54 protein-coding genes (2 of these 54 only partly in view) are annotated in these 56,519 nt (G+C 70.4%); 36 read left to right on the forward strand and 18 right to left on the reverse strand.

What is annotated here, in order from left to right:
• Window positions 1–739, forward strand: partial view of an ABC transporter substrate-binding protein gene (locus tag ACQPYZ_RS07225; RefSeq protein WP_433166503.1) — the 3' portion only. Its footprint begins 344 nt before the window's first position; 739 of the gene's 1,083 nt are visible here — the last part of the coding sequence; its start codon lies off the left edge, out of view; the stop codon is at window positions 737–739.
• Between the two features lie 18 nt (window positions 740–757).
• On the opposite strand, the gene ACQPYZ_RS07230 is transcribed toward ACQPYZ_RS07225, so the two are convergent.
• The 3 genes from ACQPYZ_RS07230 to cofD all read right to left on the reverse strand — a co-directional run bounded on the left by ACQPYZ_RS07230 (window position 758) and on the right by cofD (window position 3,503).
• The gene (locus ACQPYZ_RS07230) at window positions 758–1,474 is read right to left on the reverse strand and encodes a DUF3105 domain-containing protein (RefSeq protein ID WP_433166505.1); all 717 of its coding nucleotides are present in this window, start codon (window positions 1,472–1,474) and stop codon (window positions 758–760) included.
• Between the two features lie 86 nt (window positions 1,475–1,560).
• A complete protein-coding gene (locus tag ACQPYZ_RS07235; protein WP_433166507.1) occupies window positions 1,561–2,529 on the reverse strand; it encodes a coenzyme F420-0:L-glutamate ligase in 969 nt (322 codons plus the stop codon).
• Entirely contained in the window at window positions 2,526–3,503 is a 978-nt protein-coding gene (cofD, locus tag ACQPYZ_RS07240) for a 2-phospho-L-lactate transferase (RefSeq protein ID WP_433166508.1), read from the reverse strand. The genes ACQPYZ_RS07235 and cofD overlap by 4 nt, the downstream gene beginning before the upstream one ends.
• A 114-nt stretch (window positions 3,504–3,617) precedes the next feature.
• On the opposite strand from cofD, the gene ACQPYZ_RS07245 reads away from it, so the two are divergent.
• From ACQPYZ_RS07245 to ACQPYZ_RS07260, 4 genes are all read left to right on the forward strand, one after another.
• Window positions 3,618–4,913 carry a hypothetical protein gene (locus ACQPYZ_RS07245; RefSeq protein WP_433166510.1) on the forward strand — a complete coding sequence of 432 codons (1,296 nt, stop codon included), beginning with the start codon at window positions 3,618–3,620 and terminating at the stop codon, window positions 4,911–4,913.
• A 344-nt stretch (window positions 4,914–5,257) separates the two neighbouring features.
• Complete coding sequence (locus tag ACQPYZ_RS07250; protein ID WP_020389877.1) at window positions 5,258–5,509, forward strand: WhiB family transcriptional regulator; 252 nt, start codon at window positions 5,258–5,260, stop codon at window positions 5,507–5,509.
• 199 nt (window positions 5,510–5,708) lie between these two features.
• Entirely contained in the window at window positions 5,709–8,621 is a 2,913-nt protein-coding gene (locus tag ACQPYZ_RS07255; protein ID WP_433166512.1) for a glycosyltransferase, read from the forward strand.
• Window positions 8,618–10,108 (forward strand): DUF5719 family protein, encoded by a 1,491-nt coding sequence (locus ACQPYZ_RS07260; RefSeq protein WP_433166514.1) that lies wholly within the window; start codon window positions 8,618–8,620, stop codon window positions 10,106–10,108. The genes ACQPYZ_RS07255 and ACQPYZ_RS07260 overlap by 4 nt, the downstream gene beginning before the upstream one ends.
• Here the strand turns inward: ACQPYZ_RS07260 and ACQPYZ_RS07265 are convergent, their stop codons facing one another.
• On the reverse strand, window positions 10,109–10,492 hold the full coding sequence (locus ACQPYZ_RS07265) for a DUF3499 domain-containing protein (RefSeq protein ID WP_433166515.1): 384 nt from the start codon (window positions 10,490–10,492) through the stop codon (window positions 10,109–10,111). It lies immediately after the preceding gene.
• Window positions 10,493–10,523: 31 nt separating this feature from the next.
• On the opposite strand from ACQPYZ_RS07265, the gene ACQPYZ_RS07270 reads away from it, so the two are divergent.
• The 10 genes from ACQPYZ_RS07270 (at window position 10,524) to ACQPYZ_RS07315 (ending at window position 19,407) form a co-directional block, all read left to right on the forward strand.
• Window positions 10,524–10,970 carry a metallopeptidase family protein gene (locus ACQPYZ_RS07270; RefSeq protein ID WP_433166517.1) on the forward strand — a complete coding sequence of 149 codons (447 nt, stop codon included), beginning with the start codon at window positions 10,524–10,526 and terminating at the stop codon, window positions 10,968–10,970.
• Window positions 10,971–11,034: 64 nt separating this feature from the next.
• On the forward strand, window positions 11,035–11,670 hold the full coding sequence (locus ACQPYZ_RS07275) for a TetR/AcrR family transcriptional regulator (RefSeq protein WP_433166519.1): 636 nt from the start codon (window positions 11,035–11,037) through the stop codon (window positions 11,668–11,670).
• Window positions 11,667–12,542, forward strand: coding sequence for a lysostaphin resistance A-like protein (locus tag ACQPYZ_RS07280; RefSeq protein ID WP_433166521.1), 876 nt, complete (start codon window positions 11,667–11,669; stop codon window positions 12,540–12,542). Before ACQPYZ_RS07275 ends, ACQPYZ_RS07280 begins: the two co-directional genes overlap by 4 nt.
• Before the next feature lie 115 nt (window positions 12,543–12,657).
• A complete protein-coding gene (locus ACQPYZ_RS07285; RefSeq protein WP_433166523.1) occupies window positions 12,658–13,734 on the forward strand; it encodes a Gfo/Idh/MocA family protein in 1,077 nt (358 codons plus the stop codon).
• Window positions 13,727–14,470, forward strand: a complete 744-nt coding sequence (locus ACQPYZ_RS07290) for a ThuA domain-containing protein (RefSeq protein WP_433166525.1) — start codon at window positions 13,727–13,729, stop codon at window positions 14,468–14,470. Before ACQPYZ_RS07285 ends, ACQPYZ_RS07290 begins: the two co-directional genes overlap by 8 nt.
• A gap of 37 nt (window positions 14,471–14,507) precedes the next feature.
• Window positions 14,508–15,893, forward strand: coding sequence for a phosphomannomutase/phosphoglucomutase (locus ACQPYZ_RS07295; protein WP_433166526.1), 1,386 nt, complete (start codon window positions 14,508–14,510; stop codon window positions 15,891–15,893).
• Window positions 15,894–16,094, forward strand: a complete 201-nt coding sequence (locus ACQPYZ_RS07300; protein WP_433166528.1) for a Trm112 family protein — start codon at window positions 15,894–15,896, stop codon at window positions 16,092–16,094.
• Between the two features lie 76 nt (window positions 16,095–16,170).
• Window positions 16,171–17,247, forward strand: a complete 1,077-nt coding sequence (locus ACQPYZ_RS07305; protein ID WP_433166530.1) for an SIS domain-containing protein — start codon at window positions 16,171–16,173, stop codon at window positions 17,245–17,247.
• Window positions 17,241–18,416, forward strand: coding sequence for a mannose-6-phosphate isomerase, class I (manA, locus tag ACQPYZ_RS07310; protein WP_433166532.1), 1,176 nt, complete (start codon window positions 17,241–17,243; stop codon window positions 18,414–18,416). Before ACQPYZ_RS07305 ends, manA begins: the two co-directional genes overlap by 7 nt.
• Before the next feature lie 31 nt (window positions 18,417–18,447).
• On the forward strand, window positions 18,448–19,407 hold the full coding sequence (locus ACQPYZ_RS07315; protein ID WP_433166534.1) for a cation diffusion facilitator family transporter: 960 nt from the start codon (window positions 18,448–18,450) through the stop codon (window positions 19,405–19,407).
• A 48-nt stretch (window positions 19,408–19,455) separates the two neighbouring features.
• On the opposite strand, the gene ACQPYZ_RS07320 is transcribed toward ACQPYZ_RS07315, so the two are convergent.
• Complete coding sequence (locus ACQPYZ_RS07320) at window positions 19,456–19,815, reverse strand: MerR family transcriptional regulator (protein WP_433166536.1); 360 nt, start codon at window positions 19,813–19,815, stop codon at window positions 19,456–19,458.
• A gap of 135 nt (window positions 19,816–19,950) precedes the next feature.
• On the opposite strand from ACQPYZ_RS07320, the gene ahcY reads away from it, so the two are divergent.
• Entirely contained in the window at window positions 19,951–21,387 is a 1,437-nt protein-coding gene (gene ahcY, locus ACQPYZ_RS07325) for an adenosylhomocysteinase (RefSeq protein ID WP_433166537.1), read from the forward strand.
• 51 nt (window positions 21,388–21,438) lie between these two features.
• Here ahcY and ACQPYZ_RS07330 read toward each other — a convergent pair whose 3' ends face one another.
• Complete coding sequence (locus ACQPYZ_RS07330; protein WP_433166539.1) at window positions 21,439–22,188, reverse strand: class I SAM-dependent methyltransferase; 750 nt, start codon at window positions 22,186–22,188, stop codon at window positions 21,439–21,441.
• Window positions 22,189–22,198: 10 nt separating this feature from the next.
• Complete coding sequence (locus tag ACQPYZ_RS07335) at window positions 22,199–23,227, reverse strand: RDD family protein (RefSeq protein WP_433166541.1); 1,029 nt, start codon at window positions 23,225–23,227, stop codon at window positions 22,199–22,201.
• A gap of 80 nt (window positions 23,228–23,307) precedes the next feature.
• On the opposite strand from ACQPYZ_RS07335, the gene ACQPYZ_RS07340 reads away from it, so the two are divergent.
• Complete coding sequence (locus ACQPYZ_RS07340; protein WP_433166543.1) at window positions 23,308–24,306, forward strand: stage II sporulation protein M; 999 nt, start codon at window positions 23,308–23,310, stop codon at window positions 24,304–24,306.
• A 32-nt stretch (window positions 24,307–24,338) separates the two neighbouring features.
• The gene (locus ACQPYZ_RS07345; protein WP_433166545.1) at window positions 24,339–25,106 is read left to right on the forward strand and encodes a DUF1206 domain-containing protein; all 768 of its coding nucleotides are present in this window, start codon (window positions 24,339–24,341) and stop codon (window positions 25,104–25,106) included.
• Between the two features lie 43 nt (window positions 25,107–25,149).
• Here ACQPYZ_RS07345 and ACQPYZ_RS07350 read toward each other — a convergent pair whose 3' ends face one another.
• Genes ACQPYZ_RS07350 through ACQPYZ_RS07360 form a run of 3 tightly spaced genes read right to left on the reverse strand, consistent with a single transcriptional unit; the run spans window position 25,150 to window position 28,240 of the window.
• Complete coding sequence (locus tag ACQPYZ_RS07350; protein WP_433166547.1) at window positions 25,150–26,736, reverse strand: ABC transporter permease; 1,587 nt, start codon at window positions 26,734–26,736, stop codon at window positions 25,150–25,152.
• Window positions 26,733–27,629, reverse strand: coding sequence for an ABC transporter ATP-binding protein (locus ACQPYZ_RS07355; protein WP_433166549.1), 897 nt, complete (start codon window positions 27,627–27,629; stop codon window positions 26,733–26,735). The genes ACQPYZ_RS07350 and ACQPYZ_RS07355 overlap by 4 nt, the downstream gene beginning before the upstream one ends.
• A 2-nt stretch (window positions 27,630–27,631) precedes the next feature.
• The gene (locus ACQPYZ_RS07360) at window positions 27,632–28,240 is read right to left on the reverse strand and encodes a TetR/AcrR family transcriptional regulator (protein ID WP_433166551.1); all 609 of its coding nucleotides are present in this window, start codon (window positions 28,238–28,240) and stop codon (window positions 27,632–27,634) included.
• A gap of 181 nt (window positions 28,241–28,421) precedes the next feature.
• On the opposite strand from ACQPYZ_RS07360, the gene ACQPYZ_RS07365 reads away from it, so the two are divergent.
• From ACQPYZ_RS07365 to ACQPYZ_RS07385, 5 genes are read left to right on the forward strand one after another with little or no spacing between them, the layout of a single operon-like run.
• Window positions 28,422–30,212: an ABC transporter substrate-binding protein gene (locus ACQPYZ_RS07365; protein WP_433166553.1), complete on the forward strand. Its 1,791-nt coding sequence runs from the start codon at window positions 28,422–28,424 to the stop codon at window positions 30,210–30,212.
• On the forward strand, window positions 30,209–31,252 hold the full coding sequence (locus ACQPYZ_RS07370; protein WP_433166555.1) for an ABC transporter permease: 1,044 nt from the start codon (window positions 30,209–30,211) through the stop codon (window positions 31,250–31,252). Before ACQPYZ_RS07365 ends, ACQPYZ_RS07370 begins: the two co-directional genes overlap by 4 nt.
• Window positions 31,249–32,133, forward strand: a complete 885-nt coding sequence (locus ACQPYZ_RS07375; RefSeq protein ID WP_433166557.1) for an ABC transporter permease — start codon at window positions 31,249–31,251, stop codon at window positions 32,131–32,133. The genes ACQPYZ_RS07370 and ACQPYZ_RS07375 overlap by 4 nt, the downstream gene beginning before the upstream one ends.
• Window positions 32,133–33,101, forward strand: coding sequence for an ABC transporter ATP-binding protein (locus ACQPYZ_RS07380; RefSeq protein ID WP_433166559.1), 969 nt, complete (start codon window positions 32,133–32,135; stop codon window positions 33,099–33,101). The genes ACQPYZ_RS07375 and ACQPYZ_RS07380 overlap by 1 nt, the downstream gene beginning before the upstream one ends.
• The gene (locus ACQPYZ_RS07385) at window positions 33,085–34,068 is read left to right on the forward strand and encodes an ABC transporter ATP-binding protein (protein ID WP_433166561.1); all 984 of its coding nucleotides are present in this window, start codon (window positions 33,085–33,087) and stop codon (window positions 34,066–34,068) included. The genes ACQPYZ_RS07380 and ACQPYZ_RS07385 overlap by 17 nt, the downstream gene beginning before the upstream one ends.
• A 949-nt stretch (window positions 34,069–35,017) precedes the next feature.
• Here ACQPYZ_RS07385 and ACQPYZ_RS07390 read toward each other — a convergent pair.
• Window positions 35,018–35,269 carry an amphi-Trp domain-containing protein gene (locus ACQPYZ_RS07390; protein ID WP_433166563.1) on the reverse strand — a complete coding sequence of 84 codons (252 nt, stop codon included), beginning with the start codon at window positions 35,267–35,269 and terminating at the stop codon, window positions 35,018–35,020.
• Window positions 35,270–35,342: 73 nt separating this feature from the next.
• On the opposite strand from ACQPYZ_RS07390, the gene ACQPYZ_RS07395 reads away from it, so the two are divergent.
• Together ACQPYZ_RS07395 and ACQPYZ_RS07400 are read left to right on the forward strand one after the other, a co-directional pair.
• Window positions 35,343–35,675, forward strand: coding sequence for an ArsR/SmtB family transcription factor (locus ACQPYZ_RS07395; RefSeq protein WP_433166565.1), 333 nt, complete (start codon window positions 35,343–35,345; stop codon window positions 35,673–35,675).
• On the forward strand, window positions 35,675–36,472 hold the full coding sequence (locus ACQPYZ_RS07400; protein ID WP_433166567.1) for a VOC family protein: 798 nt from the start codon (window positions 35,675–35,677) through the stop codon (window positions 36,470–36,472). The genes ACQPYZ_RS07395 and ACQPYZ_RS07400 overlap by 1 nt, the downstream gene beginning before the upstream one ends.
• A 189-nt stretch (window positions 36,473–36,661) precedes the next feature.
• Here the strand turns inward: ACQPYZ_RS07400 and ACQPYZ_RS07405 are convergent, their stop codons facing one another.
• From ACQPYZ_RS07405 to ACQPYZ_RS07430, 6 genes are all read right to left on the reverse strand, one after another.
• Window positions 36,662–37,954 (reverse strand): DUF58 domain-containing protein, encoded by a 1,293-nt coding sequence (locus ACQPYZ_RS07405; RefSeq protein ID WP_433166569.1) that lies wholly within the window; start codon window positions 37,952–37,954, stop codon window positions 36,662–36,664.
• A 72-nt stretch (window positions 37,955–38,026) separates the two neighbouring features.
• On the reverse strand, window positions 38,027–38,998 hold the full coding sequence (locus ACQPYZ_RS07410) for an AAA family ATPase (protein ID WP_433166571.1): 972 nt from the start codon (window positions 38,996–38,998) through the stop codon (window positions 38,027–38,029).
• Window positions 38,995–40,137 carry a DUF4350 domain-containing protein gene (locus tag ACQPYZ_RS07415; protein WP_433166573.1) on the reverse strand — a complete coding sequence of 381 codons (1,143 nt, stop codon included), beginning with the start codon at window positions 40,135–40,137 and terminating at the stop codon, window positions 38,995–38,997. Before ACQPYZ_RS07415 ends, ACQPYZ_RS07410 begins: the two co-directional genes overlap by 4 nt.
• Window positions 40,134–40,766, reverse strand: a complete 633-nt coding sequence (locus ACQPYZ_RS07420; protein WP_433166574.1) for a DUF4129 domain-containing protein — start codon at window positions 40,764–40,766, stop codon at window positions 40,134–40,136. The genes ACQPYZ_RS07415 and ACQPYZ_RS07420 overlap by 4 nt, the downstream gene beginning before the upstream one ends.
• Window positions 40,763–41,314 (reverse strand): hypothetical protein, encoded by a 552-nt coding sequence (locus tag ACQPYZ_RS07425; protein WP_433166576.1) that lies wholly within the window; start codon window positions 41,312–41,314, stop codon window positions 40,763–40,765. Before ACQPYZ_RS07425 ends, ACQPYZ_RS07420 begins: the two co-directional genes overlap by 4 nt.
• A 20-nt stretch (window positions 41,315–41,334) precedes the next feature.
• Complete coding sequence (locus ACQPYZ_RS07430) at window positions 41,335–41,775, reverse strand: hypothetical protein (protein WP_433166578.1); 441 nt, start codon at window positions 41,773–41,775, stop codon at window positions 41,335–41,337.
• Window positions 41,776–42,007: 232 nt separating this feature from the next.
• Between ACQPYZ_RS07430 and mtrA the strand changes: the two genes are divergently transcribed.
• From mtrA to hpf, 5 genes are all read left to right on the forward strand, one after another.
• Complete coding sequence (mtrA, locus tag ACQPYZ_RS07435) at window positions 42,008–42,685, forward strand: MtrAB system response regulator MtrA (protein WP_141859693.1); 678 nt, start codon at window positions 42,008–42,010, stop codon at window positions 42,683–42,685.
• Between the two features lie 137 nt (window positions 42,686–42,822).
• Window positions 42,823–44,466, forward strand: a complete 1,644-nt coding sequence (gene mtrB / locus ACQPYZ_RS07440; RefSeq protein WP_433166580.1) for an MtrAB system histidine kinase MtrB — start codon at window positions 42,823–42,825, stop codon at window positions 44,464–44,466.
• Window positions 44,463–46,238: a GerMN domain-containing protein gene (locus tag ACQPYZ_RS07445; protein ID WP_433166582.1), complete on the forward strand. Its 1,776-nt coding sequence runs from the start codon at window positions 44,463–44,465 to the stop codon at window positions 46,236–46,238. The genes mtrB and ACQPYZ_RS07445 overlap by 4 nt, the downstream gene beginning before the upstream one ends.
• 250 nt (window positions 46,239–46,488) lie before the next feature.
• Complete coding sequence (locus tag ACQPYZ_RS07450; RefSeq protein WP_433166584.1) at window positions 46,489–47,070, forward strand: ComF family protein; 582 nt, start codon at window positions 46,489–46,491, stop codon at window positions 47,068–47,070.
• A gap of 216 nt (window positions 47,071–47,286) precedes the next feature.
• Entirely contained in the window at window positions 47,287–47,913 is a 627-nt protein-coding gene (hpf, locus tag ACQPYZ_RS07455) for a ribosome hibernation-promoting factor, HPF/YfiA family (RefSeq protein ID WP_433166586.1), read from the forward strand.
• 92 nt (window positions 47,914–48,005) lie between these two features.
• Here the strand turns inward: hpf and ACQPYZ_RS07460 are convergent, their stop codons facing one another.
• Window positions 48,006–48,821, reverse strand: coding sequence for a S1 family peptidase (locus ACQPYZ_RS07460; RefSeq protein WP_433166588.1), 816 nt, complete (start codon window positions 48,819–48,821; stop codon window positions 48,006–48,008).
• A 134-nt stretch (window positions 48,822–48,955) separates the two neighbouring features.
• On the opposite strand from ACQPYZ_RS07460, the gene ACQPYZ_RS07465 reads away from it, so the two are divergent.
• The 6 genes from ACQPYZ_RS07465 to ACQPYZ_RS07490 form a co-directional block, all read left to right on the forward strand.
• Window positions 48,956–49,498, forward strand: a complete 543-nt coding sequence (locus ACQPYZ_RS07465) for a helix-hairpin-helix domain-containing protein (protein ID WP_433166589.1) — start codon at window positions 48,956–48,958, stop codon at window positions 49,496–49,498.
• Between the two features lie 84 nt (window positions 49,499–49,582).
• Window positions 49,583–50,731, forward strand: coding sequence for a winged helix-turn-helix domain-containing protein (locus ACQPYZ_RS07470; RefSeq protein WP_433169640.1), 1,149 nt, complete (start codon window positions 49,583–49,585; stop codon window positions 50,729–50,731).
• Between the two features lie 187 nt (window positions 50,732–50,918).
• A complete protein-coding gene (gene secA / locus ACQPYZ_RS07475) occupies window positions 50,919–53,846 on the forward strand; it encodes a preprotein translocase subunit SecA (RefSeq protein ID WP_433166590.1) in 2,928 nt (975 codons plus the stop codon).
• A gap of 93 nt (window positions 53,847–53,939) precedes the next feature.
• Window positions 53,940–54,884: an NAD(P)H-dependent flavin oxidoreductase gene (locus ACQPYZ_RS07480; RefSeq protein ID WP_433166591.1), complete on the forward strand. Its 945-nt coding sequence runs from the start codon at window positions 53,940–53,942 to the stop codon at window positions 54,882–54,884.
• Between the two features lie 99 nt (window positions 54,885–54,983).
• Window positions 54,984–56,009, forward strand: a complete 1,026-nt coding sequence (locus ACQPYZ_RS07485; RefSeq protein ID WP_433166592.1) for a LacI family DNA-binding transcriptional regulator — start codon at window positions 54,984–54,986, stop codon at window positions 56,007–56,009.
• 18 nt (window positions 56,010–56,027) lie between these two features.
• Window positions 56,028–56,519, forward strand: partial view of an extracellular solute-binding protein gene (locus ACQPYZ_RS07490; protein WP_433166593.1) — the 5' portion only. 795 nt of this gene lie beyond the right edge of the window; only the first 492 of its 1,287 coding nucleotides appear in the window; it begins with the start codon at window positions 56,028–56,030; its stop codon lies beyond the right edge, outside the window.

A 56,519-nucleotide genomic window follows, 5' to 3' on the forward strand; every position in this document is an offset into this window, starting at 1 on the left:
GCTGACCGAGCGGCCGACGGAGTGGGTCGCGCGGTTGTGCCCGCCGCAGTCTCGTGGGTGGCGGGCGTACGCCGACTTCCTTCTCGCGGCCGGTCACCAGCGGATCGCCGTGGCCAGCGTGCCGAGTGTGTACTGGGCAGCCGGGACCCGGATCCTCCAGGAGTACTTCGCTGCCCACGGCGGGACTGTCGTCGAACTCGACGTGAGCTCGCTCGACCCCGCGGCGGTCTGCGATGAACTCGTCGACCATCGCGCGACCGCGCTGCTTCTCCTGGTCGGTGCGCCCGAGCCGGCGGTGTCGATCGTCAAGGCGGTCCGTCGCGACCAGCGCCTCGAGGACATCCTGATCGGGGCGCCGGCCGGGCAGCCGGAGTTCGCCGAGTGGGCGGCGTTGCTCGGTGAGGACGGTGCCGGGATCCCGTTCCTGCGTTACCTACCTGAGCGACTCACTCCACTCGGGGTCCGCGTTGAGGCGGCGCTCCACGAGCAGTTGGGTCGAACGCCGTCCTTCGTAGCCTTCGAGGGGTACGACGCGATCGCCGTACTCGCCGACGTACTGCGTACCCACGGCACGGACCGCAAGCGCATCGCCGACACCTGGCCGCAGGTCGCGGTCGAAGGCACCCGCGGGCGGATCACCTTCTCCCGCAACGCAGGCGTCTGGCAGTGGATGTCGCCGCCCATCCAGATCGCCGACCGAGACCCACAACAACCCGCGCGGCTCCGCAGCCTCAGCTGACGCAGCCGCAAGGTGGGGTCAGCCGCCGTTGGGTTCCTGGGAGTCGGCGGCCGGGTACTTCTCCATGAACTGGTTCAGCGCTTCGCCGCTGACCGAGCCGCAGAACTGGCGGTGGCCGAAGGACTTGTTCTGGGCGTCGGGCGCGCTCCAGTGGGCGAACGCGACGTTCTTGCCCTCGGGCCAGCCCTTGCCCTCGTCCTGCTTGAACGGCGCGGCGATGAACTTGCCCACCGAGCTGTCCGGCAGCTTGGCCTTCGAGATCTTCTCGATCTGCTCGATCTGGTCGTCCGGCAGGGTGTCGCGGTACCAGAGGATCGTGTAGCCGTGCTCGAGGTTGTGGACGAGGTTCTCCACGGCGGGCCGGTCGTCCACGCTGTAGAACTTCTTGCTGAACGGCGCCCAGTTGGCGTAGTGCGGCCCCGAGGACGGCGGCGACACCGGGTAGGTGATCCGCTCGCCGTCGGGGCGGTGGTCCTGGGTCCCGCCGCCGTCGTCGTTGGTGACCGCGTCGCACGACGCTGCCGAGGCGGCGACGCCGAGCTCGGCGATGGCCTGGTTCTTGGTCCGGGAGTCCTGGATCAGCCGGATCGCCGGGTACGCGATGATGGCGAGTCCGACCACGATCGACGCGACGACGATCAGCAGGGTGCGGTTGCGGTCGGCCCGCGCCTGGTCCCGCTGCATCTTCTCGATCATCTCGCGGCGCGACTGCTTCTGCGACGACGCTTTACCCACAGTGTTGGTCTTCCCGGATCGGGGCGGCCGAGATGCCGCCGTGCGGATGCAGTGTACGCATCGAGCCTGAGAGGTTGCCTAGAAAACTAGGTCGACCGTGAGCCGAACGTGATCGTCGCCTCACTCCCCGGTCCGGTCCGCAGCTCGACGCCGTACCCCTCGGCGTGCAGCAGTACGGCGAGCCGCTCAGCGGTCACGCCGACCGCGACCGGCTCGTCCCCGAACACCGTGACAGCGTTGTCGAGCAGCTCCACGTGGATGTCCTCGTCCAGCAGCCCGGCCCACAGCGACGGATCCACCGCCCGCGCCCCGTCCGGCGCCTTCCGCTCGAGGACGGCGGCCCGCGCGGCCTCCCGCGTCCCGAGGCTGAACATGTCGAACTCCGCGTCCCGCACCAGCGCCCGCGCCCCCGGCCCGTGCTCCCCGATCGGGAGGACGACGTCGTCCAGCCCGCGCAGTACGGCGACCGGCACGCCGTCCGCCTTGCCCTTGACCAACTCGCTCGCGCTCGCGATCTCGTCGGCCAGCGCGGGCTCGGTGACCGCGAGGACGTTGCCGTGGCTGTCCGTCGTACCGCGGAGGTCTCCCATCACGCGGACGCCGGCGGCCCCGATCGCCAGGTCGGTCTGGCCGTTGCGCCACGGGCGGCCGAGCGTGTCGGTGACGATGACGCCGACGTTCACGTCGTACCGCTCCCGAAGGGCGGTCCGGAGTTGCCGGGCGGACTCGTCCGGGTCGACCGGCAGCAGCAGGACCGTGCCGGGCGCGGTGTTCGAGGTGTCGGTGCCGGCCGCGGCCATGACGAGGCCGTGGCGGGTCTGCACGATGCGGGTCTCGCCGCGCTGGGCGACGACCCGGACGAGTTCGGCGTCGATCGCGTCCTTGCGGGTGCCCGTGGTCAGTCGCCCCTCGGCCTTGCTGACGATCTTCGACGTCACCGAGACGACGTCGCCGTCGCGCAGGTCGGCCTCGTCACCGATCAGCGCGGCCAGGTCGGCCCCGGCCGCGACCTCGGGCAGGCCGGTGACCGGAAAGATCTCGACGTGCTTCCTCATCGCCGGACTGCCTCCGCGAGGGTCAGCGCCGCCTCGGCCATGGCGGCGGTCCTGGTCTCGTCCTTCATCCACAACGGCACCGCCTGGACGTGAATTCCGGCGCCGGCGATCGAGTCGGCCTGGATGGCGTCCGAGGTGTCGATCAGCCAGCCGTCCAGTACGCCGCCGGTCGCGCGCGCACCGTAGTACCGGGCGACGGCCGAGGCGGTGGACGCGACCCCGACCGCGGCCAGCACCTTGTCGGCCATGCCGCGGACCGGGCCGGTGCCGATGATCGGCGACAGGCCGATGACCGGAGCCGCGGTCTCCCGGACCGCCTCCCGGATGCCCGGGACGCCGAGGATGGTGTTGATCGAGACCACCGGGTTCGACGGCGGCAGGATCAGCGCGTCGCACTCCGCGATCGCGTCCAGCACCCCGGGCGCGGGCTTGGCCTTGTCCTGGCCGACCGCGACGATCTGGTGCGCCGGGATCTCCGCGTGCAGGCGGACCCAGTACTCCTGGAAGTGGATCGCCTTGCGCCGGCCGGGCTGTTCGGGGTCGTCGACCACCACGTGGGTCTCGATCCGGTCGTCGCTCATCGGGAGCAGCCGGACCGGCAGGTTCCAGCGCTGGCACAGGGCCTCGGTGACCGCGGTCAGGCCGTAGCCCGCGTCGAGCATCTGGGTGCGGACCAGGTGGGTGGCCACGTCCCGGTCGCCGAGCCCGAACCACGTCGGCTCCACGCCGTACGCGGCGAGCTCCTCCTTGATCACCCAGGTCTCGTCCTCACGGCCCCAGCCGCGCTCGGCCGAGATCCCGCCGCCGAGGGTGTACATCACGGTGTCGAGGTCGGGGCAGACCCGCAGGCCGAACAGGGTGATGTCGTCCGCGGTGTTCCCCACCACGGTGATCTCGGCGTCCGGCCGGGCCTTGAGCAGCCCGCGCAGGAAGGTGGATCCGCCGATGCCGCCGGCGAGCACTGTCAATCGCATGGGAAGAGTCTGCACGAGTCGTCAATGCGTCGGACCACCGCACGACTATGCTGCGGTGGGTCATAACCAACCGCACAGCTGTTTGTACGGCCCCCAACATCCCGAGGAGCCCTCGTGGTCACCGACGCAACCAAGAAGCTCAGAGAGCCGGTCGCGTACATCCTGCTCGCCTTCGCCGGCCTGGTCGCGCTGGCGTCGCTGATTCGTCTGTTCGTCGGCGGTGCCGGCTTCACCGCGGCCGCCGGCGGCGTGCAGGGCACGCTCACCCCGCCCGGACTTACCGCGCTGGTGATCCTGCTCTCGCTGGCCGGCTCGGTCTGGCTGGTGAACGAGCTCGGCGAGCGCACCCCGAACGCGCGGACCGTCACGCTGGCCGCGCTGGTGATCACCGGCGTGGTCGTGCTGCTCGGCCTGGTCACCGCGTTCGCCGGGTTCGCCGAGACCAGCACCGCCGGCCTGAAGATCGTCGGCTTCATCTACGCCCTCGGTGGCCTCGCGCTGTACGGCGCTGCCGGGCTCTACATCCTCAAGGCCTACCAGTCCATGCCGGCGCCGGTCCGCGCGCCGAAGCCGGGTCAGTTCGCGCCGCAGGGCCAGCAGCAGTACGGCCAGCAGGGTCAGGGTCAGTACGGCCAGCAGGCGCCGTACGGGCAGCAGCAGGGTGGCTACGGCCAGCCGCAGGGCCAGTACGGGTACGACCAGGGCCAGGGTCAGGGCCAGTACGGCGGTTACGGCGCGGCTGCGGCTGGTGGGGCCGCTGCGGGCGCGGCCGGCGGGTACGCGGCGGCGCAGGGCGGCGAGCAGCAGTGGCCGCAGGAGCAGTCCTGGCAGCAGGGTGAGCAGCAGAACTGGTCCGCCGGCGAGGCCGAGGCCCAGCACCACCAGGCCGGCGGCGAGCAGGCGTGGTCCGGCGAGGGCCAGCATGCGGAGCCGACGCAGGCGTGGAGCGCAGAAGGCCAGCAGCAGTGGCCCGGCCAGGAGCAGGGCCAGGGCCAGCAGTGGTCGCAGGAGCAGCCGCAGTGGGGCGGCGACGCCGGCCAGCAGCAGTGGGCCGGTCAGGACTACCCGCAGCAGGAGTGGTCCGGCCAGCAGGCCGAGCAGCCGGGTCAGCCGGAGCAGGCCGAGGCCCAGCCGTCCTGGTCGGCGCAGGCCGAGCAGGGTCAGCCGGAAGGCCAGCCGACCTGGCAGCAGGGCGAGCAGGCCTGGCCCAGCGAGGAGACTCCGGCCGGCGAGCAGCCGGCCGCCCAGCCGGACGCGCAGTCGCCGGCGTCCGACGCGGCCGACGAGACCCGGGTGGATCCGCGGGTTTCCGAGTCCGACCAGGACGACCAGGGACAGCAGCAAGGCCAGCAGGGACAGCAGGGCCAGCAAGGTCAGGGCCAGCAGGGCTGGTGGTCCCAGCCGTCCTGATCCGGCAGGCGCCTGATCGCGCCGGGCAGGGCAGCAAGCCCTTGCCCGGCCCGCGCTGTCAACGATTTTCCACCGGTGCGTACGGCGCTACCGGTGTGCGAGAGGCCTGTGTCCGCAGGCCTCTCGTTCTTTTGCAGCCATGTTGCGGATGATGCCAATAGCAGACCACGGCTTGACTTTCGTGGATTGCAGGAATGTAATTTCAACCGTGTCGTTCGTTGGACACTCGGTATCGGGGACCGTTGCAGAGCGCAGGACGGACGAGGTCAGGCATGTGGACCGCAAACCCACATGTACAGGGGAACGAACAGGGTCGAGGAGGTCGTACCGTGACAGAAGGCCTGATGGCGATTGTCGACGGTGAGGCGATCGAGGAGGAGCCGAACTGGCAGGAACGGGCGCTGTGTGCCCAGACCGACCCGGAGGCTTTCTTCCCGGAGAAGGGCGGATCCACCCGCGAGGCGAAGAAGGTCTGCCTCGGCTGTGACGTCCGGGGCGAGTGCCTCGAGTACGCACTGCAGAACGACGAGCGCTTCGGGATCTGGGGCGGCCTGTCGGAGCGGGAGCGCCGCAAGCTGAAGAAGAAGGCCGTCTGACGGTCTGCACCCGGCACACAACCTGAACAGAGCTTTCCGCGAGGCCCCGGGACGAACCGTCTTCCCGGGGCCTGCGGCTTTCCCGGCGCTCGTGCGGCGGCTGTATGGTGAGTCCTCGCCGTGACCTTCGGCCGATCGTGCGTCGATCTCGGGTCGCGGTGCACGCCGTCCTTCCCCCGCAAAGGTGTCACTGCTCCGCATGGAACAAGAAGCTCCGGCCGGTTGGGAGTTCTTCGACTCCGTCGACTTCCCGACCGACCACACCGACGACCCGATGGGTCGCCCGCGGGTCCGCCATGTCGTCACCGCGGTGGTGGTCGGGCACGAGGGGGCCGCCTGGCTGCCGCGGCTGTCCGAGGCGCTCTGGGCGTTGAACCCGCGTCCCGACCGGCTGATCGCGGTCGACACCGGCTCCACCGACGAGACCGCCGAGCTGCTGGCCGCGATGCCCGGCGTCGAGCCGGTGGTGAGCGTGTCCGCCCGGACGGGCTTCGGTACGGCGGTGGCCCGCGGCATCGAGGCGGTCGGCTTCGCGCCGATCCCGTCGGCCGTCGGCCCGTACGGCGACGACGGGCACATGCCCGTGGTGGAGTGGCTGTGGCTGCTGCACGACGACTGCGCGCCGGCCCCGAAGGCACTGGAGAAATTGTTGCTTCAGGCCACGATGGCGCCGGACACCGGTGTCTGGGGGCCGAAGCTGCGGTTGTGGCCGCGTGACCGCGAGCTGCTCGAGGTCGGCGTCACCACCTCGCTCGGCGGGCGCCGGGACACCGGGATCGAGAACGGCGAGCTCGACCAGGGCCAGCACGACCAGCTGCGGAACGTGCTCGCGGTCAGCTCGGCCGGCATGCTCGTGCGCCGCGACGTCTGGGAGGCGCTGCGCGGCTTCGACCCGCGGCTGCCGATGTTCCGCGACGACATCGACTTCGGCTGGCGGGCCAGCCGCGCCGGCTACAAGGTCGGCGTCGCGCCCGACGCGGTCGTCTACCACGCGCAGGCCGCCGCGACCGGTGAACGCGCGCTGGCCGGCACCCGGCGGCACGCCTACCAGCTCGACCGTTCGCACGCCTACTACACCGTGCTCGCGAACGCCCCGGGCAAGCTCCTGCCACTGCTGATCGTGCGCTTCCTGCTCGGCACGATCATGCGCTCGGTCTGGTTCCTCCTCGGCAAGACGCCGTCCGGCGCGGTCGACGAGTGGACCGCCCTCCTCGGCACGTTGCTGGCCGGCGGCTGGACGCAGGCCCGCCGGAATCGCCGCAGCCTCGACCGGGTCCCGTACGACGACATCAAGGGACTGTTCTCCCGGTCCGTGCACGCGTTGCGGCACAACCTGGAGGAGACGACCAGCACGATCTCCGAGCGGATCCGCGAAGCCTGGGCGGACGAGCCGGAGGAGCAGGTCGTCACCACCGCCCGCCGGGCCAGGTCCACGGCCCGGGTGGCGGTCGACCAACCTCGTTGGCGCCGGCAACTGATTCGCCGGCCGTTCCTGATCGCCTGGGTCTTTCTCGCCATCGGCGCGGTCGTCGCGGCGCGTGGCCTGATCGGCGGCGGCGTACTCAGGTCCGATCTGTTGCTGCCTCCGCACGAGACGCTCGCCGCGCTCTGGCACGCGGCCGCCGCCGCTCCGCCCGGGGTGACACCTCCGGCGTGGCTCGGGCAGTTCTGGGCGTTCTCCGCGGTGATGTTCGGTCCGACCGGTGCGACCAACCTGTTGTTGCTCGGTGCGGTGCCACTGGCCGGTATGGCGGCGTGGGTTCTGCTCCGGGCGTTCGTCGTCGACCGGGTCGCGCGCGCGTGGGGTGCGTCGGCGTACGGGCTTGCGGTCTTCACGAACGGTGCGATCACGCAGGGCCGGCTCGGGACGTGTGTGGCCGCGATCGTGCTGCCGTTGCTCGGTGCGGCCGTACACACGGTGGCCCGTCGACGTCGCGTGATCATCCAGGGCAGTTGGCGGGCCGCGTGGTTCGCCGGGATCTGCCAGGCGGTGCTGTTCGCGTTCACCCCCGCACTGGGTCTCCTGGTCAGCGTGTGCCTGGTCGTCGGCGGCGTACTTGGGCTCGGCTGGCGTCGGCAGGGCCGGCAGCTCGTTTTCTCCGTCGTGCTCGGGCTGCTGCTGGTGCTGCCATGGACCATCCAGTTGGTGCTGCATCCGTCCCGTCTCGGCCAGGAAGCAGGTGGCCCGCCGACGGCCGCTGTCGGCCCGGGCGACAGCCTTCCGCACTTGTTGACGGGTACGCCGCTCGGTGGGCCGACGCCGTGGTGGTTCGTCGCACCGCTGATCGTGGTGGCTCTGGTCAGCCTGCTGCGGGAGTCGCGGCAGCGGTACGAGTTGCTCGGGTGGTTCGCCGCGCTGGCCGGCCTGGCCGGGACGCTGATCGCGAGCCGGCTCGGTGGGGGCAGCGGCCCGTTGATGTTTCTGATGACCGCGGGCTGGATCGTCGCGGTGACCGTTGCGTGGGACTCGGTCGGCAAGTCGACCGAGCTGATCGTGCAGGGCGTGCTGGGAATCGTGCTGGTGACGTCGATCGTGACCGCCGGGTTCTGGCTGGTGCGCGGCGCCGACGGTCCGCTGTGGCGGGGGCCGGCGCAGGACCTCCCGGCGTACTTGATCTCCGCGCAGGATCCGCCCCAGAACGCGTCGATCCTGGTCGTGCGCAAGGAGCCGAGCAGCCCGATGCGGTACTCGCTGGTCAAGGACGGCGGTCCGCGGATGGGGTCGCTGGAGGCGGCGCCGGAGCCGGAGCAGACCAAGCCGATCACCGAGGTGCTGTCGACGCTCGGCGGTGGCGGCACCGGTGAAGAGGGCCGGCAGTTGGCCGGTCTGGCGATCGACTACGTGTACCTGCCCGCGCCGGTTGATCCGACGTTGCAGGCGACGCTCGACTCGCTGCCGCGGCTGACCCGGGCCAGCGCGGCCGACGGCGACGCGGCCTGGCTGGTCGACCGGTCGGACATCGACGGCAGCTCGCCGCTGACCGACGTGACGCACGGCCTGTGGCGGGTGCTCGGGCTGATCGCCTGGATTATCGCGCTGGTCTTCTGTCTGCCGACCGTCCGCCGGACCGTCGCGGTTCCGCACGGCACCCACGCGAGGAGGGACCGATGAGGCGGCTGCTCTCGGACGCACGGCTCCGGCTCGGTGCCTGCGTGCTGGCGATGGCCGCGGCCGCCGGGCTCGGCGTCGTGACGCATGCCAAGGAGCCGGTGACCCGGGCGGAAGGTGGGGACCAGCCAACCCGCACGGTGGTGAACCGTACGGCGCTGTCCTGTCCGGCCATCGCCGGTGGCGGCAAGCTCTCGAGCGTGGTCAACGCGGTCTCGCCGACGCTGCCCGAGGGCACGCCGACCGCCGCCGGCAAAGAGGCGCCGCTGACGATCTCGCCTCTCCCGGAGACCTCGGACCCGACCGGGTCGTTGCTCGCCCGCGGCAAGATCGCGTCGACCGCTCCGGTCACCAAACCGGCCCCGCTGATGATCCACGGCGTCGGCCCGCTCGCGGCCGGCACGGTCGGAACCAGTACGACGACCTCCACCGAAGGTGTGAACCGGGGGATGGCCAGTACGCCGTGCCAGCTGCCCGGCTCGGACTTCTGGTTCGTCGGCGCCTCCGGGGCCAGCGACCGCCGGGACGTGCTCGTCTTGACGAACCTGGACAGCATCAACGCCGAGGTCAACGTCACCGTGTACGCGCGCAGCGGTCCGCAGGATCTGCCGAACGCCCGCGGCATCGTCGTCCCGGCGCGCGGGACGACCGAGCTCTACCTCAACCTGGTCGCGCGGAACCTGCGCGACATCGCGCTGCACGTCCGGTCCACCGGCGGCCGGGTCGCGCCGTCGCTGCGGGACAACGCGACCACGGGCAGCGAGCCCGCCGGGGTGGACTTCCTGAACCCGTCGGCACCGCCGGCGAAGAAGGTGTTCGTGCCCGCCGCCGCGCCCGGAGGCGGACTGCGGATCCTGTCGGTGGCCAACCCGTCGGACCTGCAGGCGACCGCGAGCCTGACCGTGCACGGGCCGAACGGGCCGTTCAAGCCGGCCGGTCTGGAGACGGTGCAGATCGCGGCCGGATCGGTGAAGACCGTTCGGCTCGACCCGGTGCTGCACGGTGATCCGAGCGCGATCACCGTGTCGGCCGACCAGCCGGTGACGGCGTCGATGCGGATGGTCGACGCGAGCGGGACCGACTTCGCGTCGATCGGCGCGGCGGAGGTGCTCACCGGTCCGGCGTACCTGGTGCTGCCGGCGCACAATCAGCCGGCAGTCCTGCAGGTGACCGCCCCGGGGAAGACCGGGAGCGTGAAGTTCGAGCTGCGGGACGCGGCCGGACGGGTGCTGGACACGCGGGCCCTCGACGTGATCGCCGGTGCGACCAGCCAGATCGCGTTCAAGGCCCAGCCGCGGCCGACGTACCTGATGGTCGAGCAGACTCGGGGCACGGTGGTCGCCGGGGTGACCTTGATGCCTGCGGCCAAGCCGGACCAGGACGAGGACGACGACGAGGTCGCTCAGGTCGCCGCCTGGCCGCTGAACACGTCATTGGTCTTCCGCGCACAGCTCGGCGCGCAGCCGGAGGTGCGGTCGGCGCTGCGGTAGTCAGCCTTCAGAGGTGTTCGCGCCGGGGTCCTGCAGCATCCGCAGGTGTCCCCGCCGGGCCACCTCGACGGGCGCGCCCGGAGTGCCCACGCCCGGCTCCTGCCGGGGCAGCGGGCGGGCAGCCTCGCGGACCGCGTTCGCCAGCGCCTCCAGGTCGTCCGACGACGGTCCGGCCGCGGCCGGGTCCGGAGCCAGACGGATGACCTCCCAGCCGTTCGGCGCCGTCAGCCGGTCGGCGTGGTCGGCACACAGGTCGTAGCAGTGCGGCTCGGCGTACGTCGCCAGCGGACCCAGTACGCAGGTGGAGTCGGCGTAGACATAGGTGAGCGTCGACACAGCCGGCTTGTGACAGGCGGCGCGCGAACAGATCCTGGCGATGCTCACGACCAGACGTTACCCCCACTAGGCTGAGCGCGTGACCGAGGCTCGCCGTCATCGCAGGCACATCGACCGCCACGGCCGCGGCATGCTCGGCCCGATCAGCCGGCCGAGCAGGTTCGCGCCCCGCGGGCTGCCGCTGCAACGATCGGCCGCGGCCCAGTTCGACGAGGTGGTCGCGATCGAGGTGACCCGGCTGGAGAAGCGGCTGCCGCAGGTCGTCGCCCGGGTCGAGTTCGCGATCGAGGACGTGCCGAACCTCGATCTCGACGCCGTCGACATCCCGCTCACCCATTCCACCGGCGGTACGTCGCACGAGCCGTACCGGATCGTGGTCTTCCGCCGCCCGATCGAGCTGCGGGCCGAGCGGTCGGGCGCCGGCCTGGCCTGGCTGGTCCGGTCCGCGCTGGTGCTCGAGCTGGCCGACGTACTGGCGCTGTCGCCGGAGCAGATCGACCCCGAGTTCGAGTCCGACGACGACTGACCGTCCCCGGGTCGGCCGGCTTTCTGGCTTGCGTGCATAAGAATAAGGTCTTATTTTTATTCATATGCCGCGCACCGCCGACCACGACGCCCGCCGCCGCCAGGTGGCGGAGGCCATGCTGCGCGTGACCATGACCGAGGGGCTGGAGGCGGCCAGCATCCCGCGGATCGCCCGCGAGGCCGGCGTCTCGACCGGTCTGGTGCAGCGGTACTTCCCGACCAAGGACGACCTGCTGCGGTACGCGTTCCGATACGTCCTGGACGAGCTGTTCACCGCGATCGACGCCGAGCTGGCGGCGAGCGCCGGCCGCCGGATCGGCACCCGGCTGTACCGCGCGCTGGCGATCCTGCTCGCGCCGGTCGAGTCCCCGGGTGATCCGGCCGGCCGCGTGTGGCTCGCGTTCCTCGCCCGCGCCGCGGTCCACGAGGGTCTCCGCGAGCTGCACGTGGAGCTCAACCAGCAGGGCCGGCGGCAGTACGCCGACGCGCTCCGGGCAGCTCAGGCCGCGGGGGACGCCGCGGCCGACCTCGACCCGGAGCGCGAGGCCCGGGCGCTGATGGCGTACGTCGACGGCCTCACCCTGCACCTCGTCCTGGAGCCGGAGACCATGACGCCGGTCCGGGCCCGGGCCGAGCTGCACCGCTACCTCAGCCGCCTCGTCCGGATCGAGGACGAGCCACCGACCGAAGGAGATCGATGACCATGCCGCCCGCCGTCGAGGAGACCCGCGAGACCGCGCCGAGCCCGGGGCAGGTCGCGCTCCGGGTCGGCGCGGTCTGGGCCGCGCTCACGCTGGCCTGGACCCTGGTCGGCGTCGTCCGCCACGAGATCCTGCGTCCCCACCTGTCGTACGACGTGGCGCAGGTGGTGCAGGCCCTGTTCGCCGGTGTGCTCGGTGTCGGCGTCGTCGTACTCGCGTGCAAGCTGATCGACCGGCGGACGATCGCGAGCCTCGGCCTCGGAAGCCTGCGACAGGAGTGGCCGGCGCTCGCGAAGGGTGCCGGCCTGTGGCTCGGGCTGGCTGTCGTCGGGCTGGCCGTCGGCGTCGGCATCGGTGCCTTCCGGCTCGAGTTCGGCGCGCCCAACGCCGCCTTCGTCGGCTGGTTCGTGCTCCAGCTGGGGCTGGTGTTCTGCTACGAGGCCCTGCCCGAGGAGCTCGCCCTGCGGGGGTACGTCTTCACCAACCTCCGGGCCCGGACGCCCCGCTGGGTAGCGGTTCTCGGACAGGCGGTGGTCTTCATGCTGTGGGCGTTCGCCTTCGTCGGCCTGCTGCAGCTGCTCGGCTACGACACGAGCTGGTCGCTCACGTTCGACCGTGTCGTGCTGTTCCTCACGTTCGGCATCACCCTCGCCCTGGTCCGGCTGTGGACCGGCTCACTCTGGGGCTCGATCGGCTACCACCTCGCCTACCAGACCATCACGCAGCTGATGACCCACGACCGCCTCGTCGTCGTCCGGACGCCGGGCGAGAACGACCTGCTCAACGCGCAGTTCTTCCTCTGGATCTTCCCGATCGCGATCGGCGGCCTGCTCGTCCTCGGCCTGCTCCGCCGCCGGGGCGGCACGCCGTAGCACTGCCGCCGGGGCGGCACGCCGTAGCACCACCCGATCCGCTGGTGTTCGAACCTGTTCCGTACTGTGGGAACCGGTTTGTGACCTTCGTTGTCATTGCGAGAGGATCGTGAGTGTGAACGATCAAAGACTGCGCGTCGGAGTCGTCGGGCTGGGCTTCGCCGGGCGGACGGCGCTCGAGGCCTTCTCCGAGCTGCCGGACGTCGAGGTGGTGGCACTGGCGGGTCTGGAGAAGGACACGCTGACCACCCTGGGCGAGAAGCACCACGTCCCCCACCTGTACGAGAAGTGGGAGGACCTGCTCGAGACCGAGGGCCTGGAAGCGGTCAGCATCGGTACGCCGACGCAGCTGCACGCCCCGATCGCGCTGCGGGCCCTGGAGAAGGGGCTGCACGTCCTGTGCGAGAAGCCGCTGGCCCGGACGGTGGCCGAGGGCACCGCGATGGTCGAGGCCTCGAAGAAGTCCGGCAAGGTGCTGAAGGTCATCTTCAACCACCGCGAGCGCGGTGACGTCGCCGCGCTGAAGCACCAGATCGACGAAGGTCAGCTGGGCCGGGTCTACTACGCGAAGGCGCACTGGATGCGCCGCAACGGCATCCCGGGCATGGGCGGCTGGTTCACCAACCGCGAGCTGTCCGGCGGCGGCCCGCTGATCGACCTCGGCGTCCACATCCTCGACCTGGCCCTGCACCTGCTGGGCGAGCCGCAGGTCACCACGGTGAGCGCGAACACGTTCGCCGAGCTCGGCCCGCGCGGCAAGGGCAGCCGCGACCCGAACGCGAACACGCTCGGCTCGGCGTTCGAGGTGGAGGACCTGGCCACGGCGTACCTGCGGCTCGAGGGCGGCGGCGCGCTGCAGCTGGAGACCAGCTGGGCGACGTACCGGGCGCCGGGCGACAACTTCGGCATCGAGCTGTTCGGCACCGACGGCGGCGCCAAGATCGAGGTGCAGAACTACACCAACGACGACACCCTGCGGATCTTCACCGACGTCGGCGGCGTGCCGGCCGAGGTGAAGCCGGCCACTGGCGCCGGGCTCGGCCACCGCGCCGTGGTGCGGGAGTTCGTCCGGATCGTCCACAGCGGCGACTGGGCCGCACACAACGGGTCCGAAGCGCTGCTGCGGACCGAGGTCATCGACGCCTGCTACGCCTCGGCGAAGGCGGGACGAGAGGTTGTTCTCCATGACTGAACCGATTCGCGTCACCGTCTGGGGCGAGAACGTCCACGAGGGCCGGGACGAGTCCGTCCGCAAGGTCTACCCGGACACCATGCACGAGACGATCGCGGCCGCGGTCCGGGCCAAGCTCGGGGACGACGTGGTCGTCCGGACCGCGTGGCTGCAGCAGCCCGAGCACGGCCTGACCGAGGAGGTGCTGGCCGAGACCGACGTACTCACCTGGTGGGGGCATGCCGCGCACGGTGAGGTCGACGACGCGGTGGTCGACCGGGTGCAGCGGCACGTGCTGTCCGGGATGGGCCTGATCGTGCTGCACTCGGCACACTTCAGCAAGATCTTCATCCGGCTGATGGGCACCACCTGCTCGCTCGACTGGCGGTCCGAGAACGACCGCGAGCTGCTCTGGACCGTGGCCGCCGGCCACCCGATCGCGCAGGGCATCCCGCACCCGCTGGTGATCGAGCGCGAGGAGATGTACGGCGAGCTGTTCGACATCCCGCAGCCGGACGAGCTGGTCTTCGTCAGCTCGTTCTCCGGCGGCGAGGTGTTCCGCTCCGGCTGCTGCTACCGGCGCGGCCAGGGCCGGGTGTTCTACTTCCGCCCCGGCGACCAGGAGTACCCGACGTACCACCAGCCCGAGGTCCAGCAGATCATCGCGAACGCGGTCGGCTGGGCGGCCCCGACGAGCCCGCGGCAGCTCCCGGAGGTGCACCACCGCAAGACCCCGGGCTGGTTCGATCAGGCCTGAGATACGGGATCGTCCGTGGGCCGGATAGGGTCCACGCATGGTTGACGTTGCGGCGATCTTCAAGGCGTACGACGTACGTGGGGTCGTCCCGGACCAGCTGGACGAGTCGGTGGCCCGGGCGACCGGGGCGGCGTTCGTCGAGGTCCTGGACGTGCTCGCGTCCCCGGGGGCGGTCGTGGTCGGGTACGACATGCGGCCGTCCAGCCCGGGACTGGCGGCCGCGTTCGCCGAGGGGGTGACCAGCACCGGCGCGGACGTGGTCGACATCGGCCTCGCCTCGACCGACCAGCTGTACTTCGCCTCCGGCCGGCTGCAACTGCCCGGCGCGATGTTCACCGCCAGCCACAACCCGGCGCGGTACAACGGCATCAAGCTCTGCCGCGCCGGCGCCGCCCCGGTCGGGTCGGACTCCGGCCTGCGCGACATCGCCGACCTGGTCGCCAAGGCGCTCACCGAGGGCCCGGCGACCGGCGCCGTCCCGGGCAAGGTGACCCACAAGGACCTGCTCACCGCGTACGCCGACCACCTGCACGACCTGGTGGACCTCAGCGGCATCCGCCCGCTGAAGGTCGTCGTGGACGCCGGCAACGGCATGGGCGGCCACACCGTCCCGGCGGTGTTCGCGACCGGCCCGGTCGAGATCGTCCCGCTGTACTTCGAGCTGGACGGCAACTTCCCGAACCACGAGGCCAACCCGCTGGACCCGAAGAACCTGGTCGACCTGCAGGCGAAGGTGCGCGAGCTCGGCGCCGACCTCGGGCTGGCCTTCGACGGCGACGCGGACCGGTGCTTCGTGGTGGACGAGAACGGCGACCCGATCTCGCCGAGCGCGATCACCGGCGCGGTCGCGGTCCGCGAGCTGGCCAAGCACCCCGGCTCGGCGGTCATCCACAACCTGATCACGTCCAAGGCCGTGCCCGAGCTGATCACCGAGCACGGCGGTACACCGATCCGGTCCCGGGTCGGGCACTCGTACATCAAGCAGAAGATGGCCGAAACCGACGCGGTGTTCGGCGGCGAGCACTCCGCGCACTACTACTTCCGCGACTTCTGGCGGGCCGACACCGGCATGCTGGCCGCCCTGCACGTGCTGGCCGCGCTCGGTGAGCAGGACAAGCCGGCCAGCGAGCGGTTCGCCGACTACGAGCGGTACGTCGCGTCCGGCGAGCTGAACAACAAGGTCGACGACGCGGCCGCCACGGTCGCGGCGATCGAGGACACCTACGGCGGCCGGGACGGCATTACCGTTGACCATCTGGACGGTCTGACCGTGTCGGCGGGACAGTGGTGGTTCAACGTCCGTGCGTCGAACACGGAACCGCTGCTGCGGCTGAACGTCGAGGCGGACGACCGGGCCACGATGGAACGTGTCCGCGACGAAGTACTGGCCCTGATCACCGGCGCATCGGTGGAGGAGAACTGAATGGCAGTCAATCTGGACCCGGACCTGCTGAGCATCCTGGTCTGCCCCAAGTGCCGGTCGGAGTTCCGGGTGGACGACGAGGCGAACGAGCTGGTCTGCACCAACAGCGCCTGCGCGCTGGCCTACCCGGTGCGTGACGACATCCCGGTCCTGCTGATCGACGAGGCCCGGGACACGAAAGCGGCGCCGGCCGACTCATGAGCGAGCGAAGCGAGTTCATCATCCAGCACAGTGCGTTTTGTGCCTCGTCCGCGCCCGGAGCGAAGCGAGGACGCGGATGAGCTTCTTCGACGACTCGCGGTTGGACGATCCGGCCGCGTTGCAGGCCTCGGATCACCTGCTCCGGCGGCTGGCGATGGCCGGTGCCCGGGTCCGGGCCGAGCTGGAGGCGGCCGAGGACGCGCTGGGCCGGGTCAGCCCCGACGGCTTCCGGCCGCGTGCCGTGCTGGCCGCCGGCCGGGACGCCCGGCTGGTCCGGGCCGTGCTCGAGCCGGTCTGTCCGGTCCCGTTCGTCGCCTGGCCCGGTCCTGGACTGCCCGGCTGGGCCGGGCCACTCGACCTGGTGATCGTGCTGAGCGGGTCGGCCGAGGACTCCGACTCGGTGTCGGCGGCGTCGGAGGCGGAGCGTCGTGGCTGCGGGCTGATGGTGGCCTGCCCACCGGACTCCCCGGTCGCGCGGGCATCCGCCGGCTCGCGGCACGCCATCCGGTTGCCGTCGCAGTCCGACGACCAGCTGGCGTCGGCGGTCGCCGTACTGCAGGCGTTGCACCAGATGGAGCTCGGCCCGGAGGTCGACCACAAGGCGGTCGCCGCGCTGCTGGACGACGTGGCGATCGAGTGCTCGCCCAACAACGACGTCGCGTCGAACCCGGCGAAGGACCTGGCCCTCATGCTCGCGGACGCGTTGCCGCTGGTGTGGGGCGGCTCCGTCCTGGCGGCCCGGGCCGCGCGCCGGGTGGTCGAGGCGCTGCGGCTGGCGAGCGGCCGGCCGGCGCTCGCGGCCGACGCCGGGCACCTGCTGCCGGTGCTGAACCAGCCGCCGCGTGACCTCTTCGCCGACCCCTTCGACAAGCCGGAGGAGCTGCGGCCGGGGCTCGTCATCCTCGACGACGGGGTGGACGACGTCGGCGTCGCCGAGCACCGCCGCAAGCTGGAGGCGAAGGCGGAGCGCCACGACGTCCGCGTGCACGTGGTCACCCAGGCCGACGGCACCGACATCGCCCGGTACGCCGCCCTCACGCAGCACGGCCGGTACGCCGCGGCGTACCTGGGCATCGGCCTGGGCCGCTACGGTTCGGCGGTCGACGAGGATCCCGGCGACTCGAAGAACCCCTCGGAGGACCCGGCGTGGTAGTCCGCCTGCAGAACACGATCCGGGACTACGCCTGGGGCTCGCCGACCGCGATCCCCGAGCTGACCGGGGCCGAGCCGGACGGCCGGCCGCAGGCCGAGCTGTGGATGGGTGCGCACGAGTCGGCGCCGTCCGTGCTGCCGTCCGGCGAGACCTTGTACGACGTGGTGTCGGCCGGCCCGGTCGACGTACTCGGTCCGGAGACCGCCGAGCGGTTCGAGGGCCGGTTCCCGTTCCTGGCCAAGCTGCTCGCGGCCGAGCAGCCGTTGTCGATCCAGGCGCACCCGTCGCGGGCGCAGGCGATCGACGGGTACGCGCGGGACGAGGCCGCCGGGATCCCGCGGGACGCCGGCGACCGCAACTACAAGGACGCCTGGCCGAAGCCGGAGATCCTGATCGCGCTCGGGCCGTTCGACGCGCTGGTCGGGTTCCGGCCGCTCGACGCCACGGTCGCCTTGCTGGACGCGCTGGCGCCGGCCGGGTTCGAGGAGCTCACCGACCTGCTCCGCGACGGCAAGCTGCAGGACGCGTTCACCCAGATCATGAGCACCGACCGGGACAGCATCCGCCCGCTGGTCGCCGCCCTGGCCGAGGCGATCGCCCGGTACGCCGGTGACGCGTTCGCGCTGGAGCGGGAGTCGCTGGCCAAGCTGTGCGCCGACTTCCCCGACGATCCCGGCGTACTCGCGGCCCTGCTGCTGAACCGGGTGCGCCTGGAGCGTTTCGAGGCCGTCTACCTGCCGGCCGGGAACGTGCACGCGTACCTGCACGGCCTCGGGTTCGAGGTGATGGCGAACTCCGACAACGTGCTCCGCGGCGGCCTGACGAGCAAGCACGTCGACGTACCCGAGCTGGTCTCGGTGGTCGACTTCGAGCCGCTCACCGACCCGGTGCTGACGGCGACCCCGTTGGCCGACGGCTTCTCGTCGTACGAGACCGGCTGTGAGTACTACGCGATCCGCCGGGTGGACCTGTCCGGCGACGAGCGGACGGTGACGGGTGAGGGGCCCCGGATCGTGTGCTGCGTGGCCGGGAGCGTCGAGGTTGTTGCTGACGGCCCCTCGGACGACGCTGTGAGGTTGTCCGCCGGTCAGTCGGCGTTCGCTTCAGGACCCGAAGGACCCTGTAGCCTGCGTGGTTCCGGCACGGCGTTCGTCGTGTCCGCACGCTGATCACCCAACTGTTGACGGAGGACCTGGAAAGATGGCTGGTGGCGGAACCAAGGCGGTCGTCGCGGCACTGCTGGCGAACACCGGGATCGCGATCACCAAGTTCGCCGCCTGGGGCCTGACCCAGTCGGCGTCGATGCTCGCCGAGGCGATCCACTCGGTCGCCGACGCCGGCAACCAGGTGCTGCTGCTGGTCGGCGGCAAGCGGGCGCAACGGCAGGCGAACGAGCTGCACCAGTTCGGCTTCGGCCGGGAGCGGTACGTCTACTCGTTCATCGTCGCGATCGTGCTGTTCAGCGTCGGCGGCCTGTTCGCGCTGTACGAGGGCTACCACAAGATCCACGACCCGCACCCGATCGAGAACTGGAAGTGGGTCCCGGTCGCCGTCCTGTCGGTGGCGATCGTCCTGGAGACGCTGTCGTTCCGGACCGCGATCGTCGAGGCGAACAAGGTCCGCGGACACGTCGGCTGGTCGAAGTTCGTCCGGCAGGCCCGGTCGCCGGAGCTGCCGGTCATCCTGCTCGAGGACTTCGCCGCGCTCACCGGTCTGGTGCTGGCGCTGCTCGGCGTCGTACTGACCCTTGCCACCGGCAACGGCGTGTGGGACGGCGTGGGCTCGATGTCGATCGGCGCGCTGCTGGTCGTGGTGGCGATCTTCCTCGCGATCGAGATGAAGTCGCTGCTGCTCGGCGAGTCCGCGACCCGGGAGTCGCAGCAGAAGATCGTCGCCGCGATCGAGAACACCCCGGGCGTGCAGCGGCTGATCCACATCAAGACCCTGCACCTCGGCCCGGAGGAGGTCCTGGTCGCCGCCAAGCTCGGCGTCGAGCCGACCACCGACGCGGCCGTGGTCGCCGAGACCATCAACACCGCCGAACGCGCCATCCGCGAGGCCGAGCCGATGTGCGTCCACGTCTACCTCGAGCCCGACATCTTCGTCGAGGGCTACACCCGCCCCGACCGCCCGGCAGTCCCCGAAGCCCCCTCCCACTGACGCCACCGCCGCACTCCGCCCCCGTCAGCGAGGGCGGGGGTTGCCGGGTCAGCGGGGTTCGGGTGGGAGGGTGCCGGAGCGGCCGAGCCAGCGGAGGGCTCGTTCGCGGTCGATCTCGGAGCGGGTGGGTGGCGTGGTGAGGCGGCCGGTGCGGTAGCCGAGGTTGCGGACGTCGGCCGCGACGGACGGTTCGGCGAGGGCCCGGAGCGCGAACGCGAGCGCGGCCGGCGTCACGTCGTACCGGCGTTCGAGGTCGAGGGCGAGCTGTACGGCGGCCAGGTCGCGGTCGTCGTACTGGCGCTGGCTGGTGTGCCCGGCGCGCGAACGCGGGAGCAGGCCGAGCGCCTCCCGGTAGCGCAGCATGCGCGGCGTGGTTCCCAGATGACGAGCGGCCTCGGTGATGCGCATGAGGACAATCTTGACATTTCGGTGTCAGAAACGCCGCTCAACCGATCAAACCACCGGTCTGGGCGCTCTAGGCTCTGGCAGGCAGGAAGCAATCCAGGCGGAAGCAAGCACAGTCTTCAGGGGAGCGGGAAGCGGATGACGTTCGACTACAAGGTGGCGGACCTCGGGCTGGCCGAGTTCGGCCGCAAGGAGATCCGGCTGGCCGAGCACGAGATGCCCGGCCTGATGGCGATGCGCAAGCAGTACGGCGACAGCCGCCCGCTGGCCGGGGCCAGGATCGCCGGCTCGCTGCACATGACCGTGCAGACCGCCGTACTGATCGAGACCCTGGTCGCCCTCGGCGCCGACGTGCGCTGGGCGAGCTGCAACATCTTCTCCACCCAGGACCACGCGGCCGCCGCGGTCGTCGTCGGCCCGGAGGGTACGGTCGACAACCCGGCCGGCGTCCCGGTGTTCGCCTGGAAGGGCGAGACCCTGGAGGAGTACTGGGACTGCACCGAGCAGATTCTCACCTGGCCGGGCGGTGACGGCCCGAACATGATCCTGGACGACGGCGGCGACGCCACCATGCTCGTCCACAAGGGCACCGAGTTCGAGAAGGCCGGAGCCGTCCCGGACCCGTCGACGGCGGAGTCCGAGGAGTACAGCGTCGTCCTCAAGCTGCTCACCCGCTCGCTGGCGGAGTCCACGGACAAGTGGACCACCATCGGCCGCGGTATCAAGGGGGTCACCGAGGAGACCACCACCGGCGTGCACCGGCTGTACGAGATGCACAAGGCCGGGTCGCTGCTGTTCCCGGCGATCAACGTGAACGACTCGGTGACGAAGTCGAAGTTCGACAACAAGTACGGCTGCCGGCACTCGCTCATCGACGGCATCAACCGCGCCACCGACGTACTGATCGGCGGCAAGGTCGCGGTCGTCTGCGGGTACGGCGACGTCGGCAAGGGCTGCGCGGAGTCGCTCCGGGGCCAGGGCGCCCGGGTGATCGTCACCGAGGTCGACCCGATCTGCGCGCTGCAGGCCGCGATGGACGGCTACCAGGTGAGCACGGTCGACGAGGTCGTCGGGATCGCCGACATCTTCGTCACCGCGACCGGTTCGCGCGACGTGATCACCGCCGACCACATGGCGGCGATGAAGCACCAGGCGATCGTCGGCAACATCGGCCACTTCGACAACGAGATCGACATGGCCGGCCTCTACAAGCTGGACGGCGTCGAGCGGGTCACGATCAAGCCGCAGGTCGACGAGTTCCGCTTCCCCGACGGCCACACGGTGATCATCCTGTCCGAGGGCCGCCTGCTGAACCTCGGCAACGCGACCGGCCACCCGTCGTTCGTGATGTCGAACTCGTTCACCAACCAGGTGCTGGCTCAGATCGAGCTGTTCGTGAAGACGGCCGACTACCCGACCGACGTGTACGTCCTGCCGAAGCACCTCGACGAGATGGTCGCCCGCCTCCACCTCGACGCCCTCGGCGTCAAGCTCACCGAGCTCACCAAGGAGCAGGCCGACTACCTCGGCATCCCGGTAGAGGGCCCCTACAAGTCCGACCACTACCGCTACTGACCCCCACAAAACGACGCCCCACCGACCCGCTCGGTGGGGCGTCTTTGTGGTTCAGCAGATAGCTGCGAAGAGGTGTTTGTCGGCTACTTGGCCGAGGATGGCTACCTCGGTGAAGCCGGCTTTGTGGAAGGACTCGAGGGTGTCGGGGAGGGTGATGTCGCGGCCCTTGTGGCGGTCGGCGAAGCGGCGTTCGCGCTCGGCCAGGAGGGCGGTGAACGCGGGCTCCCCGGCAGCCGCGTCCCACCAGGTCTGCCAGTCCTCGACGCCGGCGGCGTGGGAGTCGGACCAGATCTGGTTGCGCAGGTCCACGGCGAGCGCGTCGAGGCGGGGGACCTCGGTGGGGCCGAGGCGCATCGTGTCCGCGTTCAGGAAGACGCCGCCGGGGCGGATGCGTCGGGCGAGCGTCTGCGCCAACGTCGAGAGGTCGGCCGGGTCCAGCCAGTGCAGGGCCGTGGCCGAGCAGACGGCGTCCACCTGACCTTCACCCAGTACGTCGTCCCAGCCGTCGGATCGCAGGTCCGCCTCGGCGAACCGCGCGCCGGGCACGGACTGCCGGGCGATCTCCAGCAGGAACGGGTCGAGGTCCACGCCGACGATCTCCGCCGACGGGAACGTCCGGGCGGCCCGGGCCGAGATCGAGCCGGGGCCGCAGGCGAGGTCGACGAAGCGCGCGGGTTCGCCGACCAGGCGCGCGACGATGTCGAGCATCAGCACGAACTGTTCTTCACGGTCCGGGAGGTAGCCGGCCTGCTGCCCGTCCCACCGCTGCAGCCAGCCCGCCCAGTCAACTATCTGCGACATGGTCGCAAGACTAGAACCACTGCCCGGCTTCGTTGCTGCCAGGTGCCGCCCAACCTTGAGCGTTCACCGCGGCGGGCCGGTACGGCGCCGCCGGAACAGGAGCCGGGAACGGGCCACCTGGTGCGGGCGGTCCTGCGGGCACGGTCCCCAGTCCCACGGGGGTGGACGGCTGGGCGCCGTACGGGCTGGGCGGGGCAAAGGGTCCCGCGGGAACGGCGTACGGGCCGGTGGGGGCGGCGTAGGGGTTGGGTGGGGGGAAGGGGCCGGTGTGGACTGGCGGGTGGCGGAGGGCTAGGCGGTTGAGTTCGCGTCGCCGGCGTTCGGCGAGTACGGCGGACAGGAAAGCCGGAGCGACGATCGGCACCGGCGGCGCCGGTGCGGTCACCTCACTGACCTGATACGCCAACGCGTCGCCGAGCGCGTCACGGGCCCCGGGCAACAACTCGGTGTAGCGCGCCAGGTACTCGCGGGCCGCGTTCGCGAGCTCGTCCGACAGCCGGGACAGCTCGAGCGACTGCGCCCACTGCACGAGGTGACCGGGGACGAACAGCGGTGGTGACGCCATCGGCTGGTGGCGTTCGCGGATGACGACGGTGCCGGCGACCATGTCGCCGATCCGCTTGCCCTGCTTGTTCATCAGGCTCGCGACGATCCCCGGACTGGCCGCGAACCAGGGCGCGAAGTCGACGAAGAACCAGAACAGCGTCCGCACCAGCGCGTGCCGGAAGCGGATCGAGCTGCCGTCGTCGCGGACGACCTTGAGCCCGAGCACCATCTTGCCCAGCGTCCGGCCGCGGGTCAGCGTCTCCATCACCACCCGGTAGCCGAGCACGATCACCAGGACGGTGACGAAGATCAGCGCCACCGCGAGCGCCTCGCTCGCGTCGCCGCCGAGCAGGAACCCGGCCAGCAACGAGATCAGTACCCCGAGTACGACGCCCTGCAGGATGACGTCGATCGCACACGCCAGCGCCCGCGTCGGCATCCGGGCGATCCGCACCTGGAGGACGACCGCTTCGCCCGTGACCAGCTGAGACACTCCGTCGCCCCCCTCCTGCCGAGACACTGGGTCCGGCTAGTCTGCCAGCGCGGAGAGCCAGAGCCGGGAGGAGGGCCGCTGTGGACGTCGAGGCGTTCGTTTCGGTGCATCAGCCGCAGTGGGACCGGCTGGCGTACCTCACCCGCAGGCAACGCCGGCTCACCGGTGCCGAGGCCGAAGAGCTCGTCACCCTGTACCAGCGCGTCGGCACGCACCTGGCCGCGCTCCGGGCGGCGGGCGCGGATCCGGTGTCGATCGGACGGTTGTCCGGTCTCATCGCCGACGCACGTGGCGCCGTGACCGGTGCCCAGGCGCCGGTGTGGCGGGACATCTCGAAGTACTTCCTGGTGAGCTTTCCGGCCGCGCTCTACGCGTCCAGACGCTGGTGGCTGACGATCGGGCTGCTGTTCTACCTGGTCGCGGCCTGGGCCGCCTGGCGGATCATCGCGCACCCCGAAGTCGTGGATTCGTTCGCGACCGCGGCGGAGGTCCAGGAGTTGGTCGACAACGATTTCGCCGCCTACTACTCGGAGCACCCGGCCCAGGACTTCGCGTTCCAGGTCTGGATCAACAACGCCACCATCAGTGCGGCCGTGCTCGCTCTCGGCATCCTGCTGGTGCCGTCGGTCTTCATCCTCTGGGACAACGCGCTCAACCTGGGGATCAACGCCGGCCTGATGATCGGCCACGACCGGGCGGACGTGTTCTTCGGCCTGATCACCCCGCACGGCCTGCTCGAGCTGACTGCGGTCTTCGTCGCCTCGGCCGCCGGGCTGCGGCTCGGCTGGGCGTGGATCGTCCCTGGCCCGCGCACCCGCATGCAGGCGCTCGCGCAGACCGGCCGCGCGACGGTCGGCATGGCCATCGGCCTGGCCGCGATCCTGCTGGTCACCGGCATCATCGAGGCGTTCGTCACTCCGTCCGCACTCCCGACAGCGGTCCGTGTCGGCATCGGCGTACTGGCCGAGATCGGCTTCGTCATCTACGTCTGGACCCTCGGTCGCCGCGCCGCCCACGCCGGTGAGTACGGCGACATCGACGAAGCCGACCGCGAGGCGACGGCACCCGTCTCCGCCTGAGCGTCCGTTTGCCTTCTGGGTATAGGAAGGCAATGAGAACCGCCCAGGAAGTACGAACGAGCCGCTGGTACGGCATCGCGATCACCGTCGGTCTGATCGCCTACGGCGTCGTCCACCTGCTGGTGGCGTGGATCGCCCTGCAACTCGCCTGGGGCAACTCGTCCCAGGAGGCGTCGCACGAAGGCGCGCTCGAGGAACTGGCGAGCAAGCCGCTCGGCGGCACCCTGCTGTGGATCGTGGCGATCGGGCTGTTCGCGCTGGCGATCTGGCGCGGTCTCCAAGTCGCCTACGGTCACCTCGACACCGAGAAGAAGCTGTCGTCCGCGGGCCGCGGCGTCCTCTACCTGATCCTGTGCTTCAGCGCCGTCAAGATCGCCATCGGTTCCGGCGGGGGCGGCAGTGGCAAGAAGCAGTCCATGAGCGCCCGGCTGATGGAGAACGGCGCCGGCCGGGTGCTGATCGTGATCGTCGGTCTCGGCGTGATCGCGCTCGGCGTCCGGCAGATCTACAAGGCGGTCACCAAGAAGTTCACCGAGGACCTGGTCGGTGGGGTGTCCGAGGTGACGATCCTGATGGGCCAGATCGGGCACGCCGCCAAGGGCGTCGCGTTCATCGTCGCCGGTGCGCTGGTCGCTTGGGCCGCGATCGACTACGACCCCGAGAAGGCAGGCGGTCTGGACACCGCGTTGCGCACGATCAAGGACCAGCCCTTCGGGTCCGTCCTGCTGACCGTGCTCGCCCTCGGGATCGCCGCCTTCGGCGTCTACGCCTTCGCCTGGTCCCGCAACGCCAAGCGCTGACCAGCCGGAGCGCCGGCGCGATCAGCCGCAGTGCTGCGACGGATCAGCCGACCGGCAGGTCGCGCCTCCGCAGCCCGACGAGACCAGCGACTCCCAGTACGACGGCGATCGCGGTCAGCGTGATCAGCGGAGCGGCGGCCGCCGAGTCGCCGGGCAGCTGCGGTACGTGGGTGAACGGCGAGACGTCCCGGATCCAGCGGGACACGTCGGTCCCGGTCGCGGTCATCACGATCACCAGACAGATCGCGGGCGGCGCCCACGCGCCCGGTGACCACTGCGGGAACAGGCCGAACAGGGCGATCCCGATCGCGGCCAGCACCCAGACGGCCGGCAGTTGCACCAGCGCTGCCCCGATCAGTCGCTGCACCTGTCCGCCGACGTCACCGATCGCGGCGCCGTACGTAAGGCCCGCGCCGAGGCCGGCGACCAGCAACGTGACCGCTGGGCCGAGCAGCCCGAAGAACAGGTGACTCGCGGCCCAGCGCAGCCGTCCGGTCGCGGTCGCGAGCACCGGCTCGGCCCGGCCGGTGGTCTCCTCGGTGCGTAGCCGGAGCGCCGCCTGCACGGCGTACGCCGCCGCAATCAGGCCGACGATCGTCATCACACCGGCGAAGTACGAGTCGATCAGCCCGGCCGCGCCGCCCAGCCGGGCGAACACCTGCTGCACGTTCGGGTCGTCCCGCATCAGGTCACCGACGCCCTCGGCCACGCCGCCGAACAGCATCCCGAGGACGGCGAATCCCGTCGTCCATGCGACCAGCAGTCCGCGATGCAACCGCCACGCCAGCGCGAACGGCGAACGCAGACCGGGCGCCCCTTCGGCCGGACCCGGCCGATCCGGCAGCAGCCCGGCGCCGACGTCCCGCCGCGCTTGCAACTGGATGCTGACAGCAACAAGTACGGCGGTGGCCGCGAGCAGCACGACGACGAGCCACCAGCGGTTGTCGCCGTACGGGCGGATCCGCTGCGCCCAGCCGATCGGGGACAGGAACGACAGCCAGGCGAGCGGGCCGTCGGTGTGCGCGCTCGTGTCGCCGGCCGCGCGGAGGACGTACGCCGCACCGAGCACGCCGAGCGCGATCCCGCGCGCCGTACTCGCGCTCGCGGTCAGTTGCGCAGCGATGGCGCCGACGCCCGCGAACAGCCAGCCGGTCGCCGCGAACTCGAGGCCGAGGGCAACGGAACCGGCAGCTGGGAGGTCCTGGCTGTACATGCCCAGGGCAACCAATGCGGCGAGGACGAGATTGGCCAGGAAGGTGCTCGCCAGCGCGGCCGCCAGGCCGGCGTGCCGGCCGACGACACTCGAGCCGACCAACTCGGCGCGGCCGGTCTCCTCCTCGACGCGGGTGTGTCGGATGACCGTCAGCAGACTGATCAGCCCGACGATTACCGGCACGAATCCGAGTCGCCAGGTGAGGAACTCGCCGAAACCGGTGCCGGTCAGCTCGCCGTACAGGGTGACGAAGCCGGCGTTGCTCGCGTACTGCGACCGCGACTCGGCCGTCGGGAACAGCTCGCTGAACGACTGCACATAGCTTACCGGGATGCCCGCCAGCAGCACGAGCCAGATCGACAGCACGACCCGGTCGCGGCGCAGGATCAACCGCACCAGACCCCACGTGCCGGTCATCGCGACCCCTCCGGCTCGTACAGCCGCAGGAACAGCTCCTCCAGCGTCGGCGGCTGACTGACCAGACTCCGTACGCCGACCTCGGTCAGCCGCCTGAGGACCGGATTGAGCTCGTCGGGGTCGACGTCGAACCGCACCTGGCCCTCGTCGACCCGCAGGTCGTGAACGCCGGCCAGTTGCGCCAGCCCGTCCATCGGGCCGACCAGCTCGGCCGTGATCGACGTCCGGGTCAGGTGCCGCAGCTCGGACAGCGTGCCGCTCTCGACCGCGCGGCCGGCGCGGATGAGGGTGACCCGGGCGCAGAGCGCCTCGACCTCGGACAGGATGTGGCTGGACAGCAGCACGGTCCGGCCGTCGCGGTTGCTGACCTCCTGGACGACCTCGCGGAACACCTCTTCCATCAGCGGGTCCAGACCGGAGGTCGGCTCGTCGAGCATCAGCAGCTCGACGTCGGACGCGAGCGCGGCGACCAGCGCGACCTTCTGCCGGTTGCCCTTGGAGTAGGCCCGCGCCTTCTTCCGTGGATCCAGGTCGAACCGTTCGAGCAGCTCGGCCTTGCGCTTCTGGTCGACCCCGCCGCGCATCCGGCCGAGCAGGTCGATCGCCTCGCCGCCGGTCAGGTTCGGCCACAGCGTCACGTCGCCGGGTACGTAGGCGAGCCGCCGGTGCAACGCGGTCGCATCCGACCACGGGTCACCGTCGAGCAGGCGCGCCGTCCCAGAGGTCGCCCGGGTCAGCCCGAGCAGGATCCGGATCGTCGTGGTCTTCCCGGCGCCGTTCGGGCCGAGGAAGCCGTGCACCTCACCGGTGCGGACCGTGAGGTCGAGGCCGTCCAGCGCCCGGGTGCGCCCGAACGTCTTGACCAGGCCTTCGGTGCTGATCGCAGCCGACATGTTCACTGCTCCTCCGAGTACTTCCGCAGTTGTTCGAGCTGGTCGGGGGTGACCACCGGGATGGTGAAGACGTCGAGCATCGCCTTTGTCAGCCGCGCGTAGCCGCTGGGGCTCGCGATGTCCTCGCCGATCGCCGTCGACACCTGGTCGCGGAGCACGAAGACCCCCATCTTCATGGCCGCAAGCACCGCGGCGTACGCCCGCCGATCAGCCGGCTCGGTGCCGAGCGTCTTGGTGAAGTCCTCGCCCGCGTCGACCATCTCCAGGAACAGCGCGGTCGCGGTCTCCGAGCCGTCCATCATCGAGCGCACCAGGTAGGTCTGCAGCGGCATCGTCACCGGATGCATCGCGGTCACGTCGGTGTGCGCCGCGCCGCCCTCGAACACGAGCTCCTCGCCGATCCGCAGCATCCGCTCCTTGGCGTACTGGTCGCACGCCTCGCGCAGCGCCTGCTTGGAACCGAAGTGATGCCGGACCAGCCCGGACGAGACGCCCGCCTCGGCCGCGATGTCCCGGATCGAGGCACCGTCGATCCCACGCTCGGTGAACAGCTTGATCGCCGCGTCCCGGATCCGGGCCCGCGCGGTCAGGTCGTCTGCCGGTCGATCCATGGTCACGTCCTCTCGCTACACACAACAGCAAACCCCTACACGATCGTGTAGTCAAGAGGAAAATGATTACTCGGTTGGAAACGGTCCTGTGACAAACTTCCGCAACTCGTTGACAGGAGAGCGCTTGCTGGTGTGGTTTCTTCCCCAATACACATGACTGGGCGGAAGGTGTGTGGGGCGGATGAGGAAGTTCCTGGCAGCACTGGCTGCCGTCGCACTGACGGCACTCCCTGGTACGGCGGCCACCGCTGCCGAACCTACCGAGAAGGTCATCCGGGTCGGCGTCACCCAGTCGGTGGACTCGATGAACCCGTTCCTGGCCGTCCGGCTGGTGTCCGGCTCGCTGCAGCGGTGGATGTACGGGTTCCTCACCGTGCCCGACTCCAAGACCCTGCAGCCGAGCCCCGACCTGGCCGAGTCCTGGACGACGTCGCCCGACGGCCTCACCTGGACCTTCAAGATCCGTGAGACGAAGTGGTCGGACGGGCAGCCGGTGACCGCGGCCGACGCGGCCTGGACGTTCAACAAGATGATGACCGACGACGGCGCCAAGACCGGCAACGGCCCGGCCGTGGAGAACTTCGCCAGCGTGAGCGCGAACGGGCAGGAGCTGACCATCAAGCTCAAGAGCCCGCAGGCGTCCATGCTGGACAATCCGGTGCCGATCATGCCCAAGCACGTCTGGGAGAAGGTCACCGACATCTCGAAGTACGAGGCGGACGTCTACCCGGCCGTGGGCAGCGGCCCGTACGTCGCGGTGGAGAGCAAGAAGGACCAGTACGTCAAGCTCGAGGCGAACCCGAACTACTGGCGCGGCGCGCCGAAGATCGACGAACTGCAGATGATCTTCTACGACAACCCGGCGGCCGCGATCGTCGGGCTGAAGAAGGGTGACATCGACCTGATCGGCCGGCTGGCGCCACCGGACTTCGAGTCGCTGAAGGGCGACGACAACATCGTCCAGTGGAACACCGCCGGCCGGCGGGCGTCGTACCTGCAGCTCAACCACGGCGCGACCACGAGCGACAACAAGCCGATCGGCGACGGCCACCCGGCGCTGAAGGACGTGCGGGTCCGGCAGGCGCTGCACTACGCGATCGACAAGCAGAAGCTCGTCGACGAGGTGCAGAACGGCCTGGCGAAACCGGCCGACGGCTCGATCGTCCCGCCGATGTACAAGGACTTCTTCTGGGAGGCGAGCGGTGACCAGAAGGTCACCCACGACGTTGCCCGGGCCAACAAGATCCTGGACGACGCCGGCTACAAGAAGGGTGCCGACGGCATCCGGACGATGCCGGACGGGTCGAAGAAGCTGGCGTTCCGGTTCAGCATCCACACCGACACGCCGATCGAGGACAAGCTGGCCGAGTACCTCACCGGCTGGTTCAAGGAGATCGGCATCCAGCTGTCCACCAAGCGGCTCGACTCCAGCAAGTTCACCGAGGAGACCGGCACGACCGCGCTGTTCGACATCGCGATCAGCGGCTGGTCGGTGAACCCGGACCCGGAGGAGGTGCTGGCCACGCACCTGTGCAGCCGGCGGCCGACCGCGTCCGGCCAGGGCGGCGGCACCGAGTCCTTCTACTGCGACCCGCAGTACGAGGACCTCTACAAGCAGCAGCAGAAGGAGCTCGACCGGCCGAAGCGGGCCGAGATCATCAAGAAGATGACCGAGCGGCTCTACACCGACGCGCCGGTGATCGCGCTGTACTACCCGAACAACCTCGAGGGCTACCGCAAGGACCGGATCGCCAAGGTCACCCCGATCCCGGAGGACAACGGCATCCTGTACGGCGGCAGCGGCTACTGGCCGTTCTACACGCTCGAGGCGGTGACGACCGAGACGGCCGCGGCCGAAGGCGGTTCGAACACCGGTGTCATCGCGGGGGTCGCGGGCGGCGTCGCCGTCCTCGCGATCGCCGGGTTCCTGGTGATGCGGCGCCGTCAGGGTGCCGCCGACGAGCGGGAATGACAGCAACACCGCCGGTCAGCCAGCCGGCTGTCGAGGCGCTGGAGGAGACCCCGGCCCGCCACGGTCTGCTGCGGTACGCGGCGACCAAGGCGGGCGGGGCCCTGGTCAGCATCGCGATGGTGATCGTCGCGACGTTCTTCCTGTTCCGGCTGCTGCCGGGTGACCCGGTCCGGGCGCTCGCGCAGGGCCGGAACATGACGCCCGAGCAGCTCGACCTGGAGCGGGCCCGGCTCGGGCTGGACAAGTCGCTGCCGGAGCAGTTCGTCCAGTTCGTCAAGCAGACGGTGCAGTTCGACCTCGGGACGTCGTACGAGTACAAGCGGCCGGTGCTGGACCTGATCGGGGAACGGATCGGGTCCACGCTGCTGCTCACCGGGACCGCGCTGGTGATGGCGGTCAGCCTCGGCATCTGGCAGGGCGCGCGGGCGGGCTGGAAGCCGGGTAGCCGGTTCGACAAGTTCTCGACCGCGATCTCGCTGGTGCTGTGGTCAGTGCCGACGTTCTGGCTCGGGCTGCTCCTGCTGATGGTGTTCGCCGCCGGGGTCGGTCCGATTCCCGGTGTGTTTCCGACGCGGGGCATCTCGAGCGTGGACGCGCCGGAAGGGTTCGCCTACGTGCTGGATGTCGCGCAGCACATGGTGTTGCCGTGTCTGACCATGGTCGCCGTCGTGTACGCGCAGTACCTGCTGGTGATGCGGTCCTCGGTGCTGGACGAGGTCGGGCAGGACTACATCACCACGGCCCGGGCGAAAGGCCTGCGGGACGACGACATCCGGCGGAAGCACGCCGTACCGAACGCGCTGCTACCGACCGTGACGCTGGTGTTCATGCGGATCGGGTTCGTCGTCGGCGGTGCGGTCACGGTCGAGGCGATCTTCAGCTGGCCGGGTCTCGGGCAGCTGTTCTACGAGGCGATCCGGGTGCCGGACTTCACGCTGATGCAGGGCACGTTCCTGCTGATCACGGTGTCGGTCATCGTGATGAACACCCTGGCCGACGTCGTCTACCACGTCCTCGATCCCAGGGTGAGGTCCGCATGAGCAACGTGACCTGGGTACGGCGCCGGCGGGCTGCGGCTCGTTTCTGGAGTGAGTTCCGGACGCAGCGGGCCGGGGTGGCCGGGCTGGTCATCCTCGTGCTCGCGGTCGTCCTGGCCCTGATCGCGCCGCTGTTCATCGACTCCAGCGTGACGAACGTCGTCAGCGGGACCAGCGAGAAGATGGCGCCGCCCAGCCTGGACGACCCACTCGGGACCGACGAGTCCGGGCGCTCGGTGCTGGAGATGATCTGGTGGGGATCGCGGACGTCCCTGCTGATCGGGTTCCTCGCGGCCCTGCTGAGCATGGTGATCGGGACCGTGCTCGGGATCGCGGCCGGCCACTTCCGCGGCTGGCTCGGTGCGGTCATCCTGCGGATCACCGACTGGTTCCTGGTGCTGCCGTCGCTGGTCACCGCGCTCGTGCTGGCCGCGATCCTCGGCGGCAGTACGGCGACCATCATCGTCGCGATCGGCGTGACGTCGTGGCCGTCCACGGCCCGGCTGATCCGGGCGCAGACGCTGGCTGTCGAAGCACGCCCGTACATCGAACGGTCACTCGCCCTCGGCGCCGGTCACTGGCACATCACCACCCGGCACGTGCTGCCGAACGTCGCACCGTTGCTGCTGGCAAGTACGACGCTCGAGGTGGCGAGCGCGATCGTGACCGAGTCGACGCTCGCGTTCCTCGGTGTGAGTGCCAACAAGACCTCGTGGGGGACGATGTTGCGCGGTTCGTACGACTGGGGTGCGGCCACTGCGGGCGCGTGGTGGTACATCCTGGTGCCGGGGCTGTGCATCGTGATCGTGGTGATGGCGTTCACGCTCTGCGGCCGGGCGTTGGAGACCGTGCTCAATCCCCGGCTGCGGACGAGGACGGCGTGATGAGTCTGCTCGAGTTGGACGACCTGTCCGTCACCTACCGGATCGCGGCCGGCGACGTTCCCGCCGTACGCGGGGTGTCGTTGTCGCTGGAGGCCGGCGAGGCCCTCGGGCTGGCGGGGGAGTCGGGGTCCGGGAAGTCGTCGGTCGCGATGGCGTTGCTGCGGCTGCTGCCACGGTCGGCGCGTCTCGACGGGCGGGTGCTGCTCGACGGCGAGGACGTGCTGGCGATGAAGTGGGGCCGGTTGCGCGCGGTCCGGTGGTCGGCGGCGTCGATCGTGTTCCAGGGTGCGCAGCACGGGCTGAACCCGGTGCAGCGGATCGGGGACCAGATCGCCGAGCCGTTGCTCGTGCATCGACTGGCCTCCGGTCCGGAAGCCTCCGCGCGGGTGCGGGAGTTGCTGGAGCAGGTCGGGTTGCCGGCCTGGCGGGCGCGCAGCTACCCGCACGAACTGAGTGGTGGCCAACGGCAACGAGTCATGATCGCGATGGCGCTGGCGTGCTCGCCGCGCCTGATCATCGCGGACGAGCCCACGACCGCCCTCGACCTGATGGTGCAGGCGCAAGTGCTCAGCCTGATCCGGCAGCTGATCGCCGAGCACGACATCTCGCTGCTGATGATCTCGCACGACCTGTCCGTGCTCGCCGACGTGTGCGACCGGCTGGCCGTGATGTACGCCGGGCGGCTGGTCGAGGCCGGTCCGTCGTCCGGGGCCTTCCGGCATCCTTACAGTCAGGCGCTGGCGGCCGCGTTCCCGACGGTCGGCGATCCGGCATCGCGGTTGGCTCCGCGGGGGCTGGCCGGCGATCCGCCGGATCCGCAGCAGTTGCCGGGCGGGTGTGCGTTCCATCCGCGGTGTCCGGTGGCACTGGACTCGTGTTCTTCGGTGGCGGTCGACCTGCGGCCGGCGGGTGACCGGCGTACGGCGGCCTGCGTTCTGGTGGGAGGCGATCTTGCTCACGGCAACTGACGTCCGGGTGGAGTTCGGCGGGCGCGGTGGCCGCCGGGCGCGGGCCGTGGACGGGGTCAACCTGGCCGTCGGTGCGGGCGAGATCGTCGCGCTGGTCGGCGAGTCCGGGTGCGGCAAGACCACGCTCGCCCGGACGCTGCTCGGCCTCGAGCGGCCGACGTCCGGTCAGGTGTCGTACGACGGGACGCCGCTCAGCTACACGGGACGTCGACTGCGGGCCTTCCGCCGGCAGGTGCAACTGGTGCTGCAGGATCCGATGGGGTCGCTCAATCCACGGCAGACCGTGTACGAAGCAGTTGCCGAAGGCCCGCGTATCCACGGGCTGCCGGACGAGGAGGCCGTGGTCGCCTCCGCGCTGTCCCGCGCCGGGCTGCGGCCGCCGGAGCGGTTCTTCCTGCGGTACCCGCACGAGCTGTCGGGTGGTCAACGGCAGCGGGTCGTGATCGCGGGCGCGTTGGCGTTGAGCCCGAAGGTGCTGATCGCGGACGAGCCGGTCGCGTCACTGGACGCGTCGGTGCGTGGGGAGATCCTCGCGCTGCTGCTGCGGTTGCGCGACGAGCTGGGCCTGGCCGCACTCGTCGTCACCCACGATCTGGGCCTGGCGTGGAACATCGCGGACCGGGTCGCGGTCATGTACCTCGGCCGCATCGTCGAGTCAGGCTCCACCGAAGAGGTGTTGACGAACCCGCAACACCCCTACACCCAGGCCCTGCTGTCCGTCCTCCCCGAGTCACCCAAACGCATCGTCCTCACCGGCGAACCCCCCGACCCCACCCGAATCCCCACCGGCTGCCGCTTCCACCCCCGCTGCCAACTAGTAGCCACCGGCCAAGGCACCGAAGCCTGCCACACCACCCCCCTCCCAATCCTCCCCGCCACAACGGGAACCGAGGTCGCCTGCCACCTAGCCCCCCAACACGACCCCACCACCCCCCAACCCCACCCCACCAAAACACCCCACCCATAACCCCGCCCCAACCCCCACGTGTCCGCACCCGCCCCGACCTTGCACGCGTCGGGACCCGCCCCAACCACGCACGCGCCCGCACCCGCCCCAACCACCTACGCCTCAGCACCCGCCCCAACCATGCACGCGTCCGCACCCGCCCCAACCACCTACGCCTCAGCACCCGCCCCAACCATGCACGCGTCCGCACCCGCCCCAACCACCTACGCCTCAGCACCCGCCCCAACCATGCACGCGTCCGCACCCGCCCCAACCACCTACGCCTCAGCACCCGCCCCAACCATGCACGCGTCCGCACCCGCCCCAACCACCTACGCCTCAGCACCCGCCCCAACCATGCACGCATCCGCACCCGCCTAACCACGCACGCGTCAGCACTCGCGCCAACCACCTACGCGTCAGCACCCGCCCCACGTCCCCGCACACATCCACGTCCGGGTCCGCCCAGCCCCTCCAACCCCGGGTGCCCGCACACGCCCCGCGTCCACCGACCCGGCCCTGCGCCACCGCTGAGCCCGGCGACCACCTGACCCAGCCCCCGGCACGAGCCCGGGCCCAACCACCTGAGTGGCCCATCCAGGCGCGACCTCAGGAGCCGCAGCCCGCCGCACCACCTGACGTCCGCGGCCTGGTGCCGTACTCCTGCCTTCGCGGCGGGTGCCACTTCGAGGGGATAACCCTGGAGGCTGCCGGTTCTCCGGCGGGGTTTCGAGGGGAGAACCGGCAACTCGGAGGGATATCCGTTCAAACGTCCAGCGGCCCTGCACCACGGGCGGGCCCGCGGTCCGCCGCACCACCTGACATCCGCGGCTAGGCGTCGGACTCCTGCGTCCTCGACGTACGGCACTTGAGCGGATAACCCTAGAGATTGCCGGTTCTCCGGTTGGGATTCGGGGGGAGAACCGGCAACTCGGGGGGTTATCCGGTCAAACGAAACCCAGGCGGTGGGTCAGACCTCGGTGTCGTCGGCCGGTTCCTCGTCGGCGTCGGCGGTCGACCACTTCAGTTGGAACTCGACCTCTTCCTCGCTGTCGCCGCGCTCGTGCTCGACGCTGATCCGGGCGTTCCGCGGCACGGTGAACCGCTCGCCGGCGATCTGGATCCGGAACGGCTTGCCCGTCTCCAGCGCGTCCGCGAGCCGCCGCAGCTTGGCCGCGAAGTCGGCGACCGAGTAGTCCTTCTCGACATCTCTCTCACTCATGCGGCACATCCAACCAGCTGAAAGGTTCTTCCAGCCGTTGACAATAGTTAACAGATGATAGAACTATTGCCGTATGGCGGAAGACCAGGTGGACCGGTTCTTCGAAGTACTCGCGGATCCGACCCGGCGTCAGGTGGTCCGGCTGCTCGGCGAAGGCCCGCAGCGGGCCGGCCAGCTGGCCGCCGCGACCGGTTCGTCGTCGCCGGCGATGAGCCGGCACCTGCGCATCCTGCTGTCGGCCGGGCTGGTCGCCGACGAACGCGGTCCGGACGACGCGCGGGTGCGGATCTTCCGGCTGAACCCTGAGCCCGTCGTCGCCGTCCAGGCCTGGCTGGACCAGGTCCAGGCGCACTGGCGCGACCAGCTGGGCTCGTTCAAACGACACGTCGAGCAGAAGGAATCGTGATGACGAAACAATCCGCGTCGGCGTCGGTCGAGGTCGCCACCGACCCCGGGACCGCGTTCCGCATCTTCACCGAGGAGATCGACCTGTGGTGGGTCCGCGGCCCGATCAACTTCTGGGACTCCGCCCGGGTCACCGCGATGCAGATCGAGCCGGGCGTCGGCGGGCGCATTCTCGAGGTGTACACGCCGCCGGACGACGTACTCGAGCTGGGCACGATCACTGACTGGGAGCCGGGCGAGCTGCTCGCGTACCGCAGTTCGGTGGACGACACCGAGACCCGCGTCAGCTTCGAGGAGCTCGACGGCGGTACGCGCGTCACCGTCGTACAGAGCCTGGTTCCGGGTGGGGAGAAGGCGTTCTACTTCTGGCCGAACATCCTGCACTGGGTGCCGCAGTGGATCGACCGCCGCAGTGTGCCGGACACCCCGCGGGAGCTCGACCGCCTCTCGATCGCCTTGTACTACGAGGATCCGGCCGCGGCCGCCCGCTGGCTGCACACCGTCTTCGGCCTCGACTCCTGGGACAGGATCCCCGCCGAAGACGACCAACCACCGTGGATCGAGCTGCACGTAGGCACTTCCGCGATCCTCCTCTTCAAGCAACCCGAGAACCGCCCCGTCGGCCCCGACCACGAGGTCTGGGTGTACGTCGACGACCTCGAAGCCCACTTCGCCCACAGCTCCACCAACGGCGCCAAGATCACCGCCGAGATCCATCAGCACGGCTACACCCGCTACCAAGCCCAAGACCTCGAAGGCCACCCCTGGGTCTTCGCCCAAGCCCGCCCGTCCCAGTGACCGTCCCCTCGGAGTGGAGGACGAGGACCGCGTCGTCCTCACATGCTGAACGGTGGTGTGCAGGCCTCACCTAGCTTGGGCTCGTGCAGTTCGACAGGACGTATAGGTCTGCTGGCGGCCGGTTTCTGGTTGGTTGAGGCGGGGGTGGTGGGCGGCGAGCGGATACCTCCTGTCGAACTGCGCGCCTGCCTAGAGGCGGCCGGCTTTCTTCAGGGCTAGGTAGGTGTCGGCCAGGGCGGGGGCGATGGTGTCTGGGTTTTCGTCTACTACGGTGACGCCGGCTCGGGTGAGGATGGCGGTTACTCGTTCTCGGTCGAGGCGGGTGCGGGCGGCGGAGGCGGCGCCGTACACCTCGATCAGGTCGGAGCGCAGGGACTCGAGTTCCGTGAGGCGCGGGTCGGCGACCGACGCGAGGACGATGACGTGGCGGCGGAGCAGCGGGCCGATGACGGGGAGCAGGGACTCCTCGATGACGGCCGGGTCCAGACCGGTGAGGAGTACGACGAGCGACCGCTGACCGAGCCGTTCGAGGACCTGGGACACGACGACCCGGAAGTCGGTCTGCACCAGCTCGGCCTCGACGTTCGCCAGCGCGTTCACGAACGACGGCAGCACGTCCTCCGGCGCGGGGCGCCGTACGTCGGCCCGGACCGCGGAATCGCAGGCCAGCAACGACACCCGGTCGCCGGCACGCGTGGCCAAGGCAGCCAGCAGGAGCGCCGCGTCCATCGCGTGGTCGAGACGAGGTGCGTCGCCGACGCGGCCGGCGGACATGCGGCCGGAGTCGATCACGATGGCGACCTGGCGATCGCGTTCGGGCCGCCACGTGCGCAGTACGACGTTGCCGCGCCGAGCGGTCGCCCGCCAGTCGATGCTCCGTACGTCGTCGCCCGGCACGTAGTCCCGCAGTGAGTCGAACTCCGTCCCCTGGCCGCGCACCAGCAACGCAGTCCGCCCGTCCAGCTCCCGCAGCCGGGCCAACCGCGACGGCAGGTGCTTCCGGCTCTTGAACGGTGGCAGCGCGCGCACGGTCCACGGCACCCGGTGCGAGCCCTGACGCCCGGCGAAACCCAGCGGACCGATCGACCGGATTGTCACGCGGTCAGCCTGCCGGTCACCCCGCCGCGTGGGCAGCAGGTGCGTGGTCAGCCGTCGCCGCTCGCCATGTGGCAGCTCCAGCTTGTGCGGGGGGTCCTGTACGCCGGCCGACGGTGGCCAAGCGTCCCGGAGCAACCCCTTGACCCGCCGACCCGGGTTGGCGACCAGTAGCTGCACCACAGCCGGCTCACCCAGCCGTACGGCGTTGTCGCCCTCACGACTGAGCTGCAGCCGCCGTGGCGACCCAGCCAGCAGTACGTCGCCCAGACACACCACCATCACGGCCGCAACCACCACGCCGACCCCAGCCCAGCTGGGCAGCACGAGCGCCACGAAGACAACGCCGACGGCCGCGAGCAACCCCGCCCGGCCCGTGAGCACCATCAGCCGCCCACCACCATCACGCCCCCCGCACCGAGGGCACCATCACGGGACGCACGATCACCGAGGCCACCGTCATCGCGGCACCGGCACAGTCGCCAGCACGCTCTCCAGGACCGCGTCCGCGCTCACACCCTCGAGCTCCGCCTCCGGGCGCACCTGCACCCGATGCCGAAGGCAAGGACGTGCCATCGCCTTCACGTCGTCCGGGATCACGTAGTCCCGCCCGGACAACCAGGCCCACGCGCGAGAGACCGCCAGCAGTGCGGTCGCGCCACGCGGCGACACCCCGAGCTGCAACGACGGCGACTGCCGCGTAGCCCGGCACAGGTCCACCACGTAGGCCAGCACATCCTCCCGTACGGCGACCCGTCGTACGGCGGACTGCCCCGCCAGCAGATCCTCCGGGCCGGCCACCGGACGCAGACCGGCGGCCGCGAGGTCCCGCGGATCGAAGCCCTGCGCGTGCCGGGCCAGTACGGCGATTTCGGCGTCGCGCGGCGGGATGTCCAAGGTGACCTTGAGCAGGAAGCGGTCGAGCTGGGCCTCGGGCAACGGATAGGTGCCCTCGTACTCGATCGGGTTCTGGGTGGCGGCGACCACGAACGGCACCGGCAGTTTGCGCGGCTCACCGTCGATGGTGACCTGCCGTTCCTCCATCGCCTCCAGCAGCGCGGCCTGGGTCTTCGGCGGGGTCCGGTTGATCTCGTCGGCCAGCAGGATGTTGGTGAACACCGGTCCCGGCCGGAACTCGAACTCGCTCGACTTGGCGTCGTACACCAGCGATCCGGTCACGTCACCGGGCATCAGGTCCGGAGTGAACTGCACCCGCTTGGTGTCCAGCCGCATGGCTGTCGACAGCGCGCGCACCATCAGCGTCTTCGCCGTCCCCGGGACGCCTTCCAGCAGCACGTGGCCGCGGCACAGCAGGGCGAGCACCAGCGCGGTTACAGCGGTGTCCTGACCGACCACCGCCTTGCCGATCTCGGTCCGCAGCGCGACCAACGCCTGCCTGGCCTGGTCGGCAGTGACCTCGGTAGTCGTCACGGGTGTCGGACCTCCTGCGTCAGTACGTCGAGGGTATGGGAGAGAGTCATCAGGGCGGCGTCATCACCGGGCGGGAGGCCGTAGAGCAGTTCGTACAGCATGGCCGGGTCGCGACCGGTGCGTGCGGCAACAGTCGCGACGACCGCCGACGGCTCCGCCCGCCGCGGGATGCCGTGCGCCTTGTGCAGTTTGCCGAGCGCGGACTCACGCAGCGCGGCCGCGGCCCGCTCCCGGGCGCGTGAACGACGGTAGAGCCGCGCCCGGCCCTCAGTGGTCTCGGCAGCGTGCACGATGACCGGCAGCCGCTCAGCAACCACCGGTCCGAGCCGACGGCCACGCCAGAGCGCCACCACGAGTACGGCGAACGCGAGCGCCCACCCGATGTAGCGGACGTCCGGCGGGACCAGCGGCGGCGCGTCCTCGTCCGGACCGTCGTACCTGCTGGACTCGAACTGCGGCAGGTACCAGGTGAGCTGCTGATGGGTGCCGATCAGGTTGAGCGCCAGCGCGGCGTTGCCGTCGTCCGCGAGCTGTCCGTTGGTGAACGAGCGCTGCGATCCCACGACGTCGACGATCCGTCCGGCGTTCTCCAGGCGGATCACCGTGTTGGTGATGCCGTCGCCGTAGCAGGCCTGCGCCTCCGGCGGGGCGGAGTACGTCGAGCCGCTGACGGTCACGTTGCCGGCCTTGACCGCGGCCGGGAGGTCGCAGTCGGGGTCACGGCTGCCGGTGGACAGGACCTGACCGGTGTCCTCCACGCCGGGCGCTAGCGCCTCCAATGCACGGGAGCCGGGCCGGATGAGGACGATGTGGCTCCAGCCCGCGTCTGCGATCCGTTGCCAGTCCGAACGATCCAGCTGCCCCATCGGACCGACGAGCAGCGTCTTGCCGCCACCTGATGCGACCGCGTCCTCCAGGTCCTCGGTGCCGTGCACGGTGACCCCGTGGTTCTCCAGCAGTGTCGCGAGCGCACGAGCGCCGGTCTGCTCAGTGGAGTCCGGGCTGAACGGTCCGGACGTCCGTGCCGCGGTCGCGATCATGATGACGATGGCAACCAGCACGATCACCCCGGTGACGAGCAGGGGAGTCCGCAACGTCCGCCAGCTCTCGCCGGCACCCCGACCGACCGCAGTGCTCATGCGCGCACCAGGACCCGGGCAGTCCGGGCTGCTTCGTCGGCCGCCACGACCACGGCGTACCGCTCCGGTGTCCCCGGACGGTTGCCGTAGACAACCTCAGTGAAGGCGAGCGCCGCCGGCTGCAACGGCGCCCGCAGGTCGGGTACGACGTGAGCCGCATCGGTCACCACCTCGTACGCCGTCCGGCCGGCCCGCTCGTCCAGGATCGTCCGCTCGGACAACTCGGCGACACAGGCGCGGAACCGGCTGCGGATGGCATGTGTGTAGTCGCCGGCCGCGGCCTCCTGCTCGGACTGGGCCCGGTACTCGGCCGCACTGCGCGGCCGAGCGGTGTCGAAGACCGCCTGCCGCCCCCGGCGGTGACTGGTGCGCAGCACGCCCGCCCGCCAGAGCACGACGACAGCGATCAGGATGATCAGCCCGATCAGCATGAACAGACCGGCGTGGCCGCTCGGCGAGGTCCCGCTCAGGCCGTCCAGCAGGTCGGCGATCCACTCCAGCACCTGGCCGATCGCCCGCTCGATCAGCGACTCGCCGGACTGCCGGTACGCCGACTTGGACAGCTCCTCGGCCGCCTCGGCCGCGGCCTCGTCCCGCCCGATGTCGATCGGCGGCTCCAGGATGATCACCGCGTGCCTCCAGCCCGGAGAACCGGTCGCATCCACAGGTCGAGACCTTCCCGCCGTACCCGGAGGTCGAGGTAGATCAGCGCCTGGACGGCGGACATGAAGGCCAGGCTGGCGATCAGGGTCAGCGCCGTCGCCAGCCCGGCGGCGACCCCGAGCACGATCGCGGCCACGGTCGCACTGCTGCTGTCGCTGCCGTCGGCCCACGAGCCGACCGTCATGACCAGGGTGGTCGCCCCGATCTGCAGGGCGTAGCTGACGATGTTCACCACCAGGCCGGCGAACAGCAGGATGCCGAACACCCGCCAGAACTTCCCCTTCACCAGCTGCCAGGACCGCTTCAGCGCACCCCAGATCCCCACCCGGGCAGGGATGTGCAGGCCGATGTCCGGCGCGTGCCGGCCTTCCATCAGTACGACGGTCCCGGCGAGCACCAGCCGGATGCCGAAGATCACCACGAGCACCGCACCGACCAGCACCATCACGATCGCGACCGCACCGGCCACGTCGGACGACACCGCCGACTCGGCCCCGGAGCCGACGCCGAACACGGCCAGACCCCAGCCGCCGATCAGGATGATGAACGACAGCGACTGCGCCAGCCCGACCGCAGCCAGCGCGGGCAGCGCGGGCCGGACCAGCCGCAGCAGCTCCCGTGGGCCGAGCCGGCGGGCCAGCTGACTGCGGACCGCGGCCAGCGCGATGATCCGGCCAGCATGCTCGACACCACGGTGAACAGCACGAGCTGGACGCCGTACGTGAGCAGCAGCGCCGCACCGGCCTGCTGGAACGGGTCGTCCGCCCCGAAGAACCCGCTGATCCCACCCGGTACGGCGACCTCGGTCAGCGCGGCCTGGACGGCCAGCAGTGCGATCGCGGCCAGCACCGGCAGGCCGAGCATGATCGTCTTGTTGTCGGAGATGGTCCGGGCGGCGTTGTCGAGCAGGTCGGCCGGCAGCCACGGACGCAGCGGCTCGGCCGCCGGATCCTCGTGCAGACCGATCCCGTCCACCGGCCACCTCCCGTCTGGTCGAACCATCGGCCGCTCCGGGCCGTTTCACTCATAAGTTGTCCCGGGCCCGGGGTGTGCACCATGATCACAGCCCAACTCGGGGTCACTCGGCGATCCGGCGTGTGCACTACCCGGGGAATGGGACACTATCCGTAGTGCGTACGGTCAGCATCCGCTGGGCGCACAACGATCGGACGGCAAGGAGCAGGGCGTGGCAGAAGGTAACCGGACGATGCGTGGCCGCATCCTCATCGTCGACGACGACACGGCGTTGTCGGAAATGCTCAGCATCGTGCTGCGCAACGAGGGCTACGACACCTATCTGTGCGCGACCGGTGACAAAGCGGTGCCGGCGTTCCGGGAGTTCAAGCCCGACCTGCTGCTGCTCGACCTGATGCTGCCCGGGATGGACGGGATCGACGTCTGCCGGGCGATCCGGGCCGAGTCCGGCGTACCGATCGTGATGCTGACGGCCAAGAGCGACACCGTGGACGTGGTGCTGGGCCTGGAGTCCGGCGCGGACGACTACGTGGTGAAGCCGTTCAAGCCGAAGGAGCTGGTGGCCCGGATCCGCGCCCGGCTGCGCCGGATGGACGAGCCGGGCCCGGAGTCGCTGACCATCGGCGACCTCACCATCGACGTGGCCGGGCACTCGGTGAAGCGGGCCGGGGAGACCATCCAGCTGACCCCGCTGGAGTTCGACCTGCTGGTCTGCCTGGCCTCCAAGCCCTGGCAGGTGTTCACCCGCGAGGTGCTGCTGGAGCAGGTCTGGGGCTACCGGCACGCGGCCGACACCCGGTTGGTCAACGTGCACGTGCAGCGGCTGCGCTCCAAGATCGAGAAGGATCCCGAGCACCCGGAGATCGTGGTCACGGTCCGCGGTGTCGGCTACAAGGCGGGTGCGGACTGATCGAGTACGGACGCGACCACGAGTCGCAGGCGGCCGCCGACGCCCCGGCCGCCACGACCGGGACCGAGCAGCAGCCGGCCCCGGCCGAGCAGCAGCCGGCCGAGAGCCGCGGGACGGAGCTGGAGCTGACCGCCGCCGTGGCGGACTGGCCTGCCTACCCGCAGCCGCTGTGGCGGACGCACCCGAAACACTGGCCGGACATCTGGCGCCGGTCCATCCAGGCCCGGATCGTCACCGGCACGCTGCTGATGTCGACCGTCGTCCTGCTCCTGGTCGGCTGGGTGATGATGAGTCAGGTCACCGACGGCGTGCTCGAGTCCCGCCGTACCAGTGCCCAGTCGGAGGCGGTCGCGCAGCTGGCCTCGCTGTCCAACACCATCGACGCCGCCGACCCGAACACGATCAACCACCAGCTGTCCGAGCTGGTCCTCGGCACGAACCGCCCCGGCCTGTACGACGTCCTGCTGGTGCCGACCGACTCGTCGTCCACGAACGCCATTCGCTACACCGGCCTGGTCGACAGCGACTCGATCCCGACCGAGCTGGCGTCGTCGGTGATGAGCGACGAGACCAAGCTGTGGGACACCTACACGGTCATCAACTACCGCGACGGGCCCAGCGTGCCGGGTCTGGTGATCGGCTCCCAGCTGCGCATCCCGTCGGCGCCCGCCGAGCGGTACGCGGTCTACTTCCTGTTCCCGCTCACCCCGCAGCAGGAGACGCTCGACGTCGTCCAACGGGCCCTGGTCACCGCCGGCCTGCTCCTGGTCGTCCTGCTCGGTGCGGTCGCCTGGCTGGTCACCCGTCAGGTCGTCACCCCGGTCCGGATGGCGCGGCGGATCGCGGAGCGGCTGGCGGCCGGCAAGCTCGAGGAGCGGATGCAGGTCCGCGGCACCGACGACCTGGCCCGGCTGGCGGTCTCGTTCAACAAGATGGCCGGCAACCTGCAGCGGCAGATCCGCCGGCTGGAGGAGCTGTCCCGGCTGCAGCGCCGGTTCGTCTCCGACGTCTCGCACGAGCTGCGGACGCCGCTGACGACGGTCCGGATGGCGGCCGACCTGCTGCACGAGAGCCGCGACCAGTTCGACCCGATCAGCCGCCGCTCGGTCGAGCTGCTGCAGAACGAGCTCAACCGGTTCGAGGAGCTGCTGTCCGACCTGCTCGAGATCAGCCGGTTCGACGCCGGCGCGGCCGCCCTCGACCTGGAGGACGTGGACCTGCGCGACATCGTCAGCCGCGTGCTGGAGAACCACGAGACCCTGCTGGACCGCAAGGGCTGCGAGGTCCAGCTGGACATGCCGGCGCCCTGCCGCGCCCAGGTGGACTCGCGCCGGATCGAGCGGATCCTTCGCAACCTGATCGGCAACGCGATCGAGCACAGCGAGGGCCTGCCGATCCGGATCAGTACGGCGTACGACGACGACGCGGCCGCGGTCGCGGTCCGGGACCACGGGATCGGGTTCCGGCCGGAGGAGGCCGAGATGGTGTTCAGCCGGTTCTGGCGGGCCGACCCCGCCCGGGCGCGGACCACCGGCGGCACCGGGCTCGGGCTGTCGATCGCGCTGGAGGACGCCCGGCTGCACGGCGGCCGGCTGGACGCGTGGGGTTCGCCGGGCGACGGCGCGTACTTCCGGCTCACGCTGCCGCGGCGGCCGGACGTCACGCTGTCCGGATCGCCGCTGCCCGCCCGTCCGGCGGACGCGAGCCGGGTGGTGGCGGAGAAGTCCCTGGTCGACGTCGGAGCGCCGTACCAGAAGCTGACCGGTGGTGAGGAACAGTGAGGCGAAGGCTGATCGCGGCCGTCCTGGCGATCGTGCTGCTGGCGACCGGCTGCGCGACCGTGCCGACCAAGGGCACGATCCGCAACGGCAGCCGCGAAGGGCTCGCGCCGGACTTCGGCGGTGTCGGTGTCGAGGCGAAGCCGCCGCGGGACAACATCGGCCAACTGCCGCTGGTGAACGGCTTCCTGGAGGCGATGTCGGACTCGCGGGCGTTCGACGTGGCCCGCGAGTACATGACGCCGGAGGCGGCCGCGGCCTGGAAGCCGGAGTCGCAGACGGTGGTGTACGAGCAGCAGCGCGACGCGGTCACCCAGCTCGCGCCCGACCAGGTCCAGCTGAAGGCCCGGCACATCGCCACCATCGACGACCGCGGGTCGTGGATCCCGGCCAGACCCGACGCCGAGACCACCTTCGTCTTCAAGCTGGTCAAGCTGGAGGACCAGTGGCGGGTCGCGTCGGTGCCACCCGGGGTGTACCTGGGCAGCAACCAGCTGGACCCGAAGCTTGCCACCCGCAACCTCTACTTCTTCGCCCCGGGCCGGGACATCCTGGTCCCCGACCCGGTCTACCTGCCGGTGAACCTCTCGCCCGGGCAGGCCGCCACCCAGCTGGTCCAGGAGCTGCTGAAGGGCCCTACCAGCCGGCTCGGCAACGGCGTGGTCTCGCTGGCGCCGCCGGGGACCGAGGTCCAGGTGTCGGTCCCGGTCGAGCTCGGCGTCGCGACCGTGGCGCTGAACGACGCGGCCGCACCGTTGCGGGACGCCGAACGCCGGCTGCTCGCGGCGCAGATCGTCTGGACCCTGAACCAGATCAACCTCAAGGTCAAGATCACCGTCAGCGGGGCTCCGCTGCTGCCCGACGATCCCGAGGTGCTGCCGTTCGCCGACTTCACGCAGTACGACCCGGGCGTACTCACCGGCGCGCTGACCGAGTTGTTCGCCCTCCGGTCGGGCAAGGTGCAGCGGATCGAAGGGCTGGACGGCGCGTCCGACATCGCGGCCCGTCCGCTGCGCAACAGCCCGCTCTACGACTACAACGCCAAGTCGTTCGCGGTGAACCTGATCGGTGACGCCGGTGCGATCGTCACCGAGTCCGAGGGCGACCAGCGGGTCGTGTACGGCTGGCTGGACTCGACCGACAAGCCCGACAAGGAACGGGCGATCCCGGTCGAGGGCGCGGTCGTGCCGCCGAGCTACGACAAGCAGGAGAACCTGTGGGTGCTGGACCGGGCGGATCGGGCGACGCCGCGGCTCCGGGTGCGGGACCGCGACGGCAAGGTGCGTGCGGTCGCGGTGAACTTCCGGGGCGAGACCCCGTTGGCCCTGCGGATGGCGCCGGACGGTGTCCGGGCGCTGCTGCTGATGCGGCCGAAGACCGGCCAGAACTACGTGCTCACGGCGACGGTCCAGCCGACCAGTGGCGGCGGGCTCGCGCTCGGCCAGTTCCGCAACCTGCACCTGGCGCTCAAAGGCATCACCGACGTGGCCTGGAACAAGCAGGGCGTCCTGGTCGCGGGCACGTCGGCGGCGACCAGGTCGAGCGCACTCAGCCAGGCGCCGTGGCTGGTGAACACCGACGGCTCCCAGCTGCAGGTGCTTCCCGGTGCCTCGTCGGTCGACTTCGCGACCAACCGGCTGGCGTCGAACCTGAACAAGGACACGCTGCCGGTGATCGAGGACGTCCAGGGGAGCCTGCACTGGCAGACCCGCGACCTCGCCTGGGTGGACATGGACGACGAGGGCGGCCCGATCCGGCCGGTCTACCCCGGCTGAGCCGCCACAGCCGGGAGGCGACACGCGGCCGCGATGCCCGGCCGCCGTTGTCCATCGCCGGAGCGACGCACGGGTGCGGGTTGTCCACAGCTGAGGCGGTGGCCGGTTGCGGGCCGGGCAGGTGGTCGAGGATCGTTGAGCGGTGCCGGTGCGGGACGCGTTCGTGGATCTCGTCCTGGGTGGCCGGTGCGCCGGCTGCGAGCGGCCGGGCGTCACTCTGTGTGGTCGTTGCCGGGAGCGACTGACATCGGTGACTCCGTTCCGTGCCTGGCCGGACCCACGCCCGGCCGGACTGCCTCCGCCGACCGCGAGTGCGCCGTACGCCGACGAGGTGCGCAAGCTGATCGTGGCCCACAAGGAGGAGGCCCGGTACGCGCTGGCGCGTCCACTCGGGGCCGTGCTGGCGGCCGCCGTCCGCGAGGCGCTCGGTCCGCGCGAGGTGGTCTGGTTGTGCCCGGTGCCGTCCTCGCGAGCGACCGTCCGGCAGCGTGGACATGACCCACTGCGGCGGATCACCCGGGCTGCCGTGCGGGTCCTGCGACGGCAGGGGATCGACGCCCGGCCGGCGTCCGCGCTGACCGTCGTACGACGTCCGGACGACCAGGCCGGCCTGTCGGCGGAACGCCGTACCGCCAACCTGGCCGGGGCTTTCGCGGCCCGTTCGCGCTGGGCTGAAAGGCTGACGGATCAGCCGGTCCTGCTGGTCGACGACGTGATCACCACCGGTTCTACGCTGGCCGAGGCGGGCCGGGCCTTGGAATCCCGGGGAATTCCGGTGCTCGGCTGCGCGGTGCTCGCCGCGACCCGCCGGCAGTGGCCGTCTGGTTCATGAGAACTTCCCTACCGGTTTTCGCCGAAGCCGACTAGCGTTGGCCTATGACACCCGCTAGGGCTTGTCGGGCAGGGATGTGGTGCAGGGCCGGATCAGCCGGAATCCTCACCGCGGAGTCCGACGGGTTCCGCAGCGGGTGTTCTCGTTTCGGGCACCGTCACGAGAGGTACGGGGGTCCGAAGACGTAAAAGAAGTCGCCGATCGATGGAGGTTTCCGTGGACGTCGTTGTCAAGGGTCATCACTGCGAGGTCAGTGACCGCTTCCGGCAGTACGTCGAGGAAAAACTCGAGCGGATCGAGAAGGTCGATCACCGGGTACTGCGGTGCGAGGTAGAAGTCAGCCAGGAGAAGAACCCGCGACAGCACGATCGGGCGATGCGTGTCGAGCTCACCATGTACACCAAGGGTCCGGTGGTCCGGGCCGAAGCGACCGGGGAGACCAAGCAGGCGGCCTTCGACGTCTGCCTGGACCGGCTGCGGGCGCAGGTCCGCAAGGCGGCCGACCGCCGCCGGGTGCACCGCGGTGAGCGTACGCCGGAAGGCCTGCGGCACGTGAACGCAAAACAGCCGCTCAACGGCACCACACCGGTAGTGGAGGAAGAAGTCGCCGAGGACGAAGTGGCGACGTACAAGTTCGGATCGCTCACGGTCACCGGGGACGGCCCGCTGGTGATGCGCGAGAAGACCCACACCGCCAAGCCGATGTCCCTGGACCAGGCGCTCTACGAGCTCGAGCTGGTCGGACACGACTTCTATCTGTTCGTCGACGCCGACGAGAACCAGCCGAGCGTCGTCTACCGCCGTCGCGGTTACGACTACGGCGTGATCCGGCTCGCCGTCTGACGCCGACTCCGGGAGGAGCGCACAAGAAGCACAGGAAGAGGGGCCGGGCGGTGCGCCCGGCCCCTTCTCCTTCCCCTGCGAAGGTCTGTGGGTCAGCCGTCGATCTGGGCCTGGAGCGCGGCGGCGTACGTCGCCACCTCGGCGTAGACGCCCGGGTTGCCGGCGTCCGCGCAGCCCACGCCCCACGAGACGACGCCGAACAGCCGGCCGTTCAGGACGAGCGGCCCGCCGGAGTCGCCCTGGCAGGAGTCCTTGCCGCCTTCCTCGTACCCGGCGCAGATCTCGCCGTCGGCGGTGTAGCCCTCGCTCGCGTAGGCCTCCTGGCAGTACGCGTCACCCAGCACCGGGACGTCGACCTTCTGGAAGGTGTTCGCCGGACCGGTGCCCTCGGTCTCACCCCAACCGTAGACGACCGAGGCCGCACCGGCCGCGTCCGCCGCCTTGTCGGTCTCCAGTGCCAGCGTCGGTACGCCGTCGAACGGCGTGGCCAGCGTCATCACCGCGACGTCGTGCCCGGGGGCCTGCCCGTACTGCGGGTCGACCCAGATGCTGCTGATCGCCGACTCCTGGCCGGTGGACGTGTCACTCAGCACGTCCCGCCCCTGGATCGCGGTGTACGTGGAGGCGGCTTCCTGCGAGCAGTGCGCGGCGGTGACGATCTTGTTCGCCGCGACCAGCGTCGCGCCGCACCACTCGCCGGTCGGGTCGGGTGAGCCGGTGTTCGAGAGCTGGATCGCCCACGGGGTGTCCGCCGTGTGGGCGATGGTGCCGCCGACGATCCGGGTCTTCGGTCCGTCCGGTGCCTGCGCGGCCGTTGCGGAGCCGGCCACGGCCACCGCACCGAGGGACGCCACGGTCAGCACACCGGCCGCCAGGGCGGCCCGGACCCACTGCACTCTTCCTGTCATGCCTCACTCCAGGTTGATAGGGGCCGCACGGGCGGCGCGGCCTGCTGCGAGCGTCTCCCGAACACCCTCCGTAGCACACCTCCCACTTGCGGTAACTCCCAAGTTATGCCCTCGCCCCGCACTACTCTGCGGTCGTGCATCCTCAGCCTCGGGTCCGGGCCCGGACCGACTGGAAGGCCGTGATCCTCAAGCTGGCCGGGGCCGCGGTACCGATCCTGACCCTCGGGGCCGCAAGCTCCGTCCTGATGGGCGTCGTCGCCGTCCGCCGCCGCAGCCTGCTGCTGGCCGCGTCCGCGGCCGTTTACCTCGGAATCACGATCGCCTTCTGGTCCGTCGACTGGGGCAACGACCTCGAGGCGGACTCGGCGAAGGGTGACGCGTTCATGCTGGCCCAGTTGCTCGCCATTCCCGTGGCCAGCGTCCAGGCCGCCGTGGTGATCGCTTCCCAGCGGCGGAAGGCCCGGGTGGCGTTGAACGAGGCATCGGCGGACACGCTCGCCGCGCTGCCCGGGCTGAACGCGCAGATCGCCGCGACGATCGTGGCGAGCCGGCAGACCGACGGCCGGTTCCGGCACGTCGGTGAGCTGTGGAGCCGCGGGCTGCTGCAGGGCCTGCCGGACAAAGAACTGGTCGACCGGCTGCTGGTGATCTCGGTGCAGGACCGGAAACTGTCCTAGCCGCCCGGCAGAATCGTCGCTGTGACTACCCAGGTGTTGTCGACGGCGCAGGCGCGGCGCGTGGCCTTGGCCGCGCAGGGCTTCATGGACCCGCGGCCGAAGGGGGTGCCCGACGCCCGGGCGCTGGCGCGCGTGCTCGGCCGGATCGGCCTGATCCAGATCGACTCGGTCAACGTGCTCAGCCGCGCGCAGTACCTGCCGCTCTACTCCCGCCTGGGGCCGTATCCGCGCGATCTGCTCGACCGCGCCTCCGGCCAGGCGCCACGCCGCCTGGTGGAGTACTGGGCGCACGAGGCCTCCCTGATCCCGGTCCACACGCACCCGCTGATGCGCTGGCGGATGGCCCGGGCCGCCACCGAGGCGTGGGGCGGGCCGCGCTCGATCGCCAAGGAGCGGCCGGAGCTGGTCCAGCAGGTGCTCGCCGACGTCCGCGCGCACGGCCCGCTGACGGCCCGGGAGATCGACGACGACGTCGAGCGCTCGAAGGAGAACTGGGGCTGGAACTGGTCCGACGTCAAGCGGGCGCTGGAGTTCCTCTTCTTCGCCGGCGAGATCACGGTGGCCCGGCGCAACCAGCAATTCGAGCGGATGTACGACGTCCCCGAGCGCGTGCTGCCCAGCGCCGTACTCGAGACGCCGACGCCGTCGGACGCCGAAGCCCATCGCGGGCTGGTGTCGATCGCGGCGCGGGCGCACGGGGTGGCCACGGCGCAGTGCCTGCGGGACTACTTCCGGACCGCGCCGGAGCCGACCGCGCAGGCGATCGTGGAGCTGGTCGAGGAGGGCGAGCTGATCCCGGTCGGGATCGAGGGCTGGAAGCGGCCGGCGTACCTGCACCGCGACGCCCGGCTGCCGCGGCGGGTGAACACGCGGGCCCTGGTCAGCCCGTTCGACTCGCTGGTGTTCGAGCGGACCCGGACCGAGGTGCTGTTCGACTTCCGCTACCGGATCGAGATCTACGTCCCGGCCGAAAAGCGCATCTACGGGTACTACGTGCTGCCGTTCCTGCTCGGGGACCGGCTGGTCGCCCGGGTGGACCTGAAGTCGGACCGGGCCACCGGCGTGCTGCTGGTGCAGTCGGCGCACGCCGAGCCGAAGGCGCCGGTGGAGACCGCGGACGAGCTGGCCGCCGAGCTGGTCCAGCTGGCCGGGTTCCTCGGGCTGGACCAGGTCCGGGTGGTCGGCGGCGGTGACCTCTCGCCAGCGCTGAGTGACGCTCTGCGAGGGTCCTGAGGGGCCACGCGGGAACTTTCCGCCTCAGCCAACCGTGGGTCCGGTGGGGCCCGAGGCACGCTGCGGGCGTGGCTTGGCACACCCGGCCCCGTACGATGGGGGTCGCACGCCCTTCCCGCTGGGTCGGCCGTGCCCTGTCGGCGTCGGCCGCACCAAGGCTTCAGCAGCAAGGAGAGAACTCCCCACCATGAAGGTGATCGACAAGGTCCTGCGGATCGGCGAGGGCAAGATCCTGCGCCAGCTCCAGGGCATCGCGAAGATGGTCAACTCGATCGAGGACGACTTCGTCGGCATGACCGACGAGGAGTTGCGCGGTCAGACCGCGGAGTTCAAGCAACGCCACGAGAACGGGGAGTCCCTCGACGCGCTGCTGCCGGAGGCGTTCGCGGTCGTCCGGGAGGCGGCCAAGCGGACCCTGCACCAGCGGCCCTACGACGTCCAGGTCATGGGCGGCGCCGCGCTGCATCTGGGCAACATCGCCGAGATGAAGACCGGTGAGGGCAAGACCCTGGTCGCCACGATGCCGGTGTACCTGAACGCGCTGTCCGGCAAGGGCGTCCACGTGGTCACGGTGAACGACTACCTGGCGAAGTACCAGGCCGAGTGGATGGGCCGGGTGTACCACTTCCTCGGCCTGGACTACGGCGTGATCCTGCCGGAGATGTCGCCGGCCGAGCGCCGGATCGCCTACGGCAAGGACATCACCTACGGCACCAACAACGAGTTCGGCTTCGACTACCTGCGCGACAACATGGCGCAGAGCATCGAGGACTGCGTCCAGCGCGAGCACAACTTCGCGGTCGTGGACGAGGTGGACTCGATCCTGGTCGACGAGGCCCGGACCCCGCTGATCATCTCCGGCCCGGCCGAGGACTCGCAGCGCTGGTACGTCGAGATGGCGAAGATCGCGATGACGCTGAAGCCGCGGATCGCCGACGACAAGGTGCCGGAGGACCAGCGCCCGGTCGCCGACTACGAGGTGGACGAGAAGAAGCGCACGGTCGCCATCCTCGAGCGCGGGATCGAGAAGGTCGAGGACCGGCTCGGCATCGACAACCTGTACGAGTCGGCCAACACCCCGCTGATCAGCTACCTGAACAACGCGCTCAAGGCCAAGGACCTGTTCCGCAAGGACAAGGACTACGTGGTCGTCGACAACGAGGTGCTGATCGTCGACGAGCACACCGGCCGGACGCTGCACGGCCGCCGCTACAACGAGGGTCTCCACCAGGCGATCGAGGCCAAGGAAGGCGTCGAGATCAAGGAGGAGTACCAGACCCTCGCGACGATCACGCTGCAGAACTACTTCCGCCTCTACGACAAGCTGGCCGGGATGACCGGTACGGCGATGACCGAGGCGGCCGAGTTCCAGAAGATCTACGGCCTCGGTGTGGTCCCGATCCCGACCAACAAGCCGATGATCCGCTCCGACGAGCGCGACCTGATCTTCCGCACCGAGGACGCCAAGTTCGACGCGGTGGTCAAGGACATCGTCGAGGTGCACGGCACCGGGCAGCCGATCCTGGTCGGCACCACCAGCGTGGAGAAGTCCGAGCGGCTGTCCGCCCAGCTGCGCAAGGAGAACATCGCGCACGAGGTGCTGAACGCAAAGCAGCACGCGCGAGAGGCGGCGATCGTCGCCGAGGCCGGCCGCAAGGGCGCCGTCACGGTGGCCACCAACATGGCCGGTCGGGGGACCGACATCATCCTCGGCGGCAACCCGGAGTTCCTCGCCGACAAGGACCTGCGCGCCCGCGGCATCGACCCGGCCGAGTCCCCGGAGGAGTACGAGGAGCAGTACCCGGCGGTCCTGGAGCGGTTCGAGAAGCAGGTGAAGGACGAGCAGGAGGAGGTCCGCGAGGCGGGCGGCCTGTACGTGCTCGGCACCGAGCGGCACGAGTCCCGCCGGATCGACAACCAGCTGCGCGGCCGGTCCGGCCGTCAGGGCGACCCGGGCAAGTCCCGGTTCTACCTGTCGCTGGAGGACGACCTGATGCGGCTGTTCAAGCGTGAGATGGTCGACTGGGCGATGGCGCGCAACAACGACGACACCCAGCCGCTGGAGAACAAGGTCGTCACCAAGGCGATCGCGTCGGCACAGTCCCAGGTCGAGGCGCAGAACTTCGAGACCCGGAAGAACATCCTCAAGTACGACGACGTGATGAACCGGCAGCGCCACGTCGTGTACGACGAGCGCCGCCGGGTGCTCGAGGGCGCCGACCTGCGCGAGCAGGTTCAGGACATGCTCGAGGAGACCGTCACCGGGTACGTCCAGGGCGCGACCGTGGAAGGGTTCGCCGAGGACTGGGACCTGGACGCGCTGTTCACCGCGATGAAGACGCTGTACTCGACCGAGCTGACCGAGGAGCAGCTGATCGAGGAGGCCGGCGGTGACCGGTCCGGGCTGACCCAGGACTTCCTGATCGAGGCGTTCCTGGCCGACGCCAAGGCGGCGTACGACCGGCGCGAGGAGTACCTCGGCGAGGATGCGATGCGTGAGCTGGAGCGCCGGGTGGTGCTCAGCGTGCTGGACCGCAAGTGGCGCGAGCACCTGTACGAGATGGACTACCTGCGTGAGGGCATCGGCCTGCGGGCGATGGCCCAGCGCGACCCCCTGGTCGAGTACCAGCGCGAGGGCTACGACATGTTCGCCGCGATGATGGAGTCGATCAAGGAGGAGTCGGTCGCCTTCATCTTCAACGTCGAGGTCGACGTCGAGGCGATGCGCGCCGAGATGCAGGCCGCCACCGAGGTCGCCGAGGAGAACGGCATCGAGGGCCGGCGGATCGAGGACATCCTCACCCCGGGCGCGCCGGTGGCCGAGTTCCCGGGCCGGGTCCAGGACGAGGAGCGGCCGCAGGACACGCCGCGTCCGCGGGACACCCCGCGGCTGCGCGCCAAGGGCCTGACCGGTGACAGCCGCCCGCAGCGGCTGTCGTACTCGGCGCCGACGATCGACGGCGACGAGGAGGTCGCGGTCCGGCAGGACGGCGCGACGGATGAGGGCGGCCTGATGTACGCCGGGACTCCGCGCAACGTGGCCTGCCCGTGTGGCTCGGGCAAGAAGTACAAGCGCTGCCACGGCGACCCGCAGTCGGACGTCTACAAGTTCTGACGCCACCTCGAACGGCCGGTCCCTTCCCGGGGCCGGCCGTTGGTGTGTCTGCCACCATGGCGGACGCCGGGACCGGTGTGGTGCCCTGGATCCATGTGGCTGACGGAGAAGTTCGGGTTGTCCGTGCCGGTGGTGGGCGCACCGATGGCGAACGTGAGCGGCGGCCAGCTGACCGCGGCGATCTCGGCGGCCGGCGGACTGGGCATGCTCGGCGCGGGTTCGGCGGTGACCGCCGACTGGATCCGCACCGAGGGCGCGGTCGCCGCGGCGAGCGGGCGGCCGTACGGCGTCGGTCTGATGGCGTGGTCGGTCAAGGCCCACCCTGAGCACCTCGACGCCGTCCTCGAGCTCCGACCGGCCCTGGTCTCGCTGAGCTTCGGCGACTACGCGCCGTACGTCGGGATGCTGCAGCAGGAAGGCATCGTCGTCGCCATGCAGGCGGGGACGATCGCCGACGCCCGCGAGGCGATCGACAGCGGGGTTGACGTGATCGTCGCCCGGGGTGCCGAGGCCGGCGGGCACGGCCGCAACGCGGTCGCCACCCTCCCGTTGCTGCAGGCGATCCTCGAGCTGACCGACCTGCCGGTGCTGGCGGCCGGTGGGATCTCCGGTCCGCGCGGGCTGGCCGCCGTACTGGCCGCGGGAGCGGTCGGCGGCTGGATCGGTACGGCGTTCCTCACGTGTCAGGAGGCGTTGACGCCGGAGCCGGTACGCCGGCGGGTGATCGAGGCGGACGAGACCGACACGGTGTACGGCACGGTCTTCGACGCCGCGTCGAGGGCCGGCTGGCCGGACGAGTTCGGCGGGCGGGCGCTCCGGAACGCGTACTTCGACACGTGGGAAGGCCGCGAGCAGGAGCTCAAGACCGACGACGCCGGCCACGACGACTACGTCGCCGGCGTTCGCGCTGCCGACCCGGCCCGGACGTCGATCTACGCGGGCCAGGGTGTCGGCGCCCTGACGGCCGAGCCGGCCGCGGCCGACGTCGTCGCCGCCTTCGCCACGTACCGCACGTATCTACGGGCGGCGATCGAGTAGCAGGCCGGTCAACTGCGCCGTGCCGGGGTCTTGACGCCGACGGTTTTAACCGGTTTAGATGGCGTTTAAACCGGTTTAAATCCGTCGTGTGAGGTGTGTGTGAGTAAGCAGCGGCCGACGATCGCCGATGTGGCGACCCGGGCGGGTGTGTCCAAGGGCGCGGTGTCCTTCGCGCTGAACGGACGGCCCGGCCTGGCGCGGTCGACCGTGGACAAGATCCTCGCCGCCGCCGACGAGCTGGGCTGGCGGCCGAGCAACCGGGCCCGGTCGCTGTCGGTCTCGAAGGCGTTCGCCCTCGGCCTGGTGATCACCCGGGATCCGGCCGTGCTGTCGTCGGACCCGTTCTTCCCGGCCTTCATCGCCGGCGTCGAGAGTGTCCTGTCCGCCCGCGGGCAGGCGCTCGTCCTGCAGGTCGTCACGGCCGGCGAGGACGAGGAGGCGGGCTACCGGCGGCTCGCACAGGACGCGCGGGTCGACGGCGTCTTCCTGTCCGACCTCCGGCACGACGACCCCCGGATCGGCCTGCTGGTCGAGCTCGGGCTGCCCGCGGTCACCCTGAATCGGCCCGATGGTACGTCGCCGTTCCCGGCGGTCACCCTGGACGACCGGCCGGGGACGATCGCGGTCGTCGAGCACCTGGTCGAGCTCGGGCATACCCGGATCGCCCAGGTCGCGGGCCCGCCCGACTTCGTGCACGCGACGGCCCGGTCGACGGCTTTCGAGTCGGCCCTGGCCACGGCCGGTCTGCGGCCGGTCGCGGTCGAGGCGGGCGACTTCACCGCCGCCGGCGGGATCGAGGCGACCCGGAGGCTGCTCGCACTGCCCGAGCCGCCGACCGCGATCGTCTACGCCAACGACCGGATGGCGATCGCCGGTCTCGGAGCTGCCCAGGCGGCCGGGTTGACCGTTCCGGACGACCTGAGCATCGCCGGCTTCGACGACAGCGAACTCGCCGAGTACGTCCACCCCGGCCTGACCACCGTACGCGCCGACCCGTTCCGTTTCGGCGAGGCGGCCGCCCAGACCCTCAACCAGCTCGTCGACGGCGCGACCGACGTACCCGATGTCGAGCTCCCACCAGCGCAGCTCGTCGTCCGCCGGTCCACCGGCGCGGCTCCTGCGTAGTGCTCCCCTGGAGGAAAGATGAAACTGCAAGCCGGACTGCTGGCCCTCGTGCTGGCCGGATCACTCGCCGCGTGCGGCGGCAGCGACGGCGCTGGTGACGCCAACGCCGCGGCCAAGTCCACCGGGCCGATCACCATCTGGTACTCGAACAACGCCGAAGAGGTTGCTTGGGGCAAGCAGATGGTGGCGGCCTGGAACGTGGCGCACGCGGACCAGAAGATCACCGCTCAGGAGATCCCGACCGGGAAGAGTTCGGAGGAGGTGATCGGGGCGGCGATCACGGCCGGGAACGCGCCGTGCCTGATCTTCAACACCTCGCCGGCGTCGGTGTCGCAGTTCCAGAAGCAGGGCGGGCTGGTGCCGCTGGACGGGTTCGACGGTGGTACGTCGTACGTCGAGGAGCGGTCCGGTGATGTCGCGGGGCAGTACAAGTCGACCGACGGCAAGTACTACCAGCTGCCGTGGAAGTCGAATCCGGTGATGATCTTCTACAACAAGAAGGCGTTCGCG

Source organism: Kribbella sp. CA-247076 (genome assembly GCF_050942445.1).
Lineage (GTDB): Bacteria > Actinomycetota > Actinomycetes > Propionibacteriales > Kribbellaceae > Kribbella.

Bases quoted from the DNA above. Each gene is read 5' to 3' on its own strand.
- ACQPYZ_RS07235 (WP_433166507.1), bottom strand. From the start codon at position 2,529: ATGAGGAAGCACGTCGAGATCTTTCCGGTCACCGGCCTGCCCGAGGTC.
- cofD (WP_433166508.1), bottom strand. From the start codon at position 3,503: ATGCGATTGACAGTGCTCGCCGGCGGCATCGGCGGATCCACCTTCCTG.
- ACQPYZ_RS07250 (WP_020389877.1), top strand. From the start codon at position 5,258: ATGGCGATTGTCGACGGTGAGGCGATCGAGGAGGAGCCGAACTGGCAG.
- ACQPYZ_RS07255 (WP_433166512.1), top strand. From the start codon at position 5,709: ATGGAACAAGAAGCTCCGGCCGGTTGGGAGTTCTTCGACTCCGTCGAC.
- ACQPYZ_RS07260 (WP_433166514.1), top strand. From the start codon at position 8,618: ATGAGGCGGCTGCTCTCGGACGCACGGCTCCGGCTCGGTGCCTGCGTG.
- ACQPYZ_RS07275 (WP_433166519.1), top strand. From the start codon at position 11,035: ATGCCGCGCACCGCCGACCACGACGCCCGCCGCCGCCAGGTGGCGGAG.
- ACQPYZ_RS07280 (WP_433166521.1), top strand. From the start codon at position 11,667: ATGACCATGCCGCCCGCCGTCGAGGAGACCCGCGAGACCGCGCCGAGC.
- ACQPYZ_RS07290 (WP_433166525.1), top strand. From the start codon at position 13,727: ATGACTGAACCGATTCGCGTCACCGTCTGGGGCGAGAACGTCCACGAG.
- ACQPYZ_RS07295 (WP_433166526.1), top strand. From the start codon at position 14,508: ATGGTTGACGTTGCGGCGATCTTCAAGGCGTACGACGTACGTGGGGTC.
- ACQPYZ_RS07300 (WP_433166528.1), top strand. From the start codon at position 15,894: ATGGCAGTCAATCTGGACCCGGACCTGCTGAGCATCCTGGTCTGCCCC.
- ACQPYZ_RS07305 (WP_433166530.1), top strand. From the start codon at position 16,171: ATGAGCTTCTTCGACGACTCGCGGTTGGACGATCCGGCCGCGTTGCAG.
- ACQPYZ_RS07315 (WP_433166534.1), top strand. From the start codon at position 18,448: ATGGCTGGTGGCGGAACCAAGGCGGTCGTCGCGGCACTGCTGGCGAAC.
- ACQPYZ_RS07320 (WP_433166536.1), bottom strand. From the start codon at position 19,815: ATGCGCATCACCGAGGCCGCTCGTCATCTGGGAACCACGCCGCGCATG.
- ahcY (WP_433166537.1), top strand. From the start codon at position 19,951: ATGACGTTCGACTACAAGGTGGCGGACCTCGGGCTGGCCGAGTTCGGC.
- ACQPYZ_RS07330 (WP_433166539.1), bottom strand. From the start codon at position 22,188: ATGTCGCAGATAGTTGACTGGGCGGGCTGGCTGCAGCGGTGGGACGGG.
- ACQPYZ_RS07345 (WP_433166545.1), top strand. From the start codon at position 24,339: ATGAGAACCGCCCAGGAAGTACGAACGAGCCGCTGGTACGGCATCGCG.
- ACQPYZ_RS07350 (WP_433166547.1), bottom strand. From the start codon at position 26,736: ATGACCGGCACGTGGGGTCTGGTGCGGTTGATCCTGCGCCGCGACCGG.
- ACQPYZ_RS07355 (WP_433166549.1), bottom strand. From the start codon at position 27,629: ATGTCGGCTGCGATCAGCACCGAAGGCCTGGTCAAGACGTTCGGGCGC.
- ACQPYZ_RS07360 (WP_433166551.1), bottom strand. From the start codon at position 28,240: ATGGATCGACCGGCAGACGACCTGACCGCGCGGGCCCGGATCCGGGAC.
- ACQPYZ_RS07365 (WP_433166553.1), top strand. From the start codon at position 28,422: ATGAGGAAGTTCCTGGCAGCACTGGCTGCCGTCGCACTGACGGCACTC.
- ACQPYZ_RS07370 (WP_433166555.1), top strand. From the start codon at position 30,209: ATGACAGCAACACCGCCGGTCAGCCAGCCGGCTGTCGAGGCGCTGGAG.
- ACQPYZ_RS07375 (WP_433166557.1), top strand. From the start codon at position 31,249: ATGAGCAACGTGACCTGGGTACGGCGCCGGCGGGCTGCGGCTCGTTTC.
- ACQPYZ_RS07380 (WP_433166559.1), top strand. From the start codon at position 32,133: ATGAGTCTGCTCGAGTTGGACGACCTGTCCGTCACCTACCGGATCGCG.
- ACQPYZ_RS07390 (WP_433166563.1), bottom strand. From the start codon at position 35,269: ATGAGTGAGAGAGATGTCGAGAAGGACTACTCGGTCGCCGACTTCGCG.
- ACQPYZ_RS07395 (WP_433166565.1), top strand. From the start codon at position 35,343: ATGGCGGAAGACCAGGTGGACCGGTTCTTCGAAGTACTCGCGGATCCG.
- ACQPYZ_RS07400 (WP_433166567.1), top strand. From the start codon at position 35,675: ATGACGAAACAATCCGCGTCGGCGTCGGTCGAGGTCGCCACCGACCCC.
- ACQPYZ_RS07405 (WP_433166569.1), bottom strand. From the start codon at position 37,954: ATGGTGCTCACGGGCCGGGCGGGGTTGCTCGCGGCCGTCGGCGTTGTC.
- ACQPYZ_RS07415 (WP_433166573.1), bottom strand. From the start codon at position 40,137: ATGAGCACTGCGGTCGGTCGGGGTGCCGGCGAGAGCTGGCGGACGTTG.
- mtrA (WP_141859693.1), top strand. From the start codon at position 42,008: ATGCGTGGCCGCATCCTCATCGTCGACGACGACACGGCGTTGTCGGAA.
- ACQPYZ_RS07460 (WP_433166588.1), bottom strand. From the start codon at position 48,821: ATGACAGGAAGAGTGCAGTGGGTCCGGGCCGCCCTGGCGGCCGGTGTG.
- ACQPYZ_RS07470 (WP_433169640.1), top strand. From the start codon at position 49,583: ATGGACCCGCGGCCGAAGGGGGTGCCCGACGCCCGGGCGCTGGCGCGC.
- secA (WP_433166590.1), top strand. From the start codon at position 50,919: ATGAAGGTGATCGACAAGGTCCTGCGGATCGGCGAGGGCAAGATCCTG.
- ACQPYZ_RS07480 (WP_433166591.1), top strand. From the start codon at position 53,940: ATGTGGCTGACGGAGAAGTTCGGGTTGTCCGTGCCGGTGGTGGGCGCA.